The following is a 57671-nucleotide window of genomic DNA, read 5'->3' on the forward strand; positions in this document are numbered from 1 at the left end:
CATTCATGAGGATTTTTGGTCCTCCTACGATTTTAATCAGTTGGCATAGAGGTGGAGATATTGGATACTTCGCACAAATACGAACTTTCACGTGGCCGTATAGTTGGAAAGGTTGGGCAGGGGGTATATTAATGGGGGCTGGAGGAGTCATGATAGCAGGCTCTTACTATTTCCCACCCATGCTTCCATATGGGGTGTGGGCCTTTGTAACAGGTGCGGGATTTTCTATAACAGATTTAATACAAGGTATTAATGAAGCTTTTCAGACGGGTTCTGACATAGGCGGCATGATAAACGATGTAAATAAAGAAGAGTGGGAGGAAATAGACGGATTGCGTTGATAGCTAATAATAAAAAGGAGAAATTTATGAACCTTAGTGAATCAGAAAAAGAGTTTTTAAAGAAACGCCCAAGTGCTATAAAAATATATGGAACATTAACTTTTTTGATCATCCTCTTTGGCGTCGTTTATTTTTACTTAATTTTTAATAAATTTATTCCAGCATATACAAAATTATTTGAGAAAGCTCCTCAGGTCAAGGAATTTATCGAGACAGGTATGATTAGCTTAGCACGTATGAACTTAATATGGATATCTATTTTATGCGGCGTTATAATTGGCAGTTTCTTCGCACAACTTAAAATGGATAAAATCCTTAGAAAAATCGTCAGCGATAAATAACAAATAACTAGACACGCTACCTTGCGATATTTGATGCACAACCGCCATTGTACCCCTGAGCAGTTAGTTTCCTATTAATAGAAATAGGGGGCGGGTTTTCACGTCGCAGAGCCGATACCTCTTAACGTTTGTTAAGCGAACTCGTAATACTTATTTCCGACGAGTTTTAAGCACAAAAAGCACTGAAACACGCCGATATAATTCTGAAACTGGCTTTTTAAGGACACTCTCCGACGAGACGTATTTAACATAATGACGGATTGTCGGACATAGATTTAAAAGTTGTGGCAAATAGTTAGCTGCGACTTGACGACGCTATAACTATATAACTAGAAACGCTTTCCAATTCAATCGGGAACTGCTCCCGCGCCACACAGGAAGGTGTGCTTCATAGCCAACCATTTCAGGGTCCTCCTCATCAAATAGCTTTAGTTTAGCAAATGATATTGCCATAAGGTATATACCATAAATATACCATAATTTCTTGACAACAGACCCCTCTTGTGCTATCCTAACAAGCCATAAAAATGATTAAGGATAATCTTAACAGCGTCTGTGAAAGAATCAAGCAAGCGGCTTTGCGTTCTGGCCGAAGAGCCGAGGATATCGTATTGGTTTGCGTTGTTAAAGAGGCGGATACGGAAGACGTGCGCGAAGCAGCCGCGAACGGCGTTACCGATATAGGCGAAAATACTGTCCAGGCCGCTTTATCAAAATATGAATCGCTCGGCGATGCGGCAAATCTGCGCTGGCACTTCATAGGCCATCTTCAGACAAATAAAGCAAAATCCGCCGTAAAGGTATTCGACCTCATCCATTCTGTAGACAGCGTTTATCTGGCAGAAGAGATACAGAAAGAAGCCCAGAAGATAGATAAGGTGCAGAGCATACTGTTACAGTTCAATGTATCCGGCGAAGAAACGAAATATGGCCTACGGCCGGAAGCCGCTAAAGATGTTTTGTTTGCAATCAGCGGCATGAAGAACATAGCGCTTGAGGGCTTGATGGCTATAGCGCCTTATTCCGAAGATGCGGAAAGTTCGAGGCGGTATTTTAAGCAGTTGAGGGGTCTCGGTGACGCGTTAGCCGGATTCAATTCCGAGAACATTTCTCTCAAGCACCTTTCAATGGGGATGTCCGGCGATTTTGAGGTCGCCATCGAAGAAGGCGCTGATATTGTACGAATCGGCTCAGCCATATTCTCCGCCAAAGGCGGAAAAGGAAAATGACATGGAAAGAGAAAGAAAGATAGGCATATTGGGTTGCGGCAATATGGGCGAGGCTATTGCCAAAGGCACTATATTTTCCGGCCTTGTAAATGCGGGGAGCCTTTATTTATATGATATTGACAAAGATAAAGCGAGGCATGTCGGCGAATGTCTGGATGCCAATATCTCAAATTCTTCTGAAGAGCTGTGCAATGAATGCAGTGTCATTGTCCTTGCGGTAAAACCGCAGGATGTGGAAGAGGTATTGAAAGAGGTCAACCACGCTATAAACCCTTCGAAGCTATTGGTGTCTATAGCAGCCGGTTTTACCATTAATAAGATAAAGAAATTTATTAACGATAAGGTGGGGGTTATCCGCGTTATGCCCAATATGGCTCTTTCTGTCAATGCCAGCGCCTCCGCCATATGCCGCGATGATTGCGTTACAACGGAAGATATGAAATTCGTCAAAACGCTTTTTACGGCTACAGGCGAAGTTGTAGAGGTAGAGGAAAAGTTTATGGACGCGGTTACGGCCATTTCAGGCAGCGGCCCCGCCTACTTTTTCTATCTGACAGAGATACTTGAGCGCTGCGCAATAGAGATGGGCATAGAGAAAGAGAAAGCGAAATTGCTCGCTGTTAAGACTGCGCTCGGGAGCGCACTTTTGCTTGCCGACAGCGATTCACAGGCGGAATCGCTTAGGAAGCGCGTTACCTCAAAAGGCGGGACTACCGAGGCGGCATTTAAATATTTCGCCGAAAAAGGCTTGGAAAATATACTTAAAGGCGGCATAGAAGCGGCGCGAAAACGCGCCAAGGAATTGAGTGAGGGCTGACAATGTTTATACTGGGAAATTTTTTTATAGCGGTTGCAAAGGTTTTGGACATAATAATTCCACTTGCCTACTGGCTTATCGTAATAAGGGCTGTTTTGAGCTGGTTTAGCCCTGATCCCTATAATTTCCTTGTGCAGCTTTTATACAAGACTACAGAACCGATTTTGACGCCGTTTCGGCGCATAATGCCTGCTTACAGTGTCGGGCTGGATATATCGCCTATTTTAGCTATTTTGGCTTTGGTATTTTTGCGATATTTTCTTGTGACGACGCTATATCAGCTTGGCCGGCATTTTGGTGGTATGTGAGAATAGAAATATAGGAGGCGAGGATGTCAAAAATAGGCATTATAGGCGGCAGCGGCTTATATGACATAGAAGGCATCAAAAATAAGAAGATGAAGAAGCTTTCCACGCCCTTCGGAGAGCCGTCAGATGAGTATATGCTGGGAGAATTAGAGGGAAAGGAAGTCGTCTTTCTGCCGAGGCATAATAGGAGCCATAGCGTGCTTCCCACCGATCTCAATTACCGCGCGAATATATATGGGATGAAGAAACTGGGCGTAGAAAGGATAATATCCATAAGCGCTGTCGGGAGCCTCAGGGAGAACCTGAAACCGCTTGATATGGTAGTGCCCGACCAGTTTGTGGACAGGACCAATCAGGCGAGGCGTTCTACCTTTTTTGGGGACGGAATAGTAGCCCATGTATCGTTCGCGGATCCCGTCTGCCGCAATTTATGCGATGTCGTGTATAACGCGGGAAAAAAATGCGGCGCCGCTGTACATAAGGGCGGCACTTATATCAATATGGAAGGCCCGCCGTTTTCTACCCGGGCAGAATCGATTCTCTATAGAAGTTGGGGTATGGATATAATAGGTATGACGAATATGGCCGAGGCCAAACTTGCCAGAGAAGCGGAGATGTGTTTCGCGACGCTTGCCATGGTAACGGATTATGATTGCTGGTACGCCAAAGGCCACGAAGACGTGAACATGGACATGGTAATAAATAATATGAAGAAGAACGTTGAGATGGCAAAGGCTATCATAAAAAAGATAGTGAGCGATATGCCGGAGGCCCGGGAGTGCGAATGCGGATCAAGCCTTAAACACGCCATAGTAACGCCTAATGATATAATTCCGGCCGATACGAAGGCGAAACTGGATATAATCATAGGGAAGTATATAAAATAAAAATATGGATTACAAAGATACCATAAATCTGCCGAATACGAATTTTCCAATGAAAGCGAATCTTCCGGGCCGCGAGCCCGAGATGCTGAAGGCCTGGGAGGATATGCGTATATACGGCCGCATTATGGAAAGAAGAAAGTCCGCCGGCAAAAAATATATCCTTCACGACGGCCCGCCTTACTCTAACGGCGATATACATATGGGCCATGCTCTAAATAAGATCCTGAAGGATATAGTCGTAAAATTTAATACGATGGCGGGATGTGAGGTGCCGTTTATCCCGGGCTGGGATTGTCACGGCCTTCCGGTAGAGCACCAGCTGATGAAGAACTTGAAGATAGAAAAGACTGACATGCCGCAGGTAGAGTTCCGCGAAAAGGCGCGCGATTTCGCGCTTAAATACGTTAATATTCAAAAAGAAGAGTTTAAACGGCTTGGCATATTTGGCGATTGGGAAAATCCTTATCTTACGCTGAATCCTAAATACGAAGCGGCCATAGTGAGGTCATTCGCGAAATTGGTAGAGAAAGGATATGTATATAAGGCATTAAAGCCGGTCAACTGGTGTTTTAAGTGCGAGACTGCCCTTGCCGAGGCGGAAGTGGAATACGAGTCGCACACATCAGTGTCAGTTTTTGTGAAGTTTAAACTTAAAGACGTTGATAAGTTTAAAAAGATGGCTGATAAAACTCCGGTCAACGAGATAAAGAAAGATATATACGTATTGATATGGACTACTACCCCGTGGACGCTCCTCGCCAATGTAGCGATCGCGCTTTCGTCGTCAATGAAGTATGTCCTTATACAAAGCGGAGATAGTTATCTTATACTCGCGGAAGAATTACTTGATGCGGTCAGCAAAAAAGCCGGCCTGCGCGATACTAAAGTGCTCGCTTCATTTTACGGAAAAGAGGCGGAGGGGCTCAGTTGCGCCCACCCGTTTATAGATAGAGATTCAAAAATAGTACTAGCAGATTACGTTTCACACGAAGAAGGCTCGGGCTGCGTACACACCGCTCCCGGACACGGCGCGGATGACTACGCGACCGGGAAAAAATATAACCTGCCTACTATCATGCCGGTAGATTCCAAGGGAAGGTTTGATGATACTGCCGGTGAGTTTGCGAAGATGCATGTCTTTTCAGCAAACGAAAAGATAATAGATAAATTAAAGAAGATAGGCGCACTGCTTTATACCGAGCCGATAAATCACACTTATCCCCATTGCTGGAGATGTAAGAACCCCATCATATTCAGAGCGACTGCGCAATATTTTATAAATGTGGATCACGAAGGGCTGCGAGAGAAATCAAGCGCGGATATTGAGAACAATGTAAAGTGGCTGCCGCCTGCCGGCAAAGAGAGGATATCGGCAATGGTAAAAGCGAGGCCTGATTGGTGCCTTTCGAGGCAAAGATTATGGGGCGTGCCGATCACAGCCTTTTATTGCGCTTCCTGCGAAGAGTTGATTTTAAATGAGTTGCTGATACGCCATGCAGCGGACATATTTGAGAAGGAAGGTTCCAATGCCTGGTTCGCCAAAGACGTCAAAGACCTTCTTCCTGAGGGCGTTTCGTGTAAAAAATGCGGGGGTACCACCTTTACAAAAGAGACGGATATATTGGACGTATGGTTCGAATCCGGCGTTAGCCATCAGGCTGTCCTGAAGCCGCGAAACGAATTTCCCTGCGATCTTTATCTTGAGGGAAGCGACCAACATCGCGGATGGTTTCAATCATCTCTCCTTTCCGCAATAGCCATAGATGGTGTACCGCCGTATAAAATGGTACTTACTCACGGTTTTGTCGTTGACGGCGAGGGGAAGAAGATGTCAAAGTCCCTCGGCAACGTAATATCCCCCGAAGAGGTGATGAAAAAATACGGCGCTGACATACTGCGTATATGGGTTGCCTCGTGCGATTATAGCGATGATGTCCGCCTGTCCGGCGTAATATTGGAGCGCCTGGCGGAGGCATATAGGAAGATAAGGAATACCTGCAGGTTTATATTGGGAAATCTAAGCGATTTTGATCCTGCAAAAGATGTCGTCTCGATAGAAAAATGGTCCGAGAACGACAAATGGGCGCTCGGGAGGACATTGTGGCTCTTGGAATCGGCCGAATACAATTTTAGGCAATTTACGTTTCATAAAGCGTTCAGCGCTATTTACAATTTCTGCGTAGTGGACATGTCATCCATATATCTTGATGTTTTGAAAGATACTTTATATACTGCGGGGAAGAATTCAATTAGAAGGCGCAGCGCCCAGAGCTGCCTTTTTGAAATAATAAATATCCTTACGAGGGTCATGGCGCCTATCCTGGCATATACTTCTGATGAAGTCTGGAGATGTATCCCACGCCATAAAGGGGAGGAAAGTATTCATCTTGAAGATTGGCCGGATCTCTTATCTCTGAAGACGGCGCTGAGTCGCCAATTCAGCGAAAAAGATATGAAATTATGGAATGAAAAATTACTGCCGTTAAGAGGAGGTGTTTTAAAAGAGCTTGAGGAAGCAAGGACTAAAGGCCTTATAGGCAGTTCCCTTGAGGCTAAGGTCATTTTGTATAGCAGTGAAAAAGACTGGCAAGAGCTTTTAGATGCGAAGAAACATATTCTTGCTCCGCTTTTTATAGTTTCTTCAGCTGAGATCTCAAAAGAATCCCCCGAATGCGGAAAGGCCGCCGAGGGTATTCCGGTAGATATTTCGGTTAAAGCGGCGGACGGCGAAAAATGCCAAAGATGCTGGAATTACTCCGCGACAGTCGGTTCGAGCAAGGAACATCTCACTCTTTGCGCCAAATGCATGGAGGCGGTGAATAGCCCGCTTCTAAATAAGAAAGGATAAGTTTGATGAAGAAGCCGGAAATGGAAAAATTTAAAAAGTTACTGCTCAAAAAAAGAGATGAGTTGATGGTAGATGTCAACCACATTACCGAAGACACCCGCAAAAACTCGCAAAAAGAAGCCTCGGGGGACCTCTCGGCTTACAGCCTGCATATGGCTGATATGGCATCCGATAATTATGACCGCGAGTTTTCTCTTAAGCTGGCCTCCGGCGAACGCAACACGCTCTTGGATATTGACGATGCCCTAAAGAGAATAAAGGATGAGAGTTACGGTACATGTATGTCGTGCGGCAAGAAGATTTCCAAAAAACGCCTTACGGCAGTTCCGCACGCAAAGCTTTGCATGGCATGCAAGCGGAAGGAAGAGGCGAAATAGTGAAGTTACGCGCCGCCTTAATAGCCGGCCTTTTGGTGGCAGTTGACCAACTGACTAAATTTTGGGCATCGATGCACTTGGAGTTGAATAATACCCGACCGCTTCTTAAAAACGTACTTCACCTTACTTTAGTGCGTAACAGCGGCGCCGCCTTCGGTTTTTTTAAAGAGAGGGCCGCTGTATTTATCTTCATCTCAGTTGTTGCTATACTTCTCATACTTTTTTATGCAAAAAGATTTGAGCGCAATTATCGTTTCGCGCGGACAGGGCTGCTTTTAATACTTGCAGGTACCATAGGGAATCTGATAGACAGAATCAGGTTCGGATATGTTGTCGATTTTATAGATTTGAGGATCTGGCCGGTCTTTAATTTTGCCGACATATTTATATCACTAGGCGGATTGCTCTTGATATGTCATATTCTGGTATTCGGCAGGGACAAGCAGCATATTAAACCCTAAAGGCTGTATGCACCCGATATTATTCCAAATAGGTAATTTTAAAATCTATTCCTACGGCGTAATGGTCGCCTTGGGGTTTTTGGCAGCGGTCTATCTGACGGCCGAAGAAGCAAAAAGAAGAGGTATAAAGCGGGAAAACATTTTAGATATATACCTTTACGCCATTATCTTTGGCATCATAGGCGCAAGAGCGCTCCATGTCATTTTAGAAATGGATTATTATTTCAAGTACCCGCTTGAAGTGATAATGATAAATCACGGAGGCCTCGCGTTTCAGGGCGGCCTGATTGCGGGTATTTCGGCGGCGTGCTTTGTTATATCAAGAAGACGCCTTCCTTTATTAAAGACGGCGGACATGATGGTGCCTTATGTTGCCCTGGCGCAGTCCATAGGCAGAATAGGATGCTTCCTAAACGGCTGTTGCTATGGGGTGGCCTCCGATTCTTTTTTTGCCGTAGCTTTTTCCGGCCAGGGCGAGTGCGAGCATCCGGTGCAGGTTTACCTTTCTGTGTGCTTTCTCGCCATATTTGTAATACTGAAAAAAATCTATGAAAATAACAAAATAGACGGCGTAGTTTTTGCGCTTTATCTGGCAATGTTTTCGATCGTAAGTTTCTTTGTGGATTTTTTAAGGGGCGATCTCGCCGTAGTATTTCTTAACTTCAGGGTATCGCAGATTATTTCGCTGGCGATATTAATCATTTCACTAATAATGCTGGTTTCTTTAAAATGGAAAACTATACGTTCGCGGTAGATCTTGGCGGCGCCGGCGCGAGACTGGATAAGTATCTGGTTGAACGCTTTCCGAAATTTATGTCCAGGACGCACATACAGCGGCTCATAACCGATAAAAAAGTCCTTGTAAACGGGAGTCCCAGGAATAACCATTACAAGTTGGAAAAAGGTGATTTTATAGAAGTGGAAGTGCCTAAAGCGCGGAAACTAGATATAAAAGCCGAAAATATCCCGCTCAAGATCATATATGAAGACGCGAGATTGATGGTCGTGGATAAGCCCGCGGGCATGGTGACCCATCCGGCGCCGGGAAATTATACGGGCACGCTGGTAAACGCGCTTTTGAATCATACTAAAAATCTTTCATTTTCATCGGAGATGAAGCCGGGCATCGTCCACAGGCTCGACAAGGATACGTCGGGGCTTATGATAGTGGCGAAAGACGAGTCGTCTCATGCGTTTTTAGCCAGACAATTCAATAAGCGTACCACCGATAAGAGGTATACGGCAGTTGTGGAAGGCGTGGTGGAGCTTGATAACGGCATAATATCTGAGCCGATAGGCCGCCACCCGCGCGACAGAAAAAAAATGTCCGTGAGATTATCGGAGTCGAGGCAGGCAGTTACGCGATACAAAGTTTTGGAGCGTTTTATGAATAGCAGCCTTTTAGAGGTGAGGCCAGAGACCGGCAGGACTCATCAGATACGCGTCCACATGGCATATATAGGCCATCCTATTATTGGCGATGCTACCTACGGCTCAAAAAAATCCGGCGATCTAATGGGCCGCCAGGCGCTTCACGCATCCAGCATATCGGTTTTTCATCCGGATACAAAGGAAGTAATGAAATTTGAGTCGAAGCTGCCTGAAGATATGAAAAAGTTGATTGTAAAATTAAGAATGAAGTAGTTGCTTTTTTAAAAACATATGGTATAATTATACAAATAACATTTTAAGGATGGCTCTTATGAATAAAGATATAAAGTCGTTAGGTGTCGTTGTGTTCGCGGCGGTATTTCTATTCAGCACTGTAGTCGCCTCGCTTTTGTTTATAGGCGAAAGAAATTCAAAGCTCTTTCTCCAGAATGAGTTGGCCGAGGTGATGAAGGCCAAGAAGAAATTATCGTTTGAACTTGATGAGGTAAAAGTCATAAAAAGCGATCTGGAGCTTAAGCTAAGCGCCCTTGAGGCGCAGGCCAAGATGCTCGGAGATAGTTACGAGAAGGAAAAAGCGCAAGGCGAAACCATCAAGCGCGAACTCAGTAAAAAGGACAGCGAAATTGCCGGCATAAAAAACCAGCTGGATAGCGCTAAGAATGAAAAAGAGAACCTTCAATCAACGCTCGATGAAGAAAAGCTTAAATATAGCCAATTGAGAGAACGAGTTGACAAGCTTGTAGCAGTCAAAGATGAACTTGAGAATAAAATAAAGGAGATTGTAGGCAAACAGGGTGTCGAACTTGAGCGCATTGTGGTGAAAGAAGAAGGCGAGCTTGAAGGGAAGGTCCTCGTAGTAAATAAGGAATACAATTTCATAGTTACGAACGCCGGGTCTGACGACGATATAATCTTAGGTGATATTATCACGGTCTTTAGGGACGGCAAGTATGTGGGGGAAGCTCAGGTAGAGAAGATATACGATACTATGTCCGCCGCGACCATAGTGAAAGAGACGAAACCCGGGGCTATTCAGGTGAATGACAAGGTGGTGGTAAGGCCGAAATAAAATTTTCTCGAATAGTATTTTTATTGTGGGCCGGGTTAAATAGCCCGGCCCGTTTAGTTTGCATAAGGTGTAATGTGGCATGAAAAAGAATTCGGAAAAAATAAGACCTGCAAAAAGAATAGAGGGCGAGATACGCGTCCCCGGTGATAAGTCTATATCTCACAGGGCCGTAATGCTCAATGCTATAAGTAAAGGCGAGAGCGTGATAAAGAACTTTCTTATGGCAGGGGATTGCATAGCCACCATAAACGCCTTTAAGGAAATGGGCGTCTCTATAGATACAGGCGATGTGGTCAGAGTAAAAGGTGTAGGGCTAAGGGGGCTAAGGCAACCCAAGAAAGAACTTTACCTTGGTAATTCAGGGACATCAATGCGCCTTTTGCTTGGCATACTTGCGGGGCAAAATTTCGAGGCGGTGCTATCCGGAGACGAATCGTTGAGTATGCGTCCCATGAAGAGAATTACAGAGCCGCTTCGCCGCATGGGGGCATGTATTGAGGGAAAAGGCGGAGCCAATTTGGCGCCCTTAAAAATACGGGGCGGCGCTCTTCGGGCGATAGCGTATGATTCGCCCCTCGCAAGCGCCCAAGTCAAATCCGCTATTTTACTTGCGGGCCTTTATGCCGATGGTATAACGACAGTGCGTGAGCCGATGAAATCGCGCGACCATACCGAGCGCATGCTTAAACTTTTGGGTGCAGATCTTGAGGTAAGCGGCCTTAAGGTTTCTATAAAGAGAAGTGAGCTTACGGCAAAGGATATAAGTGTCCCCGGCGATATTTCCGGCGCCGCTTTCTTTATTGTGGCGGCATTACTTCTTGCCGGCTCTAAGATCACTATTAGAAGAGTAGGGATGAACGAAACGCGCATCGGCATCATTGATATCCTTAGGCGCATGGGCGCCGATATAGAAGTAAATTTATTGGAAGATAGCGGTGAGCCCGTTTGTGATATAACCGTTTCGGCAAGCAGTCTAAAAGCAACGGTTGTGGAAAAGGAAGAGGTGCCGCGCGCCATAGATGAGTTACCGGTACTTATGGTAGCGGCCGCGTTCGCAAAAGGGACTACTGTAATAAATGGAGCGGGCGAGTTGAGGGTAAAGGAGACGGACAGAATAGGCTCTATGCAGAAAAATCTCGTCAAGATGGGCGGTGTCGTAAAGTCTGAAGGCGAGAATATCATTATAGAAGGAATGCACGCCCTAAGGGGCGCGGAGCTCATCAGTTTTGGCGATCATCGCACAGCCATGGCAATGGCCGTTGCGGCGCTTGGCTCCTCCGGCGAGAGCATAATAAACGATACGGCGTGCGTGGCCACCTCGTTCCCGGAATTTTTTAATATCCTAAAAGCCGCGGCAGTCAGCAAATAGATTGACACAACTAACGTCTTTTGCTATAATCATTTAGCGTTCGTTCTCTCATATTCGGTAATTTAACCCTGAAAACCTATTGCGAGGGTAGTCATGAAGGAAAAGGTAAAAAAGATCGCGGATAAACTCATAAGAATATTTAATTATTTTTTCGCATTTTTCTCAAATGATATGGGGATAGATTTAGGCACAGCCACGACCCTCGTCTTTGTAAAAGGCCAGGGTATTGTTTTGTGCGAGCCTTCCGTAGTGGCGGTCGAAAAAGGCACATCCAGAGTGCTAGCCGTAGGCGAAGAGGCGAAGCGCATGCTTGGAAGGACCCCCGGCAACATAGTCGCAATAAGGCCGATGAGAGACGGCGTCATAGCGGATTTTGAGATAACCGAGAGCATGCTTCGCCATTTCATAAAGAAGGCGCACAGCTCAAAGAAGTTTTTTGTCAAGCCGCGAATGGTCATCGCAATACCTTCCGGCATTACCGAAGTTGAGAAGAGGGCGGTTAAAGATTCTGCGCTTCATGCAGGCGCAAGGGAAGTTTATATGGTAGAAGAGCCCATAGCCGCCGCCATCGGCGTAGGATTGCCTATACAGGAACCCGCGGGAAATATGATCATTGATATAGGAGGCGGGACGACAGAAATAGCCGTTATATCATTGGCCGGTATCGTGTTTTCGCGGAGCATACGCATAGGCGGCGATGAGATGGATCAGGCGATAATCGATTACCTGAAAAAGACGTATAATTTGATGATCGGCGAGCGGACATCCGAGGATATAAAGATCAAGATCGGCTCAGCATTTCCCCTGGAAGAAGAATTAACAATGGAAGTCCGCGGCCGCGACCTTGTAGCCGGACTTCCCAAGATGATAACCATATCTAGCGAAGAGATACGAGAAGCGCTTGCCGAACCCATTGCCCAGATCGTCGAATCGGTAAGGATAACCCTAGAGAGAACGCCGCCCGAACTTTCCGCGGATTTGATAGAGAGGGGAATAGTCATGGCAGGAGGCGGTTCTCTCCTTAAGGGGCTGCCGAAACTCTTGTCGGAAGAGACCGGGTTACCCGTGCATCTTTCGGAAGACCCTCTGACAGCCGTTGCAATGGGCACAGGAAAAGTCTTAGGCGAAATCAAATACCTCAGGGCGGTAACTACCGGCCTGCGCCAGATAGAACAACAGCAATAATCGGAATAGTAATTTAAAGTGATTAAGCCCAGGATAATCATCGTAATAGCATTGCTTGCGATTTTTATCTGGACAATGTTCGCGCCCCCGCCCATCCTCGTACGCCTTAAAATGAACCTGGCGAATATTGCCAGGTTGCCGTTAAAAATGGTAAGCGCCTCTGTAAATTCCATCAGTAAAATCTCAAAATTCTTCTATTTAGATAATGAAAAGACGGAACTTAAGCGTAAGGTTTTTTCACTTGAGCGTAAACTTATAGAATTGCGTGAAGTATCTATTGAGAACAAGCGCCTCAAAGACCTCCTTTCCCTGAAATCCCAAGTAGCAAAGAATTCTGTCGCGGCAGCGGTAATAGGCAGAGATCCAAATAACTGGGCATCCGTGATTTTTATAGACAAAGGCAGGAATAACGGCATAGTAAAAGATATGGCTGTAGTTTCAAGCCAGGGCTTGGTCGGCCGCGTAAGGGAGGTAGGGAAAAACTTGAGTAAAGTCCTGCTTATCAATGATGTGGATTCCAAGGTAGCGGGCCTCTTGCAACGATCCAGAGAACAGGGGCTTCTAGTAGGCACTCCGGAGGGGAGATGTAAAATCATCTATCTTTCCCTGGAAGCCGATATTAATAAAAATGATGTGGTAATTACGTCGGGAAGCGGCAGCATATATCCTAAGGGCATGCTTATAGGCGAAGTGGTATCTGTAGCAAAAGAAAAAGGCACACTATATAAATATGCCGTAGTGAAGCCGTATGCGGAACTTTCAAAGCTGGAAGAAGTGATATGTATAAAATAAATCGCCTGCGGGACTACAGCCTCATACTGCTGGCATTTTTTTTGCAGGTTTCACTCGCCAATTCCTTAAGCTTATTCGGAGCGAAACCCAGCTTCCCGATAATTTTGGCGGTATTTTTCGCGCTTTTTACCGATGAGCGGTACGGATTCGAGACCGCTTTTTTTGCCGGCATTCTTTTAGATATATTTTCCCTCCGCCTTTTCGGACTGAATACCATTCTCTTTTCCATCGTCGGTTACTTTATAGGTAGATTCAATACGAAGATCTACAGAGAAAGTATGGCCACTCACGCTATACTGATTTTTCTTTCAACGATTTTTATCCTCTCCGCATATCGTTTTTTTCTTTGTCTTGAAAACCGTTTTTTGCTTTCAAACCTGTCTTTTAGTTTTGTATTCAGCCCATCGACATTTTTGTCGGCAATATATAATTCTTTTCTGGGGATCCTAATTTATACGTTTCTCTCTAGGGTATTTAATCTGGGCGAGACCAGCATACTATGATTATAAGTTTTATCCGAAAAATTATAATAGCGTTATTTAGCGTCCTAATTGTGTATCTATTTTATATGCAGTGTGTCCGGGGCGAATATTATCAAGACTTGGCAAAGATGAACAGGATCCGCCTATTGCCGCTTTCCGGGCCGCGCGGGAATATATATGACCGTGATGGAAACCTGCTTGCAGGAAACCGGCTTGCGTTTGATTGCGTAGTCATGCCGCAGGAGTTTTATCCGGACCATAAGGCGCTTGAGGAATTGGGGAGATTGCTGAATAAGTCCGCGAGCGTACTCAAAGACGAGATAAGGGAAAATACCATTGCGCCTTTTGTACCGATGGTAATAAAAGATGATGTGGCGAAGGAGCTGGCGATAGCTATTTCGGAAAAAAGTCTGGATCTGCCGGGGTTATTGATTCAGACGCGTTCCGTCAGGTATTATCCGCATAAAAATATGGGTTCGCATGTCATAGGCTATCTGGGGAAAATCAACGAGGATGAATTGTACGCGCTGAGCGATTACGGCTACAAAGCGATGGATCATGTGGGAAGGGGCGGCCTGGAATCATTTTATGATAGCTACCTAAAAGGCGAAGAAGGCGGGATCCAGGCCGAGGTCGATTCGCGCGGAAGGGAATTGAGACAGCTTGGCATCAAAGAGCCGGAGAAGGGCAAGGACATAACTACGACCATAGACCTGGAATTGGAGGCACACATAGATTCCCTTATGGAGGGCGAGCGAGGCGCTGCGATTGTCATGAGCTCCGAAACAGGAGAGATCCTGGCGCTTGTCAGTAAGCCGGATTTCGATCCCAATATATTTGTCTCTGCGCTGAAACCCGATTCTATAAAGATTTTGCTCGGAAGAAGCGATTACCCCATGATAGATAGGGCAATATCCGGCGCATATCCTCCGGGTTCAGTATTTAAATTGGTCACAAGTTCCGCGGCTCTTGATATGAAACGCATGAGCCTGCACGATCAATTGAACTGCCCTGGGTTCTACATGCTCGGCAAATGGAGATTTAATTGCTGGAAAGATGACGGCCATGGCACCGAAACTATAATCGACGGCATAAAGAATTCTTGTAATGTCTTTTTTTATCAGGTTGGCCGCAAGGCCGGAGTAGACGGCTTGGCTGCTTATGCCGTAAAATACGGAATGGGAAGAAATTCCGGCATAGATCTGCCTTACGAAAGTGCTGGTACGGTTCCGACGCGGGCGTGGAAACTATACAGGATGAGGCAGAGTTGGTTTGAGGGCGATACTGTAAATTATGCCATAGGCCAGGGGTACCTTCTTGTTACGCCTATACAGATACTCAGGATGACAAACGCCGTAGGGACCGAGGGTATTCTGGTAAAGCCGTTTTTAGTGAGAAAGATAGGCGGCCTTGAGGTGAAAGGGGCGGAAAGAAGGCGGCTTGATATTTCAAAAGAGACTTTCAGGACAATCAAAGAAGGTATGAAAAGGGCCGTTGATGATCCCAGCGGGACCGCTAAGGCGGCGAGGGCGAAAGGCTTGAGTGTCGCCGGTAAAACGGGGACAGCGGAAGCCGGCCCTAAGGGCACCCATGCTTGGTTTACCGGATTTTCGCCCGCAGATAAACCGCAATTTTCATTAGTGGTGTTTTTGGAATACGGCGGCAAGGGCGGCGACAAACCGGCCAAGATGGCCTCCAGTATCTTCGCAAAATTGAAAGAATTAGGTTATTTGTAAAACATGTACAGGATAAATTACAGGAAAAATTTTGACCTTTTTTTAATAATATTACCGCTTATTATAGTTTCGGCGGGGCTTCTTTTCCTTTATAGCGCTTCGCACGGAATATATGAGTCTAATGGCACGAATTTTGCTCATCGCCAGGCCATGTGGCTCTTAGCGGGCATTGTTATGCTCGTAATCATAGTCAATATGGATTTCCGCCGCATATTGGACTGGTCGTATCTCTGTTATGGTATTATGGCCCTGATGCTCTTAGTGCTCCTTTTTGCGGGCGGCGCGCGCATGGGTGCAAAAAGGTGGTTCAGCATAGGATGGCTTACTTTTCAGCCATCCGAATTCGCAAAGATAATACTCATAATGGTATTGGCGTTTTATATCGGAAATAACAGGCACGCTATCCGGACAATAAAAGGGCTTATCACGCCGTTTCTATTGGCCGGCGTCCTTTTTTTATTGATAATTAAAGAGCCGGACCTTGGGAGCGCTCTCATATTGCTCGCGATATTATTTATCATGCTTCTCGTCTCTGAGATGCCGGTAAAATATATGGCTGGATTGGTCATAGCCGGCGTTGCCTCTTCGCCATTTTTGTGGAATTTTCTTAAGGAATACCAGAAAAGGCGGTTGCTCGTATTCATAAATCCCAATATGGATCCGCTCGGAGCGGGGTACACTATAATACAGTCGAAAATAGCGATAGGTTCCGGCGGATTGTTCGGCCGCGGCTTTTTAGGCGGGACGCAGAATCAGCTTAATTTTCTGCCGGAGAGCCATACCGACTTCATATTTGCCGTAATAGGCGAAGAATGGGGATTTGCCGGCGTGCTCCTGGTCGTATTTTTATTTGTGTTTCTCATAAGCCGCATCCTTTCGGTAGCCGAAAGGACGAACGATTTCTACGGTAAATTAGTCGTAATGGGCGTAGCCGGTATGCTGGCATTTCAGGTGATCGTCAATATAGCTATGACAGTGGGCCTTATGCCGGTGGTGGGCATACCGCTGCCATTTGTAAGCTATGGCGGCTCAAGCCTGATTATGAATTTCATCGCCATCGCGTTAGTCATAAATATCGATATGCACCGCACCCTTTTTTAATAATATGGATAAAAAATACGAAGAACTGCTGCAATATGTGGAACGGCCGGCGAGATATATCGGCGGCGAAATCAATTCCATAGTCAAAGACTGGGAAAGCGCCGATTTGAAAGTGGCGCTGGCCTTTCCGGATATTTATGACATAGGGATGAGCCATCTCGGCATCAAGATCTTATATCACCTTCTCAACTCCAGAGATAATATTTTGTGCGAAAGAGCATTTGCGCCGTGGCACGATATGGAAAAGTTATTGAGAAGCGAAAACCTACCTCTTGTCAGCCTGGAAAATAATAAGCCCTTATCTGAATTTGATATAGTCGGTTTTTCCCTCGCGCACGAACTCAATTATACAAATTTGTTAAACATGCTTGATATGTCGGGTATTCCGCTTAAAACGCAGGATAGAAACGAGAGCCACCCTTTAATAATAGCCGGAGGCCCGTCAGCATTTAATCCCGAACCGATGGCGGATTTCATAGACCTCTTTTTGATAGGCGACGGCGAAGAAGCGGTTTTGGAAATAGCAGAAAAGTATATTGCCGCAAAGAAAGCGGGAAAAGGCGCGAGGAAGGACCTGTTAAGGGAATTTGCCGGCATAGAAGGAGTATATATTCCGGGCTTTTACAAGGCGTCCTACAAAGAAGGAATATTTTCGGAGCTTATTTCGCTAGAAAAGGATGCCCCGCTTTTCATAAAAAAGAGGACGTCAAAAGACCTGGAGAAATGTTTCTATCCCGCCAGGCAGATAGTTTCATATATTCCATTAGTGCACGATCGCATAAGCCTTGAGATAATGCGCGGATGCCCGCACAGCTGCAGGTTTTGCCAGGCGACCACGATCTATTCGCCCCTCAGGCTGCGTTCTAAAGATTCGATATTAGAAATCTGCAGTAAGACATATTCTTTTACGGGCCATGATGAAATATCGCTCCTCTCGCTTTCTACGGGCGATTATCCCGGCATAGCAGACCTGGCGGCTAAATTGGTATCACGCTTTAAATCCCAAGGGGTAAGCATATCGTTTCCTTCACTGCGCGTCGAAGACAGTATAAAGAGCCTGCCTTCCATTATACAAAAGATAAAAAAGACAGGCCTTACATTTGCCCCGGAAGCCGCGAGCGCCCGACTGCGAAAGTTTATAAACAAGAATATTGATATCGAGAAACTTTTGTCGGCCGCAAAAAGATCGCGCGAACTGGGATGGCGGAAGATAAAATTATATTTTATGATAGGCCTCCCCGGCGAAACAGACGCTGATATAGACGCGATAACGGAGTTAGCTTATGAGATATTGGGCCAGAGAGATAAGGGCGGGATGAGTTTTTTGGAGATAGTTTTGAGCGTATCCTCGTTTATACCTAAAGCGCATACAGCTTTTCAATGGGAAGCGATAGCGCCAAAGGAGGATTTGATGGGAAAAATTTCACGCCTGCGAAGGAATATAAGGACAAAAAAGATAAAATTGAACACCCACGGCGTAGATATGAGTGTTTTAGAAGCGCTTTTTTCCCGCGGCGACAGGAGGCTTGCTTTTCTTGTCGAATCGGCATTTAAGAAAGGCGCGCGTTTTGATAATTGGAAGGATATCTTTGACAATAATACTTGGCAGTCAGCCATAAGGGAATGCGGCGTGGATGTAGAGGCATATTTAAAGGAGCGAAGCTATTCTGAACCTCTTGCCTGGGACCATATAAGTTCGGGGATAAGCAAGGAAGCCCTTATAAAAGATAGTATCTTGGCGCACAAAGATACTGGTTCCCTCGCCTGTGCCCCATAGCCCATATCGCCGTATACATCAATATATTGACAATTATATTAGGATAATGTATACTTGGGAGAACTGCCGAAGCTAACTTAGATCCTTCTCCGCCTTTGGCGGATCAGGATCAATTCGCACTTATAACTTATGTCGCACCCATGAATATCATTGCTCCGTAAGTTATGTGCTCATTGAGGAGCCCTAAAATGGATTTTTTTAAAAAATTATCTCTTATTCCGCGCGGCCTCCGTTATAAACTTCTGATAGCTTTTTGCCTAATGTCCATAATCCCCCTTTTGGTTTCACTGTATATGGTGCGGGATTACATCTTTCCTCCAAAAGGAGATATTCTAAGCCTCTCGTGGGTGCTCTTCTTCTGCGTGGTCATCACTTTTTTGGGATTGGTCTTGGCTAAACAGATGGTGGAACCCGTTATAGAGATGGCTATAGAGACGCGGCGTATTGCCGACGGCGATGTAAGTCACAAGCTAGAGATACGCACCGAAGACGAAATAGGGGACCTCGGCCGTTCCATTAACGAGATTACGCTTAACATAAGGGGAAAGATAGAGGAGTTAAAACTTTACGGCGAAGAAACAAAACTAATGAATACCGAGATCCGCAAAAAAGTCCTTGTGCTCTCCAGCCTTCTTCAAATAGGTGAACATATCTCCAGTTTTGCGGAACTTGCGGATATCATGGACCTCATCACTGATAAAATATCCCATATAATCAATGCGGGATACGCAGTCCTTTTTCTTCAGAAACCGAACGATCCCACGACCCTTGAGGTCAATGCTTCCGCTAGTATTTCAAACGACAATCTCCGTCATCTTGAGATAAAAGTCGGTAAGGACCTTTTGGGAAGCGCCCTCATTAGCGGCATGCCGGTTTATTCCGACAGTAAAATAAAACCCTCAAAAGAGGTGCAGGATTTCCGGGAGGAAAATAATATAAAGAATTTCGCGGCGCTCCCCATAATATCGCGTAAAAAGGCGGTGGGGTTAATTTTGATAGGAAATGACGCCGAAGGTTTTGAATTTAAGGAAGATGACGCGGACGTCCTTAAGATATTTGCCAAGCAGGCCGCAATCGCCTATGAAAGCAGCATCTTGACAAAAAGGGCAAAGGAGCTGGAAATAAAAGACGACCTTACGGATCTCTATAACGAAAAATATATTGCCGAGCGCCTTGAGGAAGAGATAAGAAGGGCCGTTATTTGCCAACGGCCGTGTTCTTATATAGTCTTTAGTATAGACGACTTTGACAAATTCAGAACAGAAAACGGAGAATTGGCCACGGAAAAGGCGCTCAAAAAATTGGCATCAGCGTTTAATAGGCATGCTACAGAAATAGGAAGGGCTGCCCGCCTTTCCGGAGATTCCTTTGCGCTTTTGCTGCCCGAAAAGAATAAGCGCGAGGCATATAAGATCGCCGAAGATGTCAGAAGAGACGTGGAGAATATGGAACTGGAAAGCGAAAAGATAAGGCGCCTGACTATAAGCGGCGGGGTGAGCGAAAACCCCATAGACGGAATGAGCGCTGCCGAGTTGATGAGAAAAGCCGCCACAGGAGTGTCAGTAGCCAGAACGCAAGGTAAGAACAGAATAATCTAAAGCGTTTGCGATGACCCAATCCCTCGACGTTGCTCGGGATGGTTCGAGGGAATGGTGAGCGAAGTCGAACCAAAGACTAAAGACGGCGGCATGAGACGAGAGGGGGTCAGACCCTCAGCAATGTGTAGTTAACATAACGAGGGTCTGACCCCGATAACACGCAAGGAGTAAGAATGAAAACCGATATGAACGCGCTTCTTGAAATATTGATCGCAAAAGGGGCATCCGACCTGCACCTCTCCGTAAATTCGCCGCCCAAAATAAGAATAGACGAGAGACTGGTAAATGCAACGAACGATATTCTATATCCTGAAGACACGAAAAATCTTGCCTATAGCATTCTGTCAAAGGAGCAGATAGCTATTTTTGAGAAGAACAAGGAGCTGGACCTCTCCTTTGAGCTTCCGAAAAAAGGAAGGTTCAGGGTAAATATCTTTCTCCAGAGGGGAAGTGTAGGAGTAGCCATAAGGATGATACCTTATGATATAATGAGTTTTGAGGAATGCGGCCTTCCGGTAGATGTCGTTACTTCTTTCTGCAGAAAACCTAAAGGGCTCGTACTTGTTACCGGTGCTACAGGCCATGGAAAATCCACCTCTTTGGCATCCATGATAGATTTTATAAACAAAGAGCGCGATTGCCACATAGTGACGATAGAGGATCCGATAGAATTTGTGCATAGCAATAAAAAGGCGATAATAGACCAAAGAGAGGTCCATTACGATACCTATTCATTCGGCTCTGCCCTTAAACACGTCCTTCGCCAGGATCCGGATGTCATACTAATAGGCGAAATGAGGGACCTTGAGACGATAGAAGCTGCGCTCATAATAGCTGAAACGGGCCATCTTGTATTCGCGACATTGCATACATCCGACAGCATCCAGACGATCAATAGGATTATAGACGTTTTTCCGTCTCATCAGCAGCAGCAGATACGCACGCAGCTCTCTTTTGTGCTTTTGGGTGTACTTTCGCAGCAATTGGTGCCAAAAAAGACGCTGTCCGGACGAGTGCTCGCTACGGAGGTTCTGATAATAACGCCTGCCGTTCGTTCTCTAATAAGAGAATCGAAAGTCCATCAGATGTATTCCAGCATACAGACCGGACTGAAAGAAGGCATGCGCACAATGAACCAGTCATTGTACGAATTACATAAGAACGGCCTTGTAAGTTACGAGGAATGCTTTGCAAGGACGCTTGACACTGAAGATCTTGGAAGGCTGTTCAAAAAATAAGAGGAAGGCGCTAAGGAGATTATGCTGCCCGGAAAAAGAGTGATATCAAAACAATTGGGAGACCTTCTCATGGAGAGGGGCTTAATAACTAAGGAAGGCTTGGAGAAGGCCCTTAAGATACAGAAGGAAAAAGGCGGGCTCTTAGGCGATATACTTGTGAGTATGGGGTGCACCACGGAAGAACAGATAGCCCAAGCCATTACGGTTCAGTATGGTTTCCCTTATTTACCTTTAGTCAGTTATGAAATAGAGACTAGGATTGTAGACATGATATCGGAAAACGTTGCAAGGCAATATTGCCTCATAGGTGTGGATAAAATAGGTGATACGCTTACTATAGCAATGGCAAACCCTCTTAATACGCAGGCAATAGAGGACATAGAGATGATATCGGGCTCACGGGTGCAGATATTTGTCAGCACGACGACTGATATCAAAAATGCAATCGATAAGTACTATAAGAAAAAAGTAAAATAGCTATCAGCTGAAAGCTGACAGCTGATAGCTGAAAGCTATAAATGGCCTTATCATTAAAAGAACGCCTTAATAAGATATTGCTTGAGAAGGGGCTTATTACCGCCGAGAAGCTCAAAGAAGCGATTGGAATGCAGAGGGAAAAAGGCGGTAAGCTCAGCGATATTTTAATCAATAACGGCCTTATCGACAGAAAAGACCTCATGGTTGTGCTCAGCGAGGAGCTGGGCATCCCTCCGATAAACCTCTCCCGCTACAAAATAGACCCGTCGTTAATACAATTAGTCCCGCGTAAATTCGCATACCGCTACAAGATGCTCCCGATTTCCAGGATGGGCAACCTTCTTACGGTGGCAATGGCCGATCCGTTGAATATATTCGCAGTAGATGAAATAAAAACGCTTACCGGTTTTCAGATAGGCATACTTATTACTACTGATAAGGATATGGACGAAGCCATCGACCAATATTACGGCGAAAGCGCGCACGAAGCGATAGAAGAGATCATGGAGGGCATGGATAAAGTCGGCAGGATAGAAATGGTGGAAGAAGGCGCCGAAACGAAGAAAGCGGATTCTACCGACCTCGTCCGAATGACCCAAGAGACGCCCGTCGTCGCAATAACAAATCTGCTTCTTTCCGAGGCGGTGAAGATGAGGGCGAGCGATATATTAATAGAGCCCATGGAGCGGGTTTTGCGGGTGAGGTATCGCGTAGACGGCATGCTTAAAGAGGCAAAGAATCCGCCGCGGTCCATGCACGAAGCCATTGTATCAAGGTTAAAGGTCATGTCAAATCTTAATATTTCGGAGCGCCGTCTGCCGCAGGACGGAAGATTTAAAATAAGGATACAGAATAGAGAAGTGGATTTCAGGATATCCGTTCTTCCGTCGAGCGAAGGCGAAAAGGCGGCCATGAGGATCCTTGATAAAAGCCAGGCGATGCTTGATGTAAATAAGCTTGGCTTTGAAGATGCGCCCCTCAATGATTTAAAAAGAGAAGCCGAGAGGCCTCACGGCATGATATTAGTTTGCGGGCCTACGGGTTGCGGCAAGACGACCACACTTTATTCCATATTAAAAAATATCGATTCACCGGAAAAAAATATAGTGACGGTAGAAGATCCGGTGGAATACGATCTGTACGGGATAAACCAGGTATCAATACGGCCGGAAATAGGCCTGACATTCGCGAAATCCTTAAGAAGCATCTTAAGGCAGGATCCCGACGTAATAATGGTCGGGGAGATAAGGGATTTTGATACCGCGGATATTGCCATCAAATCGGCGCTTACGGGCCATTTGGTCTTAAGCACCCTCCATACGACGACTGCGCCGGGGGCGGTTATCAGGCTTGTGAATATGGGAGTAGAACCTTTTTTGATAACGTCTTCGGTGGTACTTGTCGGGGCTCAGCGCCTTGCAAGAAAAATATGCCCAAACTGTAAAGAGGAATACAAAATAGATAAGGCTGCGATAGAGAGATGCAATATTCAGGTAAGCGGGGAGCCTCTATTTTACCGCGGAAAAGGATGCAAGAATTGTATTAATACCGGATATAAAGGAAGAGTGGGCCTTATGGAGACACTCGTCCTGACCCCAAAAATAAAGACATTGATAGCAAATAGGGCCCAGGAATATCAGATAAAAGAGGCGGCACGGCAAGAGGGCATGGTTACTTTAAGAGAGAACGGTCTCAAGAAAGTACTGGCCGGTATTACGACATGGGAAGAAGTCATCAGGTTGACGACCGGCGACCAGGACATGGATACGGTGTAACAAATGGCAAAATCGCTTAAAGACAGACTAGTGGAAGTACTCCTGGACAGCAAGCTCATCACCAAAGAGCAGCTTGACAAGGCGCTTAAGATGCAGAAGAAGGAGAAGTCCAATATAGGCGAGGTCCTGGTAAAAGAGGGCTTTATTACCCAAAAGGACCTGATGATAATACTGAGCCGCGAGCTCAATATCCCGCCGATGAATCTCGCGAGATACAAGATCAGTCCCGATGTCATAAAACTCATACCCGAACGGATCGCAAAGCAGTATCATCTTCTTCCGGTGGCAATATTAGGCAATACCCTTACTTTGGCAATGAGCGACCCGCTCAATATATTCGCTATAGACGACATAAGAATGCTTACCAAGTTTGACATTGATCCGGTACTTGCCACAGAGAGTGATATAAAGGAAGCGATAAATATTTATTACGGTACCGCAAGCACGGAAATGTCGCAGATATTGGAGGATGCGAAAGAAAAGGAAGGAGAGTTAGAAGTAGTAGAGCACGAAGATATAGATATATCCCGCCTTACCGAAGAAAGCAAAAAAGCGCCCATAGTCAAAATGGTGGACCTTATGCTGGCGGAGGCGTTGAAAAAACGCGCGAGCGATATCCATATAGAACCGTGTGAGCGCGAATTGCGGATACGATACAGGATCGACGGCGCGCTTCATGAAGCCCTGACGCTTCCCAAGAAGAATCAAAATGCCGTATTGGCCAGATTGAAAATAATGTCAAAACTGGATATAACCGAGTCCCGGCTTCCTCAGGACGGAAGATTTAAGATACGCCTTGAAGGAAGAGAAGTGGATTTCAGGGTCTCTGTCCTACCCGTCTCCTACGGAAGCAAGGTGGTGCTGAGGGCACTTGATAAAAGCAGCTTGGGCGTCGGACTTGATAAATTGGGTTTTCTTAAAGAAGAACTCGAGAGGTTTGAAGAGGGCCTCAAGAGGCCTTATGGCATGTTGCTTCTCACGGGACCGACGGGATGCGGCAAATCTACGACTCTTTATTCTATACTTAACAAACTTAATACACCGGAGAAGAATATCATAACAGTCGAAGACCCCGTGGAGTATCAGGTCGAAGGAATTACGCAAATTCCCGTCAACGCCGATATCGGGCTTACTTTTTCAGCAGGCTTAAGAGGGCTTCTAAGGCAGAGTCCGGATATTATAATGGTGGGAGAAATAAGGGATTTCGAAACGGCGGACATAGCCATTAAGGCATCTTTAACGGGCGAACTTGTGCTGAGTACTTTGCATACTAATGACGCGCCCGGCGCTATTACGCGATTGATCGATATGGGGGTAGAGCCGTTTCTCGTTGCTTCAAGTATCGTCCTTACAGCCGCGCAGAGGTTATGCAGGCGTATATGTCCGCACTGTAAAGAAGAAGCGGATATACCTATGGCCGTACTGGAGAGAGTATGGATTAATAAGGCAGAAATGGATAAGCTGAAAGGAAAGAAGTTCTTCAAGGGCCGCGGCTGTCCCAAATGTAATAATACGGGTTACTACGGCCGGATGGGGACATTGGAAGTCCTTATAATAGACGATGCTATAAGAGACATGATTATAAAATGCGTCCCGGCTGATCAATTAAAGGACTATGCCGTTAAACACGGTATGTCCACATTGAGGGATAACGCGCTTAAAAAGTTTATTAACGGCGATACGACGCTGGAGGAAGTGCTGAGGATTACGACGGTAGAATAGGGCAGTTAGGAGGGTAACATGGCATTATACAAGTATGTCGCGAAGAATACAAGCGGTCAGACCGTAACAGGGGTCTTAGATGCTCCGGACAGGGCCCTTTTAATCGGCAAGCTGAGAGAAAAAGATCTTGTCATAGTCTCTATTGCGGAAGCAAAGACGAGCATAACGCAACAGGGCGGGTTTTTTCAGCGTAGATCTGTAAATATAGATGATATGGTCATATTTTCGAGGCAGCTTGCCACTATGGTAGATGCGGGTATTCCCCTTGTCGGCGCGCTTGACATATTGGGCGAACAGATGGAGAACAAGACTTTTTCGGAGGTCATTTTGAATGTGAGGGATAATGTGGAGACGGGCTCAAGCCTCTCCGAGGCACTTTCAAAATATCCGAAGACATTCTCCACCCTATTCGTGAATATGGTGAAGGCCGGCGAATCAAGCGGTATGTTAGACGAGATACTGGACAGGGTGGCGACTTATCTGGAAAAGACGAGCATACTGCAGAGAAAGATAAAATCGGCATTGATATACCCCGCGGTTATAACTTTCATGGCCATAGTCATTACAATTATTCTCCTTGTTAAAGTCATACCGGTCTTTAAAGATATATTCGCCGGTTTCGGCGCGGCATTGCCCCGCCCGACTCAGGTCTTGATTGATTTAAGCGATTTTTTGCGTAAGTATTTCTTTTTCGGCGTTGGCTTTCTAGTAATTATGATTTTTCTCCTTATTCGGTATATAAATACCGAAAAAGGGCGCCTCAGATTCGATACCATAACGCTTACCATGCCCATATTCGGGATACTTCTTCGCAAAGTCGCGGTCAGCAAATTTACGCGCACCCTCTCCACCCTCGTAAAAAGCGGTGTGCCCATTTTGAGCTCGCTTGAGATAGTCGGCAAAACATCGGGCAATAAGCTTATAGAAAAGGCAGTGGTAAGTATAAGGTCCAGCATAAGGGAGGGGGAAAATATAGCAGAGCCGCTTGCTAAAAGTAAGGTATTCCCACCCATGGTCGTCAGGATGATTTCGGTAGGGGAGCAAACGGGCGAGCTTGAAAAGATGCTCTCAAAGATAGCTGACTTCTACGACGCGCAGGTAGATGCCGCTGTCACCGGCCTGACAAGCATGATAGAGCCCCTGATCATTGCCTTTTTGGGCATAGTAATCGGCACAATCGTTATCTGTATGTTCCTGCCAATATTCAAGATATCGACGATTATAAATATGTAACACAATAGTTTGGGTATCAGGGTATTCGGTTGTCCGGATATTCGGGGTATTGATTTTTTTAGCTTTGTATGGTATACTATTATGGTACATGATACAAGTTAGGCGATGAAACAGGTGCCAATTCTGAAGTGGGTTATCATAAATACCTCCCATAGAGGCGGCGGCCAAATCACCGGACTGTATCGAGCCATCCAGGCAATGAAGGGAGGATGATGTAAAATGTTATGGCTAAATAGGAAAGGTTTTACGCTCGTTGAAATTATGATAGTTGTCGCAATTATAGGTTTATTGGCGGCTATAGCTATTCCTAACTTCGTGAAAGCCAGAGAGACGGCGCAGGCCAATGCCTGTATCAATAACATGAGGCAGATAGAGTCCGCGAAGGAGCAATGGGCGCTTGAGAAAGGCAAGACCACAGGCGATGTTGTTGTTGATGCCGAGGCTGCGCTTTATATCAAGGGCGGTATGCCTACTTGCCCAGCAGCTGGTACGTATACTGTTGGTGTCGTTGGCACTGATGTTATTTGCTCACTTGCAGCAAAGGGCCACGTATTGCCGTAATCGTTAGTTAGTAATAGTCGGCTAATTGCGAGTATTGTAAGTGAAAGAGCGATAGGTTGGTATTTACCTGTCGCTCTTTTTTTAAGAAAAGTCAATATCCCTTGACAAAAGTAGTTATGTATGGTATTTATTAAGTGATAATAATTTACTGTAATTATACTTCTATAAAGGCGTTGAAAGCCGAAAGAATGTTGACTGTAAAAAATAAAGCAGGTTACACGTTAGTCGAGCTGATGATCGCGGTCATAATCATCGGCGTTTTAGCAAGCATAGCTTTACCCAATTATTATAAAACGCGAATCGGTACCAGAAAAGGCATCTGCATGAATAACCTGCGCCAGATAGAAGCGGCGGTCGATAGATGGGTATTTGAGAACGATATCGACGAGGGTTATTCGGTCACTCAGGGCGACGAAGACGAGATCTATGTCTACCTAAAGAACGGTAAACCCGAGTGCCCCGCCCGCGGGATTTACACAATAAGCGCGATAGGTACCTATCCGCAGATTAGTTGCAGTGTAGAAGGTCACGTACTAGCGCAATAATTTTTATAACGTTCTTAAAACGGCATAAGCGTGGAAATAAATAGAAACGCGTTTGTAAAAGGTGCACTCATTTTACCGCAAAATTCATGTCCGGGTTCCGAGTAAATCAAAATCATTTAAGGTGAGGGATGGGTCTATTCAGCGCATTTATTAAAACAGGCAAAGATCATATAGGCATAGATATTGGCTCTCATTCTGTCAAGACGGTGGAGCTTGTTAAGGAAAAGGACATCTTTCGGATAAAGAATATGGGCTACGCAAGGGTAAAGAAGGCAAATTCTGCGGAAAGTCTCTTGGAAGCGATAAGCGAATCGGTCTCTATGGCCAAGATAGCGCCCAATAAGGATGTTAATGTTGCGATATCCGGCTCGTCTGTAGTGGTGCGTTTCATAGAGCTGCCGCGCATGAATGAGGACGAGCTTAAGAACGCGATAATTTTTGAAGCTGAAAAATATATACCCTTTAGCGTGAATGACGTAATAATAGACCATCAACTTATTATTCCGCATTTAGCGGATAATAAGATGCTGGTGCTCCTCATAGCGGCAAAGAAAGATGTTATTAATGAAAGGCTGGAAATTATAAATAAGGCCGGTTTATCAGTCAACATTATAGACGTGGTATCCCTTGCCGGCGTGAATGCATTTTTGACTACGGCTGGGCGCAAAAAGGATGAAGTGGCTGCTATCATTAACGTGGGCGCAAAGGGGACCGATATAAGCATAGTTTCGGACGACACTTTGTATTTTACCCGAAGTGTGCAGATAGGCGGGAACGATCTTACAAAAGCGCTTTCGGATTCTTTATCATTGGGCCAGAAGGAAGCGGAAGAGCTCAAGGTAAACCCCGGCGAGAGAGCCCGAGAGGTAAGCGAATGCGTAAAGACGGTGCTCTATACTATTGCCGATGAGATACGCCTTTCATTCAGCTATTATGAAAACCAGTCCGGGCGAAATATAGGAAGGATTTATCTGAGCGGTGGTACGGCGAAGGGCATGAATATCGGCGATATACTGCATGAACGCCTGGATGTGGACGTAGAACTATGGGAACCTAGTGTATCTATGGCGATGGAGAGCCCCATTAAAAAAGAGTTGGCGGATTCGCTAAAATATCAGATGAGCACGGCAATAGGCCTTGCTCTAAGGCGATAATCATATGATAGAGATCAATTTACTGCCTCATGAAATCAAAAGGAAGAGAAGAAAGATAGAGCTTCCTGATATATCTTTCCTGCCTGTGCTCGCCGGCTTTCTGGGGGTTATAATCATAATCCATCTCTTTGTCGGGCTTATGGTGGCAATGAAAGCCAAGACCTTCAAAGGGCTTGAGCGAAAATGGCAGTCTGTTTTACCAAACAAGGAGGAAGCGGATAATATAAAGGCGGAACTTACCAGCACGAGGACTAAAATAGACACCATAGACAAGCTTATAGAAACGAGACGCAGTTGGGCGGTCAGGCTTAATGATATCAGTGATTCTATGATACCCGGCGTATGGCTTAATAAGCTCTGGCTGGAGAAGCGGGTTATTATACAGGAAGCGTCGTCGGCAAAAATCAATTCCGGAGAAGGCGCCGCTAAAGCAGCGAAAGAACCCAAAAAGACGATAATAAGGACTTTGCATTTAAACGGCAGCGTTATTGCCGGAGGCGGGGAAGAGACTGCCGTTATCGGTAAATTTATAAGAAGCCTTAAAGATAACAAGAATTTTATGCCGGATTTCAGCGATATAGAATCGGCCTCAATACAGCGGACTAAATTGAAGGACGCGGAAGTAATGGACTTCGAGCTTATTTGCTATTTTAAATAGAAATAGCTCTCAGCCATCAGCTCTCAGCTATCAGCTGAAAGCTGACGACTGAAAGCTGAAAGCTGAAAATGGACATGGATTTTTTGAAAAAAGCAAAGAAGAACGAAATATTAGCCCTTACCGGATTAATATGCGCCGGCATACTCGTGGGCTATTTTCTGCTTTTCTTGAATCCGATGCTGTCAAAGTTATTTGACGTTTCGCGCAAAGTCGCCAAGCTGCAAAGCGATCTTTCCATCGCGGAACTATCTATAGACAGCATGCCTAAGATGAAAAAAGAGATAGCCGACCTAAAAAATAAGGCGTTAAGCTATATTAATAAACTTCCAAAAGAAGAGGAGCTGCCGGCGCTTCTGGAAAGCCTTTCTATGATGGCTCAGGGTGCGGATGTCAAGATAACGAAAATAGTGCCCATAAAAGATACAGAAGTTGTAAAAGACGCCAAAACTCCCAAGGCCAGTATATATGAGGAAAAGGGCATACTGGTACATGCGCAGTGCGGATACCACCAGTTAGGTACGTTTATCGCGCAGCTTGAAAATGCCGAGCGGTTTATGGATATATCCGACATCACTATAGAGAGTATTAGGACCACGCCTAAACGGCATAATGTCCAGCTTATAGTCAAGACGTTTGTCTTAAAGGATAAAACCAAATGAGAAAACAGGCAGCTTTAACGAGCGCAATTTTTTTTATTTTTCTCTTTCTCGTCCCTGCCGAAGGCCAGGTATATAAGTATTACAGTAAGGGCAAAAGAGACCCCTTTATACCCCTAGTAACCGGCGAAGTAAGGACAAGTTTGGGGCTACAGGCGGTGGAGGATATAGACGACGTAAGGTTAGAGGGCGTAATATTTGACCCTAACGGCAAATCCATAGTAGTGCTGAACGACGAGATCCTAAAGGAAGGGGATAAGATGTATAATGTGGAAGTGCTGAAGATTACTAAGGATTCAGTTACTATAAAGGTCCATGACAGGATGCATACGATCAGCCTGGTCGAGGAAGGAGGCAAGGAGAGTTGAAGAAAAAAATAATATTTTTAGGCGTCTTACTCACATTTTTTATAGCAATAAACGGAAATTTGCATTCCCGGGCCGAGGATGTAACCGGGGGTTCGTTTCTCACAGAGGCTCCCGCAATTGACGCAGAGAATGGCGCGGATGCGGCTCAGACAGGGCCGCCGGCCGACACACAAGCGGAACCGGAGATAGAGGCCTCAAAAGAAAAGTCCGAATATGATATGATGAGCGAAAGGATAGCCCCGGGAAACATAACGGTAGATTTCAAAGAAGCGGACATACGGACGGTGCTTCGCATTCTCTCCGAAAAAAGCGGGGTGAATATAGTGGCTAGTAAAGATGTTGCGGGAACGATAACCATTCGCTTAAATAACGTATATTGGGAAAAGGCGCTTGATATTATCTGCAAGAATTACGGCTATGCCTTTGAGCGGGACGGAAATATTATCAGGGTGACGACCGTAGAAAATTTGAAGCAGGAAGAATTGACCACGGAAGTCTTTTCCCTGAATTATGCAAATGCGGAAGATGTCGCAGTGGCCGTAGCGGAGATGCTTAGCTCGCGCGGCAAGGATAAAGTAAAGTTTGACGAGAGAACGAACGTATTGATAGTGACCGACATACCTACAAACCTCTATAAAATAAGGCAGGTTGTGGATAAGCTGGATAAGAGGACGCCGCAGGTCCTGATAGAAGCCAAGATTATAGAGACGACGCTTGTTGATACTGAAAATCTCGGGATAGACTGGACCGTGAAATTGTCGGCCTACGGTGCAAAGAGGCCGATAACGTTTCCGTTTACCGTATCAGGCACATTGTCTTATTTGGGCATACCAAAAGACATGTGGAATACTTTTATGCCGAGGGTCGAAGGTACTACCGACACGACAACCACCGGTTCAGGCGGGGTCACTGTTACCGATACAGATAGTTTTTTTCCTATTGAGTTGGGACAATTTAGGCAATGGAGCGATTCGCCGTTTCCCCTTACGGAGGCGGATCAATTTACGTTCGGCACGCTTGACTTTTCGCAATTTTCGCTTGTCCTTGAATATCTGAAATCGCGCCGGGATACTAATGTTCTTTCAAATCCGCGGATTGCCACATTGAATAACCAGGAAGCAAATATACTTGTCGGCACCATATTGGCTATACCGAAGTTTGAGAGAAACCCCGACACCGGCACGATGGAAGTGACGGGTTATACCGAAAAGGATCTCGGTATCAAGCTGAACGTAATACCGCATATAAACGCTTCGGGCGATATAGTGGTGGATCTCAGGCCTGAGATCTCTGATTTGCTCGGGTTTGATACGCTTGACGCGTCAAGGGGGCTGGTAGCGCCTAGATATTCAACGAGGGAGGCAACGACCCAGATAATGGTCAGGGACGGCGAGACTATTATGATAGGCGGTCTTATAAGAGAAAACACGGTCAATTACAAGAAGAAGGTTCCCTGGTTGGGAGACATACCCGTCCTGGGAAGGGCGCTGTTTACAAAGACGGAAGAAACCATTCAGAAGACGGAGCTGATCATATTTATGACTGTTCATCTAATAAATAGCGATACGTCCGATTTTGGCCTGGTTCCTTCTTCGGCTCTTGTTCCGATGCCCGCTAAGAAGTGATAAGAACGTGAAGTATTCGGCGGTAATCAGGTTTAAAAAGACGGGCATGATGAGGTACATATCCCACCTTGACCTTCTGAGATTATTCCAGAGGGCCTCCAGGAGAGCGGGCCTGCCGCTTTTTCTTACGGAAGGCTTCAATCCGCATCCGAAAATAAAGATCGAGCCTGCGCTTAAGCTGGGGCTGGAAGCCGACGACCTGCGCGCGGAAATCACCCTCACGCAATATATTTTGCCTAAGGATGTATCCGAAAAGCTCGGGAAAGAGCTGCCGCGCGGTATAGAAATTACAGAAGTAGAAGGAGATAAATCCAGATATGAAAAAAGAGATAATAGTTAACGCTACCCCGGAAGAGAGCAGGGTAGCAATTTTAAATAACGGAAGAATAGAGGAATATTATGTTGAAAGGACCTCGGCGCAGCGCCTGGTAAGCAGCGTCTACAAAGGCAAAGTTGAATCTATAATGGCGGGTATCGGCGCAGCTTTCGTAAATATAGGGCTTGAGAAAAACGGCTTTCTTTACGTGGATGATATTATCGAAGAAGGCGCCGCAAATATAGACATCTTGGAAGACGAGCTGGACGCGGATCATAAGAAAAGGGACGCTAACCTGCCGCGCCCGAAGATAACAGATATCTTAAAAAAGGGGCAGGAAGTGCTTGTGCAGGTAGTGAAAGAGCCCTTGGGCACGAAAGGCGCCAGACTTACGGCGCATGTTACTTTACCCGGAAGGTACATCGTCCTCATGGCTCACGATACGCATAAAGGCATCTCCAAAAAGATAAGCGACGCAAAGGAAAGAAAAAGGCTCAAGGCAATAATAGATGAGATCAATCTACCGAAGAATATAGGCGTCATCGTAAGGACTGCCGCGATAGGCCACACGAGGGAAGAATTGCGCCGGGAAGCGAGCTATCTTTACAATCTATATAGGCGCATAGAGAAAATCGCCTCGAGAAAATCGGCGCCGGCCCTGGTCAACGAGGAATACGGGCTTGTGCAGCGCGTGGCGCGGGACAACCTTGCCGAAGACGTAAGTTTCATGATCATAGATTCAAAAGTGGAATACCAAAAGACTTTAGCGCTTTTAAGGATGATGTCGCCAAAACTAAGGACAAAGCTGAAACTGCATACAGCTCCGCAGTCGATATTTGAAAAATTCAATATAGCCGGCGAAATAGAAAAAATATTCGATGCGAGAGTCAATCTTCCGTCAAAGGGATACATAATAATACAGCCGACCGAAGGGCTTGTCGCCATAGATGTGAATAGCGGCGGATTCTCAAGCCGCAACCCCGAAGAGACCTCCTACATAACAAACAAAGAGGCGGCTATCGAGATCGCAAGGCAGTTGAAGTTGAGGGATATGGGCGGCATAATAGTTATAGACTTCATAGACATGGAAGTGAGAGATCACCGGCAGTCAGCTATGCAGATTTTTCTTAACGCGCTTAAAAATGACAAGGCAAAGACAAAGGTACTCAATTTCTCAAGTATCGGGCTCGTGGAAATGACAAGGCAGAGAGTCAGGAAAAGCCTTGAAGGGGCGTCGCATAACACATGTCCGTACTGCGGAGGCAGAGGAACAGTAAAGTCGCTCGCGACCATGTCGATAGAATTATTAGGGCTTCTAGAGAAGAAGTTGAAGACAGAGCGTTACAAGAAGGTTCAGGTGGCTATAAACGCTGACCTCAAAGAATACCTGCTGCAAAATTATAAAAAAGCTATTAATAATGTTGGAAGAAATGCAAGATGCAATATTATTCTAAACGCCGATAGCCATCTGCATGTTGAAGATGTAAGGGTGAGTATTGGTTAGACTAACAGAAAGATTGCGCTAATATTGCCTTGACATAGTTATATGAATATGATATATTACAACTTCTTTGCGAGAAATAGTGGTCCCTCGAATGCTATTTTCATCGTGTTCTAGGGGCAAATTTTTGCACACAAAAATTTGGAGATCAAAATGGAGTATGCTATAGTAGAAGTAGGCGGCAATCAGTTTAAAGTCAAAAAAGGCGATGTCATAAAAGCCGGCAAATTTACCACGGATTCCAAAAAATCGGCCAAGATCAATAAGGTATTGTTATACTCGGACGGAAAGAGTGTGGAGATCGGCAGCCCCTATATAAAAGGCGCACATATCGCTTGCGATATCATAGGCGAGGAGAAGGCAAAAAAAGTAATCGCCTATAAATACAGGAGGCGCAAAAGTTCGAAATTTAAGAAGGGGCACCGCAGGAAACTCTTGGTTCTTAAAGTAAAAGATATCAGCATAAAGGGAGATTAGTATGGCACATAAAAAAGGATTAGGAAGTTCGCGCAACGGCCGCGACAGCAATGCCCAGCGTCTGGGCGTAAAGCTTTTTCATGGTCAATTGGTGACGGCCGGCAGCATAATTATCAGGCAGCGCGGTACAAAATTTAAGCCCGGCATGAATGTCGGCATAGGTTCTGACGATACCATTTTTGCCCTTAAGTCAGGTATGGTGGACTTTAGGAAGAACCGCGTCATTAATATAATCGTAAAATAATGTTTATTGACGAGGCCTGGATATACGTAAAGGCGGGCGCGGGCGGAGACGGCTGCCGGAGCTTTGAAAATATGCGCGGCAAGCGCTACGGCCGGCCGACCGGCGGTAACGGCGGAGAAGGCGGTAATATAGTCCTGGTAGCCGATAATAATAGAAATACCCTTGTCGAGTTTAAGTATAACAAACATTTCAAGGCCTCCTCCGGTAAGCACGGCGGTTCAAACAATAAGACGGGCGAGGACGGCGGAGATCAGATTCTGCGTGTCCCTCCCGGTACTGTAATAAGAGACAAAGGAACAACTTTAGTTTTACGCGATCTTAAAGAGGCTGGCGAAAAAGTAATAATAGCAAAAGGTGGTGCCGGCGGCAAAGGTAACAGCGTAAGACGAGATGCCACCCCCGGCGAAACAGGCGAAGAGAAGGAGCTCTATTTGGAGCTTAAGCTCGTCGCCGATATCGGAATCATAGGTTATCCCAATGCCGGAAAATCGACCCTTTTATCCAAAATAACCCACGCCAGGCCCAGAATAGCAAATTTTCCGTTTACTACAAAAAGTCCGATATTGGGCGTTGCCCGTGTGGGCGAATTTAGTTTTGTCATCGCAGATCTTCCGGGACTCATAGAAGGCGCTCATGCGGGCAGGGGCCTCGGTGACAGATTTCTCCGCCATATAGAGCGGACAAGAATACTTTTGCACCTTATCGACATGGCATCGATTGACGGCAGAGATCCCAATGACGATTTCGTCAAACTGAATAACGAGCTCACCCAGCATAGTGAGTACCTGAAGAAAAAGAATCAGATAGTAGTTGCCAATAAGATGGATATGGATGAGGCAAAAAAAAATCTCAAGCACTTTAAAGCTGCCCGCGGCAAAAAGATATATCAGATATCGGCGCTTACAGGGGAAGGCCTCGAGGATCTACTGAAGACAGCTGCAAAGGAACTGCGAAAATTACCAAGGATGGCGGAAATAAGTGGGTACTAAAATGGAAAACAACAAAAAGAAAGATCATATTTGTGTCGTAAAGATAGGGAGCTCTGTTTTGGCAAAAGATTCGGGCGGTATTGATGAAGACCGCATCAAGGATATAGCCGAACAGGTAGGAGCCGTACGCAAAAAAGGCCTTGCCGTAATATTAGTATCTTCGGGGGCTATAGCCGCTGGTATAAAGATCCTTAAGCTCGGCGCGCGCCCCGAGTCATTGCCGGATGTGCAGGCGTGCGCCGCAATAGGCCAGGCGGAAATGATGAAAAAATATGACGAGGCTTTTAGGCGAGTCGACCTTCTCGTTGCGCAGGTACTGCTTACGCAGGACGACATAAACGATAGAGAGCGCTATCTCAACGCCAGAAATACGCTGTTCGCATTATTGGCGCAGGATATTGTTATCCCTATAATAAACGAAAATGACACTGTATCGACGGAAGAGATAAAATTCGGCGATAATGACCGCCTTTCAAGCCTTGTAGCGAGCCTTATCGGAGCCGATAAACTTATAATAATGTCCGACGTAGACGGCCTTTACAAAATAGACCGGAAGGATAAGACGAAAAAGAGCGTCATGCGCAGAGTCGATGCCATAACCGATGAGATAGAGAGCCTTGTAATCGATGAGGCAAGCAAGTTTGGAGTCGGAGGTATGGCCAGCAAATTACAGGCGGCAAAAATAGTCACAAATGCCGGCATAGAATGCGTTATCTTAAACGGAAAAAAGAAAAACATACTTCTGGATTATTTTTCCGGAGAGGAAGTAGGGACAGTCTTCGTATCTAAACAGCCGAGGATAGGGGCGAGGAAGCGCTGGATAGCCTATTCACTGAAACCCGCCGGCACGGTAAAAGTGGATAATGGCGCAAAAGAAGTGCTTATAAAGAAAAATAGAAGCCTTCTTGCCTCGGGAATTATCGGGACGAGCGGAAAATTCGGCGCCGGTGACGCGGTAGGCATAACGGATGAGCATAATACGGAATTTGCCCGCGGCATCGCCAACTACTCTTCGTCGGATATTAATAAGATAATGGGGACGAACACCAAGGACATAGAGAAGATCCTGGGTTATAAATATAAGGACGAGGTTATCCATAGAGATGACCTGGTTATCTTGGAGAAAGTCTAAATTCATGGAACTGAAAAAAGAGATCTTAAAGATGGCGAGGACCGCGAAAGAAGCCGCGCTTATACTGGGCGACGCTTCTTCCGAGGAGAAAAATCGCGCGATACGGCTTATGGCGAAGAAGATAAAACTCAGCGCCTCTTATATATTGCGCGAGAATAAAAAAGACGTAAAGGCCGCCGAAAAGAAAAAGATGAAACCGGCCCTCATAGACCGGCTTGCGCTTAACGCCAAACGGATACAGGCCATGGTCTCATCTTTAGAAGAGGTAGCCAGGCTGGATGATGTAGTCGGCCAGATAATACAGGCGAGAAGAAGGCCCAACGGCCTCTTGATCGCCAAAGTACGTGTTCCCATAGGAGTAATAGGCATAATATATGAAGCGCGGCCCAATGTTACGGCGGACTGCGTCGGCTTATGCATAAAATCCGGCAATAGCGTCATATTAAAGGGCGGAAGCGAGGCGCTTAATTCTAATGCCGCCATATTTAAATGCCTTAGGGATGCGCTCTCGGGTACATCCATACCGAAAGAGGCGGTTCAGCTTATCATTTCAAAAGATAGAAATGCCGTGAAAGAACTTTTGAAGCTAAATAATTACATAGACCTTATTATGCCAAGAGGCGGAGAAGGCCTTATAAAAGAAGTTACGGAAAATTCCAGGATTCCCGTTATAAAGCACTATAAAGGCGTATGCCATGTATATGTAGATGAAGACGCGGACCTCAATATGGCGCACAAGATAGCGATGAACGCCAAGGTCCAGAGGCCCGGAGTCTGCAATGCGATGGAAACGCTTTTGGTCCACGCGGATGTTGTCGCGCGTTTTCTGCCGGGCATAAACCGCGATTTAAGGATTGCCGGGGTGGAGATCAGAGGTTGCAAAAAGACACAGGCCATATTAAAGGGTGTAAAGGCCGCCACAGAAGACGATTGGTATGAAGAGTACCTCGATCTTATATTGGCCGTGAAAGTTGTGGAGGGCCTTGATGAAGCGATAAGGCACATCAATAAATACGGCTCAGGCCATTCGGAGGCGATCGTTACCGATGACTACCGAAATGCCACAGAGTTTTTGGCGCGCGTAAACTCGGCCTGCGTTTATGTCAATGCCTCTACCAGATTTACCGACGGTTATGAGTTTGGCATGGGCGCGGAAATAGGAATAAGCACGGACAAGCTGCATGCGCGCGGCCCGATGGGGCTGGAAGAGCTTACCACCTACAAATATATAATATTAGGAAACGGCCAAGTCAGAGCATAGCGCGCTTTCCTCCAATATATGAAGAAAAAAATACGCATAGGCATTCTGGGAGGGACGTTTGACCCGCCTCATCTGGGGCATATTGCATTGGCGAGGGAAGCAGCCCGCCAGCTTGAGCTGGACAAGGTCATATTTATACCCGCGCTTTTACCTCCCCATAAAACGGTAAAAGATAACAATCCCAGCCTTCGATATAAAATGGCCGCATTAGCGTGCCGGAACAATCCTTTATTTGAGGTCTCGACCATAGAATTAGACAGAAACGGCATCTCATATTCCGTCGATACATTGCGCGAGCTTAAAAAGATATACGGCGCGTCCACCCGGTTTTTCTTTCTAACGGGCTCTGATTCACTAAAAGAGCTAAAAACCTGGAAAGAGAGCAAAAAGTTACTGAAGCTTACACATTTTGTGGTGGCAAAGAGGCCGGGTTTTCCTATGCGCGGAACAAAGTGCGGTATGATAGTGCTAAATGCGCCGCTTTTAGATATATCTTCTTCCGCAATAAGAAAGCGCGTGAAGAACTCTCTTCCCATAAAGCAATTAGTTCCGGAAGCGGTCAGAAAATTTATTAAAGATAAAGGATTGTACAAATAGGCTTGACGATTATATTTTTTTGTGATAACCTGATTTAAATTTAATCTGCCCCGCCATAGCGGGGTCATTTAAGGAGGAAAGAATGGCTGATAAGGGATATTGCGTAAAGTGCAAGTCAAAAAAAGAGATGAAGGAAACAAAGAAGATCAAAATGAAGAACGGAAGACCGGCCATGAAGGGCCGCTGCACAGATTGCGGTACGGGCATGTACGTAATAATGAAGGTCGAATAATTTAGGCATTGAAGAATATTTCAACCAATAAGAAGATCACAGTTACGCGAAACGCGGCTTTGGCTAAGAAGGCCAAAGATGTCGTGTTGCTGGATCTCAGGAAGTTGCCTGCTATCTCAGATTATTTTATATTGGCCAGCGGTGAGTCCACTACGCAGATAGAGGCTATAGCTGATAATATAGAGAAAGAGCTCTTCCTTAATCATTGCAGGATATGGCACAGAGAAGGCTCGGGCGATGCGCGCTGGATCTTGCTTGATTACGGCGATGTAGTGGTTCATGTCTTTCACAGCCAGACAAGAGACTTTTACAAGTTGGATAAACTCTGGCACGATTCGCCGCGCAGGAACCTTCACCCGCAATGATCTCAGCCAAGTTCGAAAAGAATCTTAAAGACTTAATTACCGCATGCATAAGGGATATGGAGCGCGAAGGGCTGGTTAAGCTCAGCCTTCCGAACAGCGCGCATATTCCAGATATCGAACTTGAAGGCCCGCGCGACAAGAGCCATGGAGACCTGTCCACAAACGTCGCATTGCAGCTGGCAAAGTACGCAAAGAAAAACCCCGCTGATTACGCCGCGCTTCTTTCCGAAAGAATAAACACATCCCTTAAAAAATCCGATTTGAAAGACACCATAGAGAAGGTGGAGTCAAAACCGCCTGGTTTTATAAATTTTTGGTTTTCCGAAAGTCATCTTTTAGAGACATTAGAATACATATCCCTAAAAAAGACGAGATACGGCAGTATCGACCTTGGCCGCGGGATGAGGGTAGATATCGAGTTCGTAAGCGCCAACCCGACAGGGCCCCTCACTATTGCGCACGGACGGCAGGCGGCATTCGGCGATAGCTTGGCCAATATACTGGCATTCGCCGGCTACAGGATGACCCGCGAATATTACGTAAATGACGAAGGCAACCAGATGAATATGTTGGCCCAATCCATCCGCGCCCGCTATCTGGAATCATACGCCATTACGGCAGAATTCCCCGCCGAAGGATATCAGGGCTCTTACATAAAGGATATAGCCGCGGCGATTAAAGAAAAATACGGCACTCGCTTCATCAAAAAAGAATCTTTGGAATTTTTTAAGGATTTTGGTTGTAAATGGCTTTTGGCTGACATAAAAGATGACCTTGGAAAATTTAACGTAAAGTTTGACGTGTGGTATAGCCAAAAGAAACTGGGCCAGTCCAACAGGATAAAGAACGCGATAAATTTTTTGTCCAAAAAATGCCTTATCTACGAAAAAGGCGGCGCGCTCTGGTTCAAATCGACAGACTTGGGTGACGATAAGGACAGAGTGATCATAAAAAGTACCGGAGAGTACACCTACCTTGCGCCTGATATAGCCTACCATGTGCATAAATTTAAGAGGGGCTTCGAGCGCCTTATTGATATTTGGGGGCCCGACCACCATGGATATATCCCCAGGATGAAGGCGGCTGTCAGGGCTATGGGTCGGAAAGACGAGTGCTTCTATCCGCTTATTATCCAGTTAAGTACTTTATATAGAAACGGAAAAGCTGTACAGATGTCCACAAGATCCGGCGAATTTATGACATTGCGCGAATTGAGGGAAGAGGCAGGATTTGACGCGACGCGCTTCTTTTTCCTTAGAAGAAAAAGGGATTCACATCTTGACTTCGACATGGAATTGGCAAAAAAACATTCCATGGATAACCCCGTATACTATATACAATATGCCCACGCGAGGATCTCGAGCCTTCTTGAGTATAAAAAGACTCTGAGATCCGCGGCCAAAGGACCTATCGACAAAGAATACCTTAAGGGCAAGGATGAGCTGGATGTCATAAAGACGCTCGGATATTTTCCGCTGATTATAGAAACATGTTCCAAGACGCTTGAGGTATTTCCACTTCTGGCGTATCTTGAAGAAGTCGCCTCTTCATTCCACAGCTATTATAATAAGCATCGGATAGTTACTGACGATCGGCGCGAAACAAGGGCGAAACTCTTTTTGTGCCTTGCTATCCAGACTGTCATTGCCAACGGGCTCAAGCTTTTAGGCGTGACCAGCCCGAAAAGCATGTAATCTATTTAGATAAATCCTTCATTTTAATCCGTTCAAAAGACATTTTCCAAAAGAGTAACTCAAATGTTCGAATCCATAAAAATATACAAGAATGAAAAATTGGACTTGGAAGGACTGCTCGCCGAGCTTTATCACTATGGCTATGAGCATGTCCAGAGGGTGGCCGAGTGTGGCGATTTCAGCCGGCACGGCGAAGTGGTGTCTATATTTCCGGTTACGTTTTCAGATCCTATACGCCTTGAACTAAAAAATGACACCATAGAAAAGATAAGAAGTTATGATATTGAAACCGGCCGCGCGATAGAGGAGCATAACGCCGTAATAATACTCCCCTTGAAGGGAATTCACAAAAAGACGATAAGATCAAAGGCTGTAGAGCTTTCGGAACGCTCGCCCATAGATAGTTTTGTTGATATAGAGCCCGGCAATAGGGTCGTGCACGTAGAGCACGGCATAGGTATATATAGGGGCGTAGAAAGGCATAAGCAAGGCGCGAAGATTATGGACAATATAGTCATTGAATATGCCGAAGGCGATAAACTTTATGTGCCGTTCTCGGACATAAATTTAGTCCAGAAATATATAGGTTTCGAAAAGAAGTCTACTATCCACAAATTGGGAGGCAAGCTTTGGAAGAGGGCTAAACTCGCTGCCCAAAAAGGAATAAATAATCTTGCCCTTGAACTGCTTGAGCTTGCCGTAAAAAGAGAGGCGATGGAAGGGTTTCAGTTTTCAAAGGATGCGGACTGGCAGAAGGAATTAGAAGGCAATTTTCCGTTTAAAGAGACGCCGGACCAGGCGAAGGCGGCGGAGGAGGTAAAAGGAGATATGGAAAAGCCGAAGCCGATGGACCGCCTGATATGCGGCGACGTAGGCTACGGCAAGACGGAAGTGGCTCTTCGCGCGGCATTTAAAGCGGTTATGGATAATAAGCAGGTGGCCATGTTGGTACCGACCACAATATTGGCAGAGCAGCATTATAATACGTTTACAGGCAGGATGAAGAAATATCCCGTATCCATCGCCATGCTAAGCAGATTTAATACCGGATCCGAACAGAAGCGGATTCTCCAGTTGCTTAAGGACGGCAAAATAGATATAGTCATAGGTACGCACCGTCTTTTATCTTTGGACGTGGGTTTTAAGGATCTGGGGCTTGTAATAATAGATGAGGAACAGAGATTTGGCGTTAAGCATAAGGAGACATTGAAAAAGATGAGACTGATGGTGGATGTGCTTACGATGACGGCAACACCCATACCAAGGACTTTATACATGTCCCTGATGAGCGCAAAAGATATGTCGCAGTTGGAAACGCCCCCTCAGGATAGACTACCCATCAAGACAACTATTCTGCGTTATGACGAGGGAGCGATAAAAGAGGCCATAGAGCGTGAAGTGAGCCGGAAGGGGCAGGTATATTTTGTTACCAATAGGATAAGAGGGATAGAGAAGATAGCGTATCATTTGGAAAAATTGTGCCGCGACGCCAAGATTGATGTAGCGCACGGTCAAATGCCGCCCAGAGCCCTTGAGTCTGCGATGTTAAAATTTATAAAAGGGGATACAGATGTCCTTCTATCTACGGCAATAATAGAATCCGGCATAGATATACCCAACGCAAATACGATAATCATAAATAATGCGGACCGGTTCGGCCTGGCGGATTTATACCAACTGCGCGGCCGCGTGGGACGGTTCAAAAGGCAGGCATACGCGTATCTGGTCATGTCCAAAGAAGGCTCGTCAGCGACACTCGCCCAAAGCCGACTCGATACCATACATAAGTTTACGGCGCTCGGTTCCGGATTCAGGATAGCCATGAAGGACTTGGAAATGAGGGGCGCCGGGAATATTTTAGGGTCGGAGCAGCACGGCTATATAAATTCTATAGGTTTCGACCTTTATTGCAGGCTGCTAAAAGGCGCGGTCAGCGCATATAAAAAGACCTTGAGAATCGGCGCTTAGCGTGGTATACTAAATTTTCAACCGTTAGTACACAATTTACAGAAAGGAAATACGATGAAAAGGATCATGTTTGGTATACTGGCAGCCGCTCTTCTTTTGTCATTTGCCGGCTGTGCCAATGAAAGTAAGCGCATACTTGCCAAAGTGGACGGTGAAAGTATAACGCTTAAAAACTTTAATGACCGCATAACAAAACTGCCGAAACAATATCAGGATATAGTCAAAGCGCAGAAACGCAATTATCTAGACGACCTTATTATGGAAAAACTGCTGTATAAGAAGGCGGTAAAGACGGGCATAGATAAAGACAAAGAGACTCAGGAGATCATTGTCGAGGCAACAAAAAAGATCGTTATCGCAAGGCTTGTAGAGAGGGAAGTGGAGAAGAAGGTAAAGGTCTCGGATGATGAGGCCAGGAAATATTACGATGAACACAGCGAAGAGTTTATGCTGCCGGAGAGATGGCGCGCCTCTCACATACTTGTCGATACGCCCGAAGAGGCCAATGCGATAAAACAGAAATTGGACCAGGGCGCGTCGTTTGATGAACTGGCGCGGGAAAAGTCGAAAGACGCGACGGCGAAGATAGGCGGGGATATAGGATATTTCTCAAGGGGGCAGCTTGTGCCGGAATTTGAGGAGGAATGCTATAAGCTTAAAGTCGGCGAAGTGGGAGATGTGGTAAAGACACAGTTCGGTTATCATGTTATCATTCTTACAGACAAGAAGAATCCGGAAGTGCAGGAATTTGCGGCGGTAGGGGACATGATAAGGAAAGAACTGGAGCGCGAGAAAAAGAAGGCGCTCTTAGATAAGATGATGACGGATGTGCGCAGTAACGCCAAGATAGTCATAAATGAAAAACTTTTGGATGAAGAGATTAAGAAAGATGCTAAAGATACCAAGAATCCTCCGGAAGCGCCGACCGGAGCAGATTCGGGAAAGAGCGAATAACCAATAATATGAAAAAAAGATTTTATATAAAAACCATATGCGTTATGACTTTATTTCTGTTCGCAGCCGCGCAGTACGCCCATTCGGTAGTGGTAGATAAAATAGTCGGCGTCGTAAACGGCGAAGTGATAACCCAGCGCGAAGTGGCGCAATACCTCTATCCCGTATACGAGGAATATCAGAAAGAGTATACCGGAAGAAACCTCGAAGAAAAGATGATGGAAGCTGAAGACATGGTATTAAATCAGCTTATAGAGGATAAGCTGATCCTCTCGGAGGCCAAAAAGGAGGGCATAAAGGCCGATAATGATGAAGTAGATGCCCGGATCAGAGAGATTGCCATCGAGAGGTTTGGCTCGGAGGAGAAATTCAGAGAAGTGCTCGCTATACAGAATATATCCTTCAGCGAAATGAAAGAGTCGCTGAGAAACGATATCATAAAATCAAAAATAGTCCGCGAGAAAGTCGGCAGCAGAGTCATCATTACTCCCAGCGAGGTAAGGCGGTATTACGATGAGCATATTGATGAATTTGTAGAGCCGGAGAGCGCGGAAGTATTCAATATGTTAGTTAGAAAAAAAGAAGCGCAGGATGACAAGTCCAAAGAATTAATTAAGAAGATAAAAACACTCATTGATAACGGGAAGGATTTTGAAGCGCTTGCCATGGAATATTCGGAGGGGCCGAACGCCAAGGGCGGCGGAGGGTTAGGATTTATATCGAAAGGCGAGATGATAAAAGAGATAGACGAAACAATCTTCGCGCTGGAACCAACTCAGGTATCCGAGATCGTGGAAACTCCCATCGGTTATCATATATTTAAGGTAACTGAGAAACTGCCAGCAACATCAAAGGATTTTGATTCCGCAAAAGAGGAGATAACGGAAGCTATTTACAAAAAGAAGATACAGAGGAATCTTGCAAAATGGCTTAAGGAGCTGAAAGAAAATGCCTATATCTCCATCAAGTAAGCCGCTCGTCGCGCTTACCATGGGCGATCCCTCCGGAATAGGCGCCGAAATAATATTGCAGGCCCTCGCTAAACCCGCCATAAAAAAACTTGCGGACTATATAGTAATCGGCGACCTTCGGGTCCTTGAAAAAGCAAATCATATTTTACAAAGACGCGGCATGCCATCTATTTCTAAACCGGCGTCGATAAACGTACTTGACCTGCAAAATGTCCGGATGGGCGGATTTTCGTTCGGAAAAGAGCGCGCGGATTACGGAAGGGCTTCCATAGAGTACATACGCGAGGCCTTTCGGCTTGTAAGATCCGGGGCAGCAGATAGCATAGTCACCGCCCCCATAAATAAATCCTCTGCCAAAAAATCCGGTTTTAAATTTCCGGGGCACACTGAATACCTTGCCGCTCAGAGCGGCGCAAAAGATTATGTGATGATGCTTGCCGGCGGGCCTCTCAGGGTAAGCCTGGTCACGCGGCATGTCAGGCTAAAAAAAGTCTCTCGTATACTTACTTCGGCCAAGATAGAGCGAACTATAAATATCACGCTAAAAGCGCTGAAGGATGACTTCGGGATCTCCCGTCCCCGAGTGGGGGTATGCGCGCTTAATCCACACGCCTCGGACGGCGGTATTTTCGGAAACGAAGAAAAAAAGATAATCTCTCCGGCGGTGAATAAATTCCGAAGACAGGGAGTGAGCGGGCCGTATCCGGCCGATGCGCTTTTTTATGATGCCTACCATGGCAGGTTTGACTGCGTAATATGCCTTTATCATGACCAGGGCCTTATTCCATTAAAGATGATAGCGAGGGACAGCGGGGTAAATATCACTTTGGGGCTGGGTTTTGTAAGGACTTCGCCCGACCATGGTACGGCGTTTGATATCGCAGGAAAAGGCAAAGCGGATCCGCGTTCCATGGAAATGGCTATCAAAATGGCAGTAGATATGGCCGTTAATAGAAAAAGATATGCTTTCAAAAAGCGAAATTAAGTCCTTAGAGAAAAAATTCGGATTCAGGCCCCAGAAGAGACTGGGGCAGAATTTTTTAATAGATACGAACATACAGAAAAAGATCCTTGAGGCAGCTAATCTAAAAAAAAATGACACGGTATTAGAGGTAGGCCCGGGCCTCGGCGAGCTGACGTTTGATATGTCGAGATCGGTAAAAGAAGTTGTCGCTGTTGAGTTTGATAAGAAATTATTTTCTATTCTTGACGCGCTCGCGGGAGATTTTAAAAACATATCTATAGTGCATGAAGACTTTCTGAAGTATGATATCGCCGGGCTCTCGCCGCCGGGCGGGAAAATAAAAATCATATCGAATCTTCCATATTGTGTCAGTACGCCCATTATATTGAAACTGCTCCGGAATAAAGCCTGCATAGAATCGGCGCTCTTGACTCTTCAGCGGGAAGTAGCCGAGAGACTTACAGCAGAACCTAAAACCAAAGCATACGGCTCGCTGACTCTCTTTACGGCGTTTCAGGCAGAAGTAAAAAGGCTCTTCAATATAAAAAAGAATTCTTTTTATCCCGTGCCGCAGGTAGACTCTGCAGTCATACTGCTGAAACCGCGCAGGGAAGCGCCGGTCCAGGTCGATGACGAGGATCTCTTATTAGCTTTAATAAAGACAGCATTTTCGTCGCGCCGGAAGACGCTTGCGAATTCGCTCTTCGCGGCCGGTTTCAAAGATCTCCCCAAAACTACCATCCAGAATATCCTCCACAAAGCGGGCATATCTGAAAATGCGCGAGCGGAAGAGCTATCGCTCTCCGATTTCGCCCGCATCGCAAATCTTTTCTGAAATAATATTGGTACTCTCCTCGCTCCAGGCGAAATTCTTAACGCTTCTCACTTCGTCAAAAAGTGCCCTCGCTTTGCTCGGGCACCCCGGAAAGCTATTAACGGGGGCGGGGGCGAAATAACTCGGGGGCATTACCATGCCCCCTCATCCGGCACCTATGGTGCCGGACCGCTCCGCGGAACATATTTCGCCCTTTTAAAAACCGCTTTTTGACTCGTTCGAAGCTAAATTTCGCAGTCGCTCGGAGAGGTGCCAATATTATTTCAAGAGATTAAGTTGACATTTGGGAAATCGTGTGGTATTTTATACTATAATATTGCTCTATATACTTTTATTACCGTAAGTGTGGAGACGTAAGTGTCCATAACGAAAGATGATGTAAAATATATTGCCGCTCTCGCCAGGCTTAAATTGACCGAAAAAGAGACAGAGTATTTCACGGGCCAATTAAGCAGTATAATCGACTACATAGACCAATTGAAGGAATTGGATACCCGGAACATAGAGCCTACCACTCACCCAATGCCCATGCAGAATGTTTTCCGCCCCGATATTGTCAAGCCATCGCTCAACGCGGATGACGTTTTAAAGAATGCGCCGGCGAAGGAAAATAACCTTTTCAAAGTTCCCAGGATTATTGAGGAAAGTTAGATGGACCTAAACAGACATACGGCACTCGCCCTTTTGGAGATGATAAAAGCAGGGAAAGCCAATGCCCGGGAAGTGCTGGATGATGTCCTTAAAAGAATAGAGTCTGTCGACAAAAAGGTAAAAGCCTTTATCAATATCGCAAGCCCCGAAACATTGAAGCGCAGGCTCTCATCGCAGCCCAAAGGCAGGCTGAGCGGTATCCCCATTGTCTTAAAAGATAATCTTTGCCAAGAAGGGCAGCCGGCAACCTGTTCCTCAAAGATTCTTAAAGGATTCAATCCGCCTTACAACGCTACGGTAGTGGAAAAATTGGAAAAAGACGGTGCCGTTATAATCGGAAAGGCCAATATGGATGAGTTTGCTTTTGGCTCTTCCTGCGAAACATCTTCTTACGGCGCCACAAAAAATCCATGGGACCTTACGCGGATACCGGGCGGTTCGAGCGGCGGTTCCGCCGCGGCAGTAGCGGCAGACGAGACGATTTTAGCCCTCGGTTCGGATACGGGCGGTTCCATACGCCAGCCCGCCGCTTTATGCGGCGTTGTCGGATTAAAGCCGACTTACGGGCGCGTTTCGCGCTACGGGCTCATTGCATTTGCGTCAAGCCTGGATCAGATAGGTCCCATAGCTAAGGATGTTGCCGATTGCGCGCTGCTTCTTAATGTAATAGCGGGCTACGATGAAAAAGATTCCACATCTGTAAATGCGCCGGTTCCCGATTATCTTGACTCACTTGGCCGCGATATAAGCGGGCTTAAAGCGGGAGTGCCGAAGGAATATTTTGTAGAGGGGTTGGACAAGGAAGTGAGGAATAGCGTAAGAGAGGCTATAAATGTTTTTAAAAAACTTGGCGTAAAGATAATGGACATAAGCCTTCCGCACACCAAATATGCGGTAAGCACTTATTATATAATTGCCCCCGCGGAAGCAAGTTCAAATCTCGCGCGTTTCGACGGTGTCCAATACGGCCACAGGCGAAAAGGCGCCAAAAATATCATAGATATGTACAAAGATACTAGGTCAGAGGGGTTCGGAGACGAAGCGAAACGGCGTATCATGCTGGGTACTTACGTTCTTAGCAGCGGTTATTACGATGCTTATTATCTTAAGGCGCTTAAAGTCAGGACGAAGATAAGAGAAGATTTTGAGAAGGCTTTCAAAGAGTGCGATTTCATAATTACTCCTACATCCCCTACGGCAGCATTCAAGATAGGAGAAAAGACAGGCGACCCTATCAGCATGTATCTTTCGGACGTTTATACTATCCCGGCCAATTTGGCGGGAATACCGGGCATATCGATACCTTGCGGCTTTACCGAAAACGGGCTGCCGATAGGCCTTCAGATACTTGCAAGGGCGTTTGGGGAAGAGACGATCTTCAAAGCGGCGCACGCCTTTGAGCGGAGCACGGATTTTCATAAAAGGAAACCGGCATTATGAAATACGATGTTTACATAGGGCTTGAGGTTCATCTTCAGCTGTCAACAAAGACAAAAGCGTTCTGTTCCTGCGGCACCGTCTTCGGCGAAGCGCCGAACAGTCAAACGTGCCCCGTATGCCTTGGCCTTCCGGGCGCGCTGCCTGTCCTGAATAAAGAGGTGCTTACAAGCGCCATAAAAGTTGCGCTCGCTCTTGACTGTTCGATAGCCGAAAGGATGAAATTTGACCGCAAAAATTATTATTACCCTGATCTACCGAAGAATTTTCAGATCTCACAATATGACAAGCCGCTTTCATATGACGGGCACCTGGACATAACTATCGGCGGAAAAGAAAAGAGGATAGGCGTAAAAAGGGTGCACATAGAAGAAGACGCGGGTAAATTATTTCATAAAGCGGATTACAGCCTTGTGGACTATAACAGGACAGGTACTCCGCTTCTGGAAATAGTATCCGAGCCGGATATGTCATCACCGGAAGAGGCATATGCGTATTTAGCGACTCTAAAGTCCGTATTGAAATATCTGGACGTCTCGGATTGTAACATGGAGGAAGGCAGCCTGCGGTGCGACGCGAATATATCTTTGAATCGAAAAGGTTCGGGGAAGCTGGGCACAAAGACGGAGCTTAAGAACATGAATTCATTTAAGTGGGTCAGGAGCGCCCTGGAGTACGAAATCAACAGGCAGTCCGAAATACTCGATGATGGCGGAAAGATTACCCAGGAAACGCGGTTATGGAACGCTGATAAGGCCGTCACTATTTCCATGCGCACGAAAGAGGAGGCCCACGATTACCGCTATTTTCCCGAGCCGGACCTTGTGCCTTTTAGCGTAAGCAGGGAATTGGTCGACGAGGTAAAGCGCGCGATTCCGGAGCTTCCGAAAGAGCGGATGGCGCGTTTTGTTTCGCAGTATGCTATACCGGCTTACGACGCCTCGGTGCTTACACAGGAAAAGAAGGCCGCCGATTTTTTTGAAGAGGCCGTAAGGATACATAGTAATCCCAAGGGTATATCAAATTGGATAATGGGAACTTTAAATGCCATACTTAATGAGAAACGCCTGGATATAGACAGGACAAAGCTTTTACCCGCTAACCTTGCGCTTATGGTAAAGATGATAGACGACGGCGCGATAAGCGCCAAAATAGGAAAAGAGATGCTTTTGGAAATGGTTGATACGGGAGAGTCGCCGGATGTATTGGTAGAAAAGAAAGGGCTCAGGCAGATTTCAGATGCCGGGGCGCTTGAAGGTATTATAGATAAAATCATTAAAGAAAACGAAAGATCGGTAAGCGATTATAAATCGGGCAAGAAAAACGCATTGGCGCATCTTGTGGGGCAGATAATGAAGGATACCAAAGGACGCGCAAACCCCAAAACCGTCAATGAAATCTTGCTCAAAAAATTGGAGGGGTAATATACATCATGAAGGCAAAAAAGATTCTCTTATGGATAGTTGTGCTGGCGTTGTTGTTTACATTAAGGACGGCTAATTGCGCCCAGAAGGCCGAAAAGCGCCAAGACATGTCGGCGATGTACGAACAGATACAGCTATTCTCAGATGCCATTACCATCATACAGAAGAATTATGTGGATACCATAGAGCCCAAAAAATTGATATACGGCGCGCTCGGAGGCATGCTGAGGGCGCTTGACCCATACAGCCAGTTTATGGATCCCGATATGTACAACGAGATAAAAGTGGAGACCACCGGCAAATTCGGCGGGCTGGGCATAGAGATATCAATACGCGATAACCTCTTGACCGTAATAGCGCCCATAGATGGTACGCCAGCGTATAAGGCAGGCATAAAGGCGCTCGACAGGATAGTGAAGATCAACAATGAGTCCACAAGAGATATAACCCTGCTCGAGGCCGTAAAGAAATTAAGGGGAGAACCGGGCACGACAGTCGATGTTACGGTTTTGCGCGAAGGCGAGAAGAAGCTTTTGGATTTTACTATAAAAAGGGACATAATAAAAGTAGACAGCTTAAAGAAAGCGGAAGTACTGGAAGGCGACATAGGATATATCAGGCTTATCGAATTTCAGCAGGACACCTCCAAGGAACTTGATAAAGCGCTTGCCTCTCTTGAAGTCAAAAATATCAAGGGACTTATACTGGACCTGAGGGATAACCCAGGCGGGTTGTTGGACAGCGCCGTTGATGTGTCGGATAAGTTCCTGCATAACAATGAAATTATAGTGACGACAAAAGGCAGGCAGGAAGATCAGGTTTTGGAGTTCAGGGCGCGTAAGAAAGGCGCCCTGCATGATTATCCGATAGCCATCCTTGTAAACGGCGGATCAGCAAGCGCTTCTGAGATAGTTGCCGGCGCGATACAGGATAATAAGAGAGGGCTTGTGATCGGCATAAAGACTTTCGGCAAAGGATCTGTCCAGACTGTTGTACCATTACCGGACGGCTCGGCACTCCGGATCACGACGGCGAAGTATCTTACGCCGAGCGGCCGCTCAATAATGAACGACGGCATAGAGCCGGATGTAGTAGTTGAACAAAAAGAATATAAAGAGTCGGCAAAAGAAAATGCCGAAGATATATTTGAGAGCCTCGAAGAGAAAGACCTGGAGAAAGCGCTCGAGGAGAATAAAAAAGCGTATGACCACCAGCTTTCGACGGGCATCAATATATTACGCGGGATAATAGCTTATAACGGTAAAGGCATTCGTGATTGATTTTTTATCCGGTCGCGCAAAGCTTATCATAGCTCTTCTTGCGGCCCTTGTGGTGGTTTTCGTGCTTTTTGCGCGAAGAGACTATACAGGGAATACCGAGCGCCTTGACTCTATGATCTTGGAAACGGTACGGGATTCTGGTGTTCCCGACAGCGATTTTGTTTTCGGCAAACAAGAGAAAGGTAAAAGCGGCGGCCGCACCTTCTTAAAGATCACGCGCCGCTACGAAGTAAGCCGGAGCTTTGACCTTAACAGATTTCAGTCCGAGATAGACAAAAAGCTGCGTAAGACAGGTTTTAAAACCGTAAAATCCGTTTTCGAAAAGCGCGGGGAGCGCGAGGAACATACAGTCTATTTTTCCTTTAAAAACAGGATAATATATGAGATATCGTTTTTGAAGAAAGCATATGGGCGTATTTCGCGCCGAGGCGCAAAGAATGCTAAGATCGCTATAGTCCTGGATGACTTTGGTTATAACATGAATAATCTCGAAACTCTTTACGGCATAAACGCGCCTATTACGATATCGATTCTGCCGAATATCACTTATTCAAAAAGGATTGCGGAAGAGGCGAGCGCAAAGAATATAGAGATCCTTTTACATCTGCCGCTTGAACCGCGCGGAGAAGAAGATAATCTGGAGCCCGGGACCATAAAGGTCGGTATGCCGCCCAGAGAAGTCAAGGCGTTGTTGAAAAAGGCGATAGAAAGCGTGCCGCGAATAAAAGGCGTCTCTAATCATATGGGCTCAAAGGCCACAGAAGACAAAGAGCTGATGAAGGTAATATTTGACGAGCTCAAAAAGCGGCGCTTATATTTTATGGACAGCCTTGTTACCGACAGCTCTATGTGCGAAGTCGCGGCCCTTAAGTCCGGATTGCGCATTGCGACAAGAGATGTATTTCTGGATAACGAATCGGACGAAAGATATATAGAAAATCAACTAAGGCGCACTGCCGAAATAGCCGCAAAAAGCGGCTCAGCCGTAGGGCTGGGCCACGACCGGCCGAACACAATACGCGTATTGGCAAAGATCATCCCAGAACTTAAAAGCGAAGGATTTCAATTTGTCTATCTTTCGGAACTCGTGAAGTGATATGATAGTCTTAGGCATAGAGACCTCATGCGATGAAACTGCCGTGGCAGTTCTTAAAGATAATACGATACTTTCTAATTCGGTTTCATCTAGCATTGACCTGCATAAGGACTTCGGAGGCGTGATACCCGAGATAGCATGCAGGTATCATGTGGAGTATATAAACTATGTCCTTCGCGATGCCCTTAAAGCGGCAGGCAAGACTTTAAAAGATGTAGACCTTATTGCTGTTACGGTCAAGCCGGGGCTTGTGGGCGCGCTTTTAGTAGGCGTGTCACTTGCCAAGGCGCTGGCCTTATCGCTGGATGTGCCGATAATAGGGGTGGATCACCTGATAGCGCACTTGTATGCGCCATGCGTAAGCGGTGAGAATGTTAAATTCCCGTTTGTCGGGATGGTGGTATCGGGCGGGCACACAAATCTATTTTTAGTACGCAGCGTAACAAAATATAAACTATTGGGACAGACGCTGGATGATGCCGCAGGCGAGGCATTCGATAAAGTTGCAAAACTCCTGGGGTTGGGGTATCCGGGCGGCCCGGTCATACAGAAAATGGCAGCGAAAGGCAGGGTGGATAAGAAACTTTTTTCTCTCGAAAGCTTTGACGGCAGCCTCAATTTCAGTTTTAGCGGCATTAAGACGGCGGTTCTTTACCACTTGCGGGATAGGCTAAAGAAAGGGAAACTAGCCGCCAAAGAGATCAATGATATTGCCGCAAGTTTTCAGGATGCGGTAACCGATATTTTGACAAAAAAAGCTATCCTTGCGTGCGAAAGAGAGAGGGTGTATACTTTGGTATTGGGCGGCGGAGTAACGGCTAATGAGGAGCTGAGGCGGAAGATAGCCGGCGCTACGCAATATAGCGGTATAAAGCTGTATCTTCCCCTCAAAAAATTGTGTCTGGATAACGCTGCGATGGTTGCGGGATTGGGAGGGGCGCTGTACAAAAGGAGAGTAATATCCGATCTTGGTATCAGCGCTGAATCAAGCAGTATTTATGCCGCATAAAAAATTTTAAAAAGGAGAGTCCATGATACAAGTTAGCGATTGGCAAATGATAATGCGCCTTGTAATGAGCGTGCTCCTTTGCGGAGCAATCGGCCTGGAACGGGAGGTGCGCGGGAGATCCGCGGGCCTGAGGACGCATATATTGGTGGGCTTAAGCTCGTGCCTTTTGATGATAATATCTATTTTTGTGGCGCAGAGTTTCGGTGAAGCGCATATGTTTGACCCGGGGCGTATAGCAGCGGGAGTAGTGACGGGCATGGGGTTTCTCGGCGCCGGCACAATAATACGCTACGGCGAGTCTATAAAAGGATTGACTACGGCAGCGAGTTTATGGGCGGTAACGGCAGTAGGATTGGCCGTAGGAGCCGGATTTTATCTGGCGGCATATGTTTCAACAGCTTTAATTCTAATAACGCTTTTTGCATTATCACGAGTTGAAAAAAGTATCAGTAAAGGGAAATAAATAGGAGGTGCGGCATGATGAAGAGGAGAGAAGCCGTAGAAAAAGTGCTTGATGTTGATGCCACTATGCAGGGTTCGTTGACGTTTAAGGATCCGGTGAATCTGCGCATAAACGGCAGTTTTGACGGGACACTTGATACGAAAGGCACTCTGACAATCAGCGAAAGCGCTATTGTCAGAGCAGAAATAAGGGGCGAGAGCATAATCGTTGCCGGCCGCGTATACGGCAATATAATCGCCGAACGCGAGCTTAAAATAATTCCGCCGGCACATGTTACGGGCAATGTTACCACGCCGCGCCTCAATATACTTGACGGGGCCGTGTTGGACGGCGAATGTCACATGACTACGCCCGGGAGCCATTCAAGCAGCGCGACAAAGAATGTTATGACAGCAGAGGAGCTCGCCAAGTATCTTGAAGTGGAGACCCCCATGATTTTTGAATGGGCCTCCTCCGGCAAGCTTCCGGCTTTCAAAGACAAAGACAACTGGAAATTTGAGAGAAATAGAATAGACGAGTGGATAGCAAACGGCAAAGTGATCTAGGTAATAAATGCAAGAAAATAGCCCGCTAATGGCGTTAAGCTATTTCCTTGGTGGAACTCGGGAGATTTATAATGCTAATGAGTAAGACAAATTGCGCGAATAAGCGCTGGGAAGAAAAATAGCGTATGCACCAAGAAAAACTTTTAAACATAAAAGAGGTGGCGGAATATTTAGGCCTTTCCGAAGAAAAGGTAAAGCGCCTTGTCTCCGCAGGGGATATCCCTGCATATAAGATTGCCGGGCTTCTGCTCAGATTTAAAAAAGACCAGATAGATCAATACAAAAGAAAGATAATTTCGGGTGATACAACGCAGGCAATTCCGGCTTCTTTCCGGATAGAACGAAAAGCAGGCGCAGCCAGACGTGCTTTTGCAAAAGAGGAAGCGGCGGTACCTTATTCGGTTATGGAAAAGCTCGAAGACTTCCTTTACTATAACGATTTTTACATTCTGTCGCTCATTCTGCTTCTGCTTGTGCTATTCGCAATTTTTGATATGTAGGGCTTATGCGGAGTGAAAAGATTTTACTGGATGTCCTCGCGAAAGTGAGGGCCGGGAAGATTTCTAAAAATAAGGCGGCCAGAGCGCTAAGCGGATTTCCTTCTCGCGAACTTGAATTCGCCAATATAGATTGCGCGAGGCACGCACGATGCGGCTTTCCTGAAGCAGTTTATTGCGAAGGCAAGACAGTAGAACAGATCAGGCGGATATCACGCGAGATATTGAAGTGCGACGGGTTTCTTCTTTTGACGCGATTGGCCGAAAGTTCCTATAAAAAGATAAAGCGGTCTTTCCCGCATTTAAAATACAATAAGCTTGGCAGGGTAGCCTATTGCCGGAAGGCTTTGGCGCCGGCATGGAAGAACAAGAATAGAAAAGTTATTCTTATAATAACTGCGGGGACTTCCGATATCCCGGTTGCCGAGGAAGCGAAGGCGACACTTTTAGCTGTAGGCGCAAACGTCAGGACTCTCTACGATGTCGGTGTAGCGGGCATCCACCGCGTTTTAAATAAAGTGGATGAGCTTAGAGAGGCCAATGTCATCATAGTGGCGGCCGGCATGGATGGCGCCCTCGCGAGCGTTGTGGGTGGAATTGTCTCAAAGCCCGTGATCGCCGTTCCTACAAGCTGCGGTTACGGGGCGAGCTTTAAAGGGCTGGCGGCGCTTCTTACCATGCTTAACAGCTGCGCGCCGGGTGTATCCGTTGTAAATATTGATAATGGTTTCGGCGCCGCATACATAGCGAACATGATTAATAATATGAATCTTAAGTAGCAATTAGCAACATCAGCTGAAAGCTAAAAAACATGCCGATAAAACCCGAAATAATCGAAGAGATGCTTAAAGGGACCGGGCTCCTTCGCGCCGACGAGATAAAGGATGCCCTTCGCCTCCAGCGCGATACAAGAGAACGGCTCGGACTTATTTTTTTAAGGAAGGGTAGTATATCGGACGAAAATATAAGAAGCGTCGTTACCGCTCAGATAGGCATCGAAACCGAAAAGACAGAAAACCTGAAGATAGAGTCTGATACTTTAAGAAAAGTTCCGGTGACCTTTGCCCACCACCACCGCGTAATCCCCGTAAAATTCGAGAACGATACCCTTACCGTCGCAACGGATAACCCGTTTAATTTTCTTGCGTTCGGCAACTTTAAAATTTTCCTCGGTTATAAAATAGAAGGTATTCTTACCACCGGGCAGGATCTGGATGATTTGCTGGAAAAGTATTACGGATTAAAAGAAGGCGCGCCCATTGACGCGCTGGTAGCGGGTATGGATACCCGTAAGAAGATAACGCTGAGAGAGATTGAAGAAGAAAAGGCTCGGCCGATATCAAAAGAAGAGGAGACGCCCGTAGTCAAGCTGGTAGGCCTTCTTATAGCCGAAGCCTTTAAGAAAAGAGCAAGCGATGTCCATATAGAACCCCTCGAAAACAAATTTCGTATAAGGTATAGGATCGACGGCGTGCTTCATGAAGTGCCCGGCCCTCCTAAAAGATTACAGGCCTCGGTCATAAGCAGAGTTAAGATAATGGCCGGAATGGACATAGCGGAAAAGAGGCTCCCGCAGGACGGAAGGATCAGGATAGAGATAGGCGGTAAAGAATTGGACCTCAGGGTCTCAACCCTTCCCGCCATATACGGCGAAAGCGTAGTCTTGCGAATATTGGATAAATCCAGCTTCCTGCTTGGGTTGAAAGAGCTGGGATTTATGCCTGAGGATGAGAAGAGATTCGAACGCCTTATAAAAGCGCCTAACGGCATACTTCTTGTTACGGGGCCTACAGGCAGTGGTAAGACGACGACTCTTTACGCCTCGCTTAGCCACATAAATAAACCTGACAGAAAACTGATCACGGTTGAAGATCCGGTTGAATATCAGATAAGCGGCATAAACCAGGTGCAGGTCAAGCCGCAGATAAACCTTACATTTGCCATGGGACTGAGGAGCATATTGCGCCAGGCCCCCGACGTAATAATGGTGGGCGAAATAAGAGATTTTGAGACAGCGCAGATAGCGATACAGGCAGCGCTCACCGGCCATCTTGTTTTTTCGACCTTGCACACAAATGATGCGCCCGGGGCGGTGACCAGGTTGATAGATATGGGCATTAAGCCCTATCTTGTCGCCTCGGCCCTTCAGGCAGTACTAGCCCAGCGGCTTGTCAGGGTGATATGCCCCAACTGCAAAGAAGAATACGATCCCAGTAAGGAAGAGATAGCGGCGCTGAATCTCAAGCCGGAACAATTGAAAAAAGCTAAATTTTTTAGAGGAAAAGGGTGCGACGAATGCGGTAATAGCGGTTATCGGGGCAGGATAGGTATTTTTGAATTACTAATAATGACTGATGAGGTGCGGGAGATGATATTTGAAAAGGCCTCGAGCAGCACGCTAAAGGAAAAGGCAAAGAATTTCGGGATGGCGACTCTTAGAGAAGACGGAGTGAGGAAGGTGCTAAAAGGCATGACCACTGTATCGGAAGTAATGAGAGTAACGCAGCAGGATGTGGTTTGAAAATAATGTAGTCCCTCGGCTTCGCTCGGGACGATTTGCAGCCGAGCAATAGAGGGCAAATCGGAGGGCATATGGAAATAGATCAACTTTTACAAATATGTATCGAACGTAACGCGTCAGATATCC

Annotated in this window: 60 protein-coding genes (1 of these 60 running past the window's edge); all 60 read left to right on the forward strand. The window is 46.0% G+C overall.

Annotation, left to right across the window (positions count from 1 at the left end):
* The coding region (locus KKI13_02780) for a hypothetical protein (GenBank protein MBU4487977.1) at positions 1-341 on the forward strand (341 nt) is incomplete at its 5' end.
* 26 nt (positions 342-367) lie between these two features.
* The gene (locus KKI13_02785; protein ID MBU4487978.1) at positions 368-682 is read left to right on the forward strand and encodes a hypothetical protein; all 315 of its coding nucleotides are present in this window, start codon (positions 368-370) and stop codon (positions 680-682) included.
* Positions 683-1209: 527 nt separating this feature from the next.
* Positions 1210-1911, forward strand: a complete 702-nt coding sequence (locus KKI13_02790; GenBank protein ID MBU4487979.1) for a YggS family pyridoxal phosphate-dependent enzyme — start codon at positions 1210-1212, stop codon at positions 1909-1911.
* Position 1912: 1 nt separating this feature from the next.
* Positions 1913-2728, forward strand: coding sequence for a pyrroline-5-carboxylate reductase (locus tag KKI13_02795; protein MBU4487980.1), 816 nt, complete (start codon positions 1913-1915; stop codon positions 2726-2728).
* Between the two features lie 2 nt (positions 2729-2730).
* Positions 2731-3036, forward strand: coding sequence for a YggT family protein (locus KKI13_02800; protein MBU4487981.1), 306 nt, complete (start codon positions 2731-2733; stop codon positions 3034-3036).
* Positions 3037-3059: 23 nt separating this feature from the next.
* Positions 3060-3923, forward strand: coding sequence for an S-methyl-5'-thioadenosine phosphorylase (gene mtnP / locus KKI13_02805; GenBank protein MBU4487982.1), 864 nt, complete (start codon positions 3060-3062; stop codon positions 3921-3923).
* A 4-nt stretch (positions 3924-3927) separates the two neighbouring features.
* Entirely contained in the window at positions 3928-6771 is a 2844-nt protein-coding gene (gene ileS, locus KKI13_02810; protein MBU4487983.1) for an isoleucine--tRNA ligase, read from the forward strand.
* A 5-nt stretch (positions 6772-6776) separates the two neighbouring features.
* Positions 6777-7148 (forward strand): TraR/DksA C4-type zinc finger protein, encoded by a 372-nt coding sequence (locus KKI13_02815; GenBank protein MBU4487984.1) that lies wholly within the window; start codon positions 6777-6779, stop codon positions 7146-7148.
* Positions 7148-7609, forward strand: a complete 462-nt coding sequence (gene lspA / locus KKI13_02820) for a signal peptidase II (protein MBU4487985.1) — start codon at positions 7148-7150, stop codon at positions 7607-7609. Before KKI13_02815 ends, lspA begins: the two co-directional genes overlap by 1 nt.
* Before the next feature lie 7 nt (positions 7610-7616).
* Positions 7617-8363 (forward strand): prolipoprotein diacylglyceryl transferase, encoded by a 747-nt coding sequence (locus tag KKI13_02825; GenBank protein MBU4487986.1) that lies wholly within the window; start codon positions 7617-7619, stop codon positions 8361-8363.
* Entirely contained in the window at positions 8339-9253 is a 915-nt protein-coding gene (locus tag KKI13_02830) for an RluA family pseudouridine synthase (protein MBU4487987.1), read from the forward strand. The genes KKI13_02825 and KKI13_02830 overlap by 25 nt, the downstream gene beginning before the upstream one ends.
* A gap of 58 nt (positions 9254-9311) precedes the next feature.
* On the forward strand, positions 9312-10070 hold the full coding sequence (locus KKI13_02835) for a hypothetical protein (GenBank protein MBU4487988.1): 759 nt from the start codon (positions 9312-9314) through the stop codon (positions 10068-10070).
* Between the two features lie 79 nt (positions 10071-10149).
* Positions 10150-11439 carry a 3-phosphoshikimate 1-carboxyvinyltransferase gene (gene aroA, locus KKI13_02840; protein ID MBU4487989.1) on the forward strand — a complete coding sequence of 430 codons (1290 nt, stop codon included), beginning with the start codon at positions 10150-10152 and terminating at the stop codon, positions 11437-11439.
* A 93-nt stretch (positions 11440-11532) separates the two neighbouring features.
* On the forward strand, positions 11533-12624 hold the full coding sequence (locus tag KKI13_02845) for a rod shape-determining protein (protein MBU4487990.1): 1092 nt from the start codon (positions 11533-11535) through the stop codon (positions 12622-12624).
* An 18-nt stretch (positions 12625-12642) separates the two neighbouring features.
* Positions 12643-13416: a rod shape-determining protein MreC gene (gene mreC, locus KKI13_02850; GenBank protein ID MBU4487991.1), complete on the forward strand. Its 774-nt coding sequence runs from the start codon at positions 12643-12645 to the stop codon at positions 13414-13416.
* A complete protein-coding gene (gene mreD / locus KKI13_02855) occupies positions 13404-13919 on the forward strand; it encodes a rod shape-determining protein MreD (protein ID MBU4487992.1) in 516 nt (171 codons plus the stop codon). The genes mreC and mreD overlap by 13 nt, the downstream gene beginning before the upstream one ends.
* The gene (gene mrdA, locus KKI13_02860) at positions 13916-15634 is read left to right on the forward strand and encodes a penicillin-binding protein 2 (GenBank protein ID MBU4487993.1); all 1719 of its coding nucleotides are present in this window, start codon (positions 13916-13918) and stop codon (positions 15632-15634) included. The genes mreD and mrdA overlap by 4 nt, the downstream gene beginning before the upstream one ends.
* Before the next feature lie 3 nt (positions 15635-15637).
* Positions 15638-16735, forward strand: a complete 1098-nt coding sequence (rodA, locus tag KKI13_02865; GenBank protein MBU4487994.1) for a rod shape-determining protein RodA — start codon at positions 15638-15640, stop codon at positions 16733-16735.
* A gap of 4 nt (positions 16736-16739) precedes the next feature.
* Positions 16740-18512, forward strand: a complete 1773-nt coding sequence (locus KKI13_02870) for a TIGR03960 family B12-binding radical SAM protein (protein ID MBU4487995.1) — start codon at positions 16740-16742, stop codon at positions 18510-18512.
* A gap of 188 nt (positions 18513-18700) precedes the next feature.
* Positions 18701-20110: a diguanylate cyclase gene (locus tag KKI13_02875; GenBank protein MBU4487996.1), complete on the forward strand. Its 1410-nt coding sequence runs from the start codon at positions 18701-18703 to the stop codon at positions 20108-20110.
* Positions 20111-20283: 173 nt separating this feature from the next.
* Positions 20284-21348, forward strand: a complete 1065-nt coding sequence (locus tag KKI13_02880) for a type IV pilus twitching motility protein PilT (protein MBU4487997.1) — start codon at positions 20284-20286, stop codon at positions 21346-21348.
* Positions 21349-21369: 21 nt separating this feature from the next.
* Positions 21370-21825, forward strand: coding sequence for a hypothetical protein (locus KKI13_02885; GenBank protein MBU4487998.1), 456 nt, complete (start codon positions 21370-21372; stop codon positions 21823-21825).
* A gap of 41 nt (positions 21826-21866) precedes the next feature.
* Positions 21867-23600 carry a Flp pilus assembly complex ATPase component TadA gene (gene tadA, locus KKI13_02890; GenBank protein ID MBU4487999.1) on the forward strand — a complete coding sequence of 578 codons (1734 nt, stop codon included), beginning with the start codon at positions 21867-21869 and terminating at the stop codon, positions 23598-23600.
* Positions 23601-23603: 3 nt separating this feature from the next.
* Entirely contained in the window at positions 23604-25322 is a 1719-nt protein-coding gene (gene tadA / locus KKI13_02895) for a Flp pilus assembly complex ATPase component TadA (GenBank protein ID MBU4488000.1), read from the forward strand.
* A gap of 18 nt (positions 25323-25340) precedes the next feature.
* Complete coding sequence (locus KKI13_02900) at positions 25341-26555, forward strand: type II secretion system F family protein (protein ID MBU4488001.1); 1215 nt, start codon at positions 25341-25343, stop codon at positions 26553-26555.
* A gap of 219 nt (positions 26556-26774) precedes the next feature.
* Positions 26775-27116, forward strand: coding sequence for a prepilin-type N-terminal cleavage/methylation domain-containing protein (locus KKI13_02905; GenBank protein ID MBU4488002.1), 342 nt, complete (start codon positions 26775-26777; stop codon positions 27114-27116).
* A gap of 134 nt (positions 27117-27250) precedes the next feature.
* Entirely contained in the window at positions 27251-27661 is a 411-nt protein-coding gene (locus tag KKI13_02910; protein MBU4488003.1) for a prepilin-type N-terminal cleavage/methylation domain-containing protein, read from the forward strand.
* 128 nt (positions 27662-27789) lie between these two features.
* Entirely contained in the window at positions 27790-28815 is a 1026-nt protein-coding gene (pilM, locus tag KKI13_02915; GenBank protein ID MBU4488004.1) for a type IV pilus assembly protein PilM, read from the forward strand.
* Between the two features lie 4 nt (positions 28816-28819).
* Positions 28820-29473 (forward strand): hypothetical protein, encoded by a 654-nt coding sequence (locus KKI13_02920; GenBank protein ID MBU4488005.1) that lies wholly within the window; start codon positions 28820-28822, stop codon positions 29471-29473.
* A 68-nt stretch (positions 29474-29541) separates the two neighbouring features.
* Positions 29542-30132, forward strand: a complete 591-nt coding sequence (locus KKI13_02925; GenBank protein MBU4488006.1) for a type 4a pilus biogenesis protein PilO — start codon at positions 29542-29544, stop codon at positions 30130-30132.
* Positions 30129-30497: a hypothetical protein gene (locus KKI13_02930; GenBank protein ID MBU4488007.1), complete on the forward strand. Its 369-nt coding sequence runs from the start codon at positions 30129-30131 to the stop codon at positions 30495-30497. Before KKI13_02925 ends, KKI13_02930 begins: the two co-directional genes overlap by 4 nt.
* Positions 30494-32122, forward strand: coding sequence for a secretin and TonB N-terminal domain-containing protein (locus KKI13_02935; GenBank protein MBU4488008.1), 1629 nt, complete (start codon positions 30494-30496; stop codon positions 32120-32122). Before KKI13_02930 ends, KKI13_02935 begins: the two co-directional genes overlap by 4 nt.
* Positions 32123-32129: 7 nt before the next feature.
* Entirely contained in the window at positions 32130-32462 is a 333-nt protein-coding gene (locus tag KKI13_02940; protein ID MBU4488009.1) for a TIGR03936 family radical SAM-associated protein, read from the forward strand.
* Positions 32440-33942 (forward strand): Rne/Rng family ribonuclease, encoded by a 1503-nt coding sequence (locus KKI13_02945; protein ID MBU4488010.1) that lies wholly within the window; start codon positions 32440-32442, stop codon positions 33940-33942. The genes KKI13_02940 and KKI13_02945 overlap by 23 nt, the downstream gene beginning before the upstream one ends.
* 150 nt (positions 33943-34092) lie before the next feature.
* On the forward strand, positions 34093-34416 hold the full coding sequence (gene rplU, locus KKI13_02950; GenBank protein MBU4488011.1) for a 50S ribosomal protein L21: 324 nt from the start codon (positions 34093-34095) through the stop codon (positions 34414-34416).
* Position 34417: 1 nt separating this feature from the next.
* The gene (gene rpmA / locus KKI13_02955; protein MBU4488012.1) at positions 34418-34660 is read left to right on the forward strand and encodes a 50S ribosomal protein L27; all 243 of its coding nucleotides are present in this window, start codon (positions 34418-34420) and stop codon (positions 34658-34660) included.
* A complete protein-coding gene (gene obgE, locus KKI13_02960) occupies positions 34660-35649 on the forward strand; it encodes a GTPase ObgE (GenBank protein ID MBU4488013.1) in 990 nt (329 codons plus the stop codon). The genes rpmA and obgE overlap by 1 nt, the downstream gene beginning before the upstream one ends.
* 1 nt (position 35650) lies before the next feature.
* A complete protein-coding gene (gene proB / locus KKI13_02965) occupies positions 35651-36781 on the forward strand; it encodes a glutamate 5-kinase (GenBank protein ID MBU4488014.1) in 1131 nt (376 codons plus the stop codon).
* 4 nt (positions 36782-36785) lie between these two features.
* On the forward strand, positions 36786-38042 hold the full coding sequence (locus KKI13_02970; GenBank protein MBU4488015.1) for a glutamate-5-semialdehyde dehydrogenase: 1257 nt from the start codon (positions 36786-36788) through the stop codon (positions 38040-38042).
* A gap of 18 nt (positions 38043-38060) precedes the next feature.
* Complete coding sequence (gene nadD, locus KKI13_02975) at positions 38061-38639, forward strand: nicotinate-nucleotide adenylyltransferase (protein MBU4488016.1); 579 nt, start codon at positions 38061-38063, stop codon at positions 38637-38639.
* 82 nt (positions 38640-38721) lie between these two features.
* The gene (locus KKI13_02980) at positions 38722-38871 is read left to right on the forward strand and encodes a hypothetical protein (protein ID MBU4488017.1); all 150 of its coding nucleotides are present in this window, start codon (positions 38722-38724) and stop codon (positions 38869-38871) included.
* 35 nt (positions 38872-38906) lie between these two features.
* Positions 38907-39236: a ribosome silencing factor gene (rsfS, locus tag KKI13_02985; GenBank protein MBU4488018.1), complete on the forward strand. Its 330-nt coding sequence runs from the start codon at positions 38907-38909 to the stop codon at positions 39234-39236.
* Entirely contained in the window at positions 39233-40930 is a 1698-nt protein-coding gene (locus tag KKI13_02990) for an arginine--tRNA ligase (protein ID MBU4488019.1), read from the forward strand. The genes rsfS and KKI13_02990 overlap by 4 nt, the downstream gene beginning before the upstream one ends.
* 63 nt (positions 40931-40993) lie before the next feature.
* Complete coding sequence (gene mfd, locus KKI13_02995) at positions 40994-42898, forward strand: transcription-repair coupling factor (GenBank protein MBU4488020.1); 1905 nt, start codon at positions 40994-40996, stop codon at positions 42896-42898.
* Positions 42899-42952: 54 nt separating this feature from the next.
* Positions 42953-43852: a peptidylprolyl isomerase gene (locus KKI13_03000; GenBank protein ID MBU4488021.1), complete on the forward strand. Its 900-nt coding sequence runs from the start codon at positions 42953-42955 to the stop codon at positions 43850-43852.
* 8 nt (positions 43853-43860) lie between these two features.
* A complete protein-coding gene (locus KKI13_03005) occupies positions 43861-44823 on the forward strand; it encodes a peptidyl-prolyl cis-trans isomerase (GenBank protein ID MBU4488022.1) in 963 nt (320 codons plus the stop codon).
* Complete coding sequence (pdxA, locus tag KKI13_03010) at positions 44801-45808, forward strand: 4-hydroxythreonine-4-phosphate dehydrogenase PdxA (GenBank protein MBU4488023.1); 1008 nt, start codon at positions 44801-44803, stop codon at positions 45806-45808. Before KKI13_03005 ends, pdxA begins: the two co-directional genes overlap by 23 nt.
* Positions 45786-46622 carry a ribosomal RNA small subunit methyltransferase A gene (rsmA, locus tag KKI13_03015; GenBank protein ID MBU4488024.1) on the forward strand — a complete coding sequence of 279 codons (837 nt, stop codon included), beginning with the start codon at positions 45786-45788 and terminating at the stop codon, positions 46620-46622. Before pdxA ends, rsmA begins: the two co-directional genes overlap by 23 nt.
* Positions 46623-46979: 357 nt before the next feature.
* Entirely contained in the window at positions 46980-47273 is a 294-nt protein-coding gene (gene gatC / locus KKI13_03020) for an Asp-tRNA(Asn)/Glu-tRNA(Gln) amidotransferase subunit GatC (protein MBU4488025.1), read from the forward strand.
* On the forward strand, positions 47274-48713 hold the full coding sequence (gene gatA / locus KKI13_03025) for an Asp-tRNA(Asn)/Glu-tRNA(Gln) amidotransferase subunit GatA (protein ID MBU4488026.1): 1440 nt from the start codon (positions 47274-47276) through the stop codon (positions 48711-48713).
* Positions 48710-50134 (forward strand): Asp-tRNA(Asn)/Glu-tRNA(Gln) amidotransferase subunit GatB, encoded by a 1425-nt coding sequence (gatB, locus tag KKI13_03030; protein MBU4488027.1) that lies wholly within the window; start codon positions 48710-48712, stop codon positions 50132-50134. The genes gatA and gatB overlap by 4 nt, the downstream gene beginning before the upstream one ends.
* A gap of 8 nt (positions 50135-50142) precedes the next feature.
* Positions 50143-51414: a S41 family peptidase gene (locus tag KKI13_03035; protein MBU4488028.1), complete on the forward strand. Its 1272-nt coding sequence runs from the start codon at positions 50143-50145 to the stop codon at positions 51412-51414.
* A complete protein-coding gene (locus KKI13_03040; protein ID MBU4488029.1) occupies positions 51407-52510 on the forward strand; it encodes a divergent polysaccharide deacetylase family protein in 1104 nt (367 codons plus the stop codon). The genes KKI13_03035 and KKI13_03040 overlap by 8 nt, the downstream gene beginning before the upstream one ends.
* Position 52511: 1 nt before the next feature.
* On the forward strand, positions 52512-53519 hold the full coding sequence (tsaD, locus tag KKI13_03045) for a tRNA (adenosine(37)-N6)-threonylcarbamoyltransferase complex transferase subunit TsaD (protein MBU4488030.1): 1008 nt from the start codon (positions 52512-52514) through the stop codon (positions 53517-53519).
* A 22-nt stretch (positions 53520-53541) separates the two neighbouring features.
* Positions 53542-53982: an MgtC/SapB family protein gene (locus KKI13_03050; protein MBU4488031.1), complete on the forward strand. Its 441-nt coding sequence runs from the start codon at positions 53542-53544 to the stop codon at positions 53980-53982.
* 14 nt (positions 53983-53996) lie between these two features.
* The gene (locus tag KKI13_03055) at positions 53997-54527 is read left to right on the forward strand and encodes a polymer-forming cytoskeletal protein (GenBank protein MBU4488032.1); all 531 of its coding nucleotides are present in this window, start codon (positions 53997-53999) and stop codon (positions 54525-54527) included.
* Between the two features lie 125 nt (positions 54528-54652).
* The gene (locus KKI13_03060; GenBank protein ID MBU4488033.1) at positions 54653-55027 is read left to right on the forward strand and encodes a helix-turn-helix domain-containing protein; all 375 of its coding nucleotides are present in this window, start codon (positions 54653-54655) and stop codon (positions 55025-55027) included.
* Between the two features lie 5 nt (positions 55028-55032).
* On the forward strand, positions 55033-55803 hold the full coding sequence (gene larB / locus KKI13_03065; protein MBU4488034.1) for a nickel pincer cofactor biosynthesis protein LarB: 771 nt from the start codon (positions 55033-55035) through the stop codon (positions 55801-55803).
* 62 nt (positions 55804-55865) lie between these two features.
* The gene (gspE, locus tag KKI13_03070) at positions 55866-57545 is read left to right on the forward strand and encodes a type II secretion system ATPase GspE (GenBank protein ID MBU4488035.1); all 1680 of its coding nucleotides are present in this window, start codon (positions 55866-55868) and stop codon (positions 57543-57545) included.
* Between the two features lie 71 nt (positions 57546-57616).
* Positions 57617-57671 carry the beginning of a type IV pilus twitching motility protein PilT gene (locus tag KKI13_03075; GenBank protein MBU4488036.1) on the forward strand. It continues 1010 nt past the right edge of the window, so 55 of the gene's 1065 nt are visible here — the first part of the coding sequence; it begins with the start codon at positions 57617-57619; its stop codon lies off the right edge, out of view.

The organism is Candidatus Omnitrophota bacterium (assembly GCA_018894435.1).
GTDB lineage: Bacteria > Omnitrophota > Gorgyraeia > JAHIPI01 > JAHIPI01 > JAHIPI01.

Excerpts from the sequence above, each read along its gene's own strand:
- KKI13_02785 (MBU4487978.1), top strand. The coding sequence starts at position 368 with ATGAACCTTAGTGAATCAGAAAAAGAGTTTTTAAAGAAACGCCCAAGT.
- KKI13_02790 (MBU4487979.1), top strand. The coding sequence starts at position 1,210 with ATGATTAAGGATAATCTTAACAGCGTCTGTGAAAGAATCAAGCAAGCG.
- KKI13_02795 (MBU4487980.1), top strand. The coding sequence starts at position 1,913 with ATGGAAAGAGAAAGAAAGATAGGCATATTGGGTTGCGGCAATATGGGC.
- KKI13_02800 (MBU4487981.1), top strand. The coding sequence starts at position 2,731 with ATGTTTATACTGGGAAATTTTTTTATAGCGGTTGCAAAGGTTTTGGAC.
- mtnP (MBU4487982.1), top strand. The coding sequence starts at position 3,060 with ATGTCAAAAATAGGCATTATAGGCGGCAGCGGCTTATATGACATAGAA.
- ileS (MBU4487983.1), top strand. The coding sequence starts at position 3,928 with ATGGATTACAAAGATACCATAAATCTGCCGAATACGAATTTTCCAATG.
- KKI13_02815 (MBU4487984.1), top strand. The coding sequence starts at position 6,777 with ATGAAGAAGCCGGAAATGGAAAAATTTAAAAAGTTACTGCTCAAAAAA.
- KKI13_02825 (MBU4487986.1), top strand. The coding sequence starts at position 7,617 with ATGCACCCGATATTATTCCAAATAGGTAATTTTAAAATCTATTCCTAC.
- KKI13_02830 (MBU4487987.1), top strand. The coding sequence starts at position 8,339 with ATGGAAAACTATACGTTCGCGGTAGATCTTGGCGGCGCCGGCGCGAGA.
- KKI13_02835 (MBU4487988.1), top strand. The coding sequence starts at position 9,312 with ATGAATAAAGATATAAAGTCGTTAGGTGTCGTTGTGTTCGCGGCGGTA.
- aroA (MBU4487989.1), top strand. The coding sequence starts at position 10,150 with ATGAAAAAGAATTCGGAAAAAATAAGACCTGCAAAAAGAATAGAGGGC.
- KKI13_02845 (MBU4487990.1), top strand. The coding sequence starts at position 11,533 with ATGAAGGAAAAGGTAAAAAAGATCGCGGATAAACTCATAAGAATATTT.
- mreD (MBU4487992.1), top strand. The coding sequence starts at position 13,404 with ATGTATAAAATAAATCGCCTGCGGGACTACAGCCTCATACTGCTGGCA.
- mrdA (MBU4487993.1), top strand. The coding sequence starts at position 13,916 with ATGATTATAAGTTTTATCCGAAAAATTATAATAGCGTTATTTAGCGTC.
- rodA (MBU4487994.1), top strand. The coding sequence starts at position 15,638 with ATGTACAGGATAAATTACAGGAAAAATTTTGACCTTTTTTTAATAATA.
- KKI13_02870 (MBU4487995.1), top strand. The coding sequence starts at position 16,740 with ATGGATAAAAAATACGAAGAACTGCTGCAATATGTGGAACGGCCGGCG.
- KKI13_02875 (MBU4487996.1), top strand. The coding sequence starts at position 18,701 with ATGGATTTTTTTAAAAAATTATCTCTTATTCCGCGCGGCCTCCGTTAT.
- KKI13_02880 (MBU4487997.1), top strand. The coding sequence starts at position 20,284 with ATGAAAACCGATATGAACGCGCTTCTTGAAATATTGATCGCAAAAGGG.
- KKI13_02885 (MBU4487998.1), top strand. The coding sequence starts at position 21,370 with ATGCTGCCCGGAAAAAGAGTGATATCAAAACAATTGGGAGACCTTCTC.
- tadA (MBU4487999.1), top strand. The coding sequence starts at position 21,867 with ATGGCCTTATCATTAAAAGAACGCCTTAATAAGATATTGCTTGAGAAG.
- tadA (MBU4488000.1), top strand. The coding sequence starts at position 23,604 with ATGGCAAAATCGCTTAAAGACAGACTAGTGGAAGTACTCCTGGACAGC.
- KKI13_02900 (MBU4488001.1), top strand. The coding sequence starts at position 25,341 with ATGGCATTATACAAGTATGTCGCGAAGAATACAAGCGGTCAGACCGTA.
- KKI13_02905 (MBU4488002.1), top strand. The coding sequence starts at position 26,775 with ATGTTATGGCTAAATAGGAAAGGTTTTACGCTCGTTGAAATTATGATA.
- pilM (MBU4488004.1), top strand. The coding sequence starts at position 27,790 with ATGGGTCTATTCAGCGCATTTATTAAAACAGGCAAAGATCATATAGGC.
- KKI13_02920 (MBU4488005.1), top strand. The coding sequence starts at position 28,820 with ATGATAGAGATCAATTTACTGCCTCATGAAATCAAAAGGAAGAGAAGA.
- KKI13_02925 (MBU4488006.1), top strand. The coding sequence starts at position 29,542 with ATGGACATGGATTTTTTGAAAAAAGCAAAGAAGAACGAAATATTAGCC.
- KKI13_02930 (MBU4488007.1), top strand. The coding sequence starts at position 30,129 with ATGAGAAAACAGGCAGCTTTAACGAGCGCAATTTTTTTTATTTTTCTC.
- KKI13_02945 (MBU4488010.1), top strand. The coding sequence starts at position 32,440 with ATGAAAAAAGAGATAATAGTTAACGCTACCCCGGAAGAGAGCAGGGTA.
- rplU (MBU4488011.1), top strand. The coding sequence starts at position 34,093 with ATGGAGTATGCTATAGTAGAAGTAGGCGGCAATCAGTTTAAAGTCAAA.
- rpmA (MBU4488012.1), top strand. The coding sequence starts at position 34,418 with ATGGCACATAAAAAAGGATTAGGAAGTTCGCGCAACGGCCGCGACAGC.
- obgE (MBU4488013.1), top strand. The coding sequence starts at position 34,660 with ATGTTTATTGACGAGGCCTGGATATACGTAAAGGCGGGCGCGGGCGGA.
- proB (MBU4488014.1), top strand. The coding sequence starts at position 35,651 with ATGGAAAACAACAAAAAGAAAGATCATATTTGTGTCGTAAAGATAGGG.
- KKI13_02970 (MBU4488015.1), top strand. The coding sequence starts at position 36,786 with ATGGAACTGAAAAAAGAGATCTTAAAGATGGCGAGGACCGCGAAAGAA.
- nadD (MBU4488016.1), top strand. The coding sequence starts at position 38,061 with ATGAAGAAAAAAATACGCATAGGCATTCTGGGAGGGACGTTTGACCCG.
- KKI13_02980 (MBU4488017.1), top strand. The coding sequence starts at position 38,722 with ATGGCTGATAAGGGATATTGCGTAAAGTGCAAGTCAAAAAAAGAGATG.
- KKI13_02990 (MBU4488019.1), top strand. The coding sequence starts at position 39,233 with ATGATCTCAGCCAAGTTCGAAAAGAATCTTAAAGACTTAATTACCGCA.
- mfd (MBU4488020.1), top strand. The coding sequence starts at position 40,994 with ATGTTCGAATCCATAAAAATATACAAGAATGAAAAATTGGACTTGGAA.
- KKI13_03000 (MBU4488021.1), top strand. The coding sequence starts at position 42,953 with ATGAAAAGGATCATGTTTGGTATACTGGCAGCCGCTCTTCTTTTGTCA.
- KKI13_03005 (MBU4488022.1), top strand. The coding sequence starts at position 43,861 with ATGAAAAAAAGATTTTATATAAAAACCATATGCGTTATGACTTTATTT.
- pdxA (MBU4488023.1), top strand. The coding sequence starts at position 44,801 with ATGCCTATATCTCCATCAAGTAAGCCGCTCGTCGCGCTTACCATGGGC.
- rsmA (MBU4488024.1), top strand. The coding sequence starts at position 45,786 with ATGCTTTCAAAAAGCGAAATTAAGTCCTTAGAGAAAAAATTCGGATTC.
- gatA (MBU4488026.1), top strand. The coding sequence starts at position 47,274 with ATGGACCTAAACAGACATACGGCACTCGCCCTTTTGGAGATGATAAAA.
- gatB (MBU4488027.1), top strand. The coding sequence starts at position 48,710 with ATGAAATACGATGTTTACATAGGGCTTGAGGTTCATCTTCAGCTGTCA.
- KKI13_03035 (MBU4488028.1), top strand. The coding sequence starts at position 50,143 with ATGAAGGCAAAAAAGATTCTCTTATGGATAGTTGTGCTGGCGTTGTTG.
- tsaD (MBU4488030.1), top strand. The coding sequence starts at position 52,512 with ATGATAGTCTTAGGCATAGAGACCTCATGCGATGAAACTGCCGTGGCA.
- KKI13_03050 (MBU4488031.1), top strand. The coding sequence starts at position 53,542 with ATGATACAAGTTAGCGATTGGCAAATGATAATGCGCCTTGTAATGAGC.
- KKI13_03055 (MBU4488032.1), top strand. The coding sequence starts at position 53,997 with ATGATGAAGAGGAGAGAAGCCGTAGAAAAAGTGCTTGATGTTGATGCC.
- KKI13_03060 (MBU4488033.1), top strand. The coding sequence starts at position 54,653 with ATGCACCAAGAAAAACTTTTAAACATAAAAGAGGTGGCGGAATATTTA.
- larB (MBU4488034.1), top strand. The coding sequence starts at position 55,033 with ATGCGGAGTGAAAAGATTTTACTGGATGTCCTCGCGAAAGTGAGGGCC.
- gspE (MBU4488035.1), top strand. The coding sequence starts at position 55,866 with ATGCTTAAAGGGACCGGGCTCCTTCGCGCCGACGAGATAAAGGATGCC.